General features: G+C 70.6%; 42 protein-coding genes (1 of these 42 running past the window's edge). 19 read left to right on the forward strand and 23 right to left on the reverse strand.

Translation table 11 applies throughout. The features are described from left to right. Nucleotides 1–455: 455 nt before the first annotated feature. From TsocGM_RS11650 to TsocGM_RS11660, 4 genes are read right to left on the reverse strand one after another with little or no spacing between them, the layout of a single operon-like run. A complete protein-coding gene (locus TsocGM_RS11650) occupies nucleotides 456–1,109 on the reverse strand; it encodes a hypothetical protein (protein ID WP_126725547.1) in 654 nt (217 codons plus the stop codon). Nucleotide 1,110: 1 nt separating this feature from the next. Next, entirely contained in the window at nucleotides 1,111–2,295 is a 1,185-nt protein-coding gene (locus tag TsocGM_RS11655; protein ID WP_158633507.1) for a glycosyltransferase family 4 protein, read from the reverse strand. After that, nucleotides 2,295–3,176 (reverse strand): hypothetical protein, encoded by an 882-nt coding sequence (locus TsocGM_RS25995; RefSeq protein WP_158633508.1) that lies wholly within the window; start codon nucleotides 3,174–3,176, stop codon nucleotides 2,295–2,297. The genes TsocGM_RS11655 and TsocGM_RS25995 overlap by 1 nt, the downstream gene beginning before the upstream one ends. Next, nucleotides 3,149–4,282: a glycosyltransferase family 2 protein gene (locus tag TsocGM_RS11660; RefSeq protein WP_233578765.1), complete on the reverse strand. Its 1,134-nt coding sequence runs from the start codon at nucleotides 4,280–4,282 to the stop codon at nucleotides 3,149–3,151. The genes TsocGM_RS25995 and TsocGM_RS11660 overlap by 28 nt, the downstream gene beginning before the upstream one ends. Before the next feature lie 445 nt (nucleotides 4,283–4,727). On the opposite strand from TsocGM_RS11660, the gene TsocGM_RS11665 reads away from it, so the two are divergent. Beyond that, nucleotides 4,728–6,095 (forward strand): hypothetical protein, encoded by a 1,368-nt coding sequence (locus tag TsocGM_RS11665; RefSeq protein WP_126725550.1) that lies wholly within the window; start codon nucleotides 4,728–4,730, stop codon nucleotides 6,093–6,095. 109 nt (nucleotides 6,096–6,204) lie between these two features. Here TsocGM_RS11665 and TsocGM_RS11670 read toward each other — a convergent pair whose 3' ends face one another. The 7 genes from TsocGM_RS11670 to TsocGM_RS11700 all read right to left on the reverse strand — a co-directional run bounded on the left by TsocGM_RS11670 (nucleotide 6,205) and on the right by TsocGM_RS11700 (nucleotide 17,272). After that, nucleotides 6,205–9,726, reverse strand: coding sequence for a Calx-beta domain-containing protein (locus TsocGM_RS11670; protein WP_126725551.1), 3,522 nt, complete (start codon nucleotides 9,724–9,726; stop codon nucleotides 6,205–6,207). Nucleotides 9,727–9,998: 272 nt separating this feature from the next. Then, nucleotides 9,999–11,096, reverse strand: coding sequence for a DSD1 family PLP-dependent enzyme (locus TsocGM_RS11675; protein ID WP_126725552.1), 1,098 nt, complete (start codon nucleotides 11,094–11,096; stop codon nucleotides 9,999–10,001). A 335-nt stretch (nucleotides 11,097–11,431) separates the two neighbouring features. Continuing rightward, nucleotides 11,432–12,541, reverse strand: coding sequence for an ABC transporter permease (locus TsocGM_RS11680; protein ID WP_126725553.1), 1,110 nt, complete (start codon nucleotides 12,539–12,541; stop codon nucleotides 11,432–11,434). Between the two features lie 6 nt (nucleotides 12,542–12,547). Further along, nucleotides 12,548–13,696, reverse strand: coding sequence for an ABC transporter permease (locus tag TsocGM_RS11685; RefSeq protein ID WP_126725554.1), 1,149 nt, complete (start codon nucleotides 13,694–13,696; stop codon nucleotides 12,548–12,550). Then, entirely contained in the window at nucleotides 13,693–15,420 is a 1,728-nt protein-coding gene (locus TsocGM_RS11690) for an ATP-binding cassette domain-containing protein (RefSeq protein WP_126725555.1), read from the reverse strand. Before TsocGM_RS11690 ends, TsocGM_RS11685 begins: the two co-directional genes overlap by 4 nt. Beyond that, the gene (hlyD, locus tag TsocGM_RS11695) at nucleotides 15,420–16,601 is read right to left on the reverse strand and encodes a secretion protein HlyD (RefSeq protein WP_199756762.1); all 1,182 of its coding nucleotides are present in this window, start codon (nucleotides 16,599–16,601) and stop codon (nucleotides 15,420–15,422) included. Before hlyD ends, TsocGM_RS11690 begins: the two co-directional genes overlap by 1 nt. Further along, entirely contained in the window at nucleotides 16,598–17,272 is a 675-nt protein-coding gene (locus TsocGM_RS11700) for a TetR/AcrR family transcriptional regulator (protein WP_126725556.1), read from the reverse strand. The genes hlyD and TsocGM_RS11700 overlap by 4 nt, the downstream gene beginning before the upstream one ends. A gap of 269 nt (nucleotides 17,273–17,541) precedes the next feature. On the opposite strand from TsocGM_RS11700, the gene TsocGM_RS11705 reads away from it, so the two are divergent. From TsocGM_RS11705 to cheB, 7 genes are read left to right on the forward strand one after another with little or no spacing between them, the layout of a single operon-like run. After that, nucleotides 17,542–18,909: an urea ABC transporter substrate-binding protein gene (locus tag TsocGM_RS11705; RefSeq protein ID WP_199756763.1), complete on the forward strand. Its 1,368-nt coding sequence runs from the start codon at nucleotides 17,542–17,544 to the stop codon at nucleotides 18,907–18,909. A 22-nt stretch (nucleotides 18,910–18,931) separates the two neighbouring features. After that, a complete protein-coding gene (locus TsocGM_RS11710; protein ID WP_126725558.1) occupies nucleotides 18,932–21,133 on the forward strand; it encodes a methyl-accepting chemotaxis protein in 2,202 nt (733 codons plus the stop codon). After that, entirely contained in the window at nucleotides 21,121–21,588 is a 468-nt protein-coding gene (locus tag TsocGM_RS11715; RefSeq protein WP_126725559.1) for a chemotaxis protein CheW, read from the forward strand. The genes TsocGM_RS11710 and TsocGM_RS11715 overlap by 13 nt, the downstream gene beginning before the upstream one ends. Further along, entirely contained in the window at nucleotides 21,585–22,874 is a 1,290-nt protein-coding gene (locus tag TsocGM_RS11720; protein WP_126725560.1) for a CheR family methyltransferase, read from the forward strand. The genes TsocGM_RS11715 and TsocGM_RS11720 overlap by 4 nt, the downstream gene beginning before the upstream one ends. Further along, entirely contained in the window at nucleotides 22,871–23,479 is a 609-nt protein-coding gene (locus TsocGM_RS11725; RefSeq protein ID WP_126725561.1) for a chemotaxis protein CheW, read from the forward strand. The genes TsocGM_RS11720 and TsocGM_RS11725 overlap by 4 nt, the downstream gene beginning before the upstream one ends. Next, nucleotides 23,476–25,884, forward strand: a complete 2,409-nt coding sequence (locus TsocGM_RS27630; protein ID WP_261341639.1) for a hybrid sensor histidine kinase/response regulator — start codon at nucleotides 23,476–23,478, stop codon at nucleotides 25,882–25,884. Before TsocGM_RS11725 ends, TsocGM_RS27630 begins: the two co-directional genes overlap by 4 nt. After that, on the forward strand, nucleotides 25,881–26,924 hold the full coding sequence (gene cheB / locus TsocGM_RS11735) for a chemotaxis-specific protein-glutamate methyltransferase CheB (protein WP_126725562.1): 1,044 nt from the start codon (nucleotides 25,881–25,883) through the stop codon (nucleotides 26,922–26,924). The genes TsocGM_RS27630 and cheB overlap by 4 nt, the downstream gene beginning before the upstream one ends. An 18-nt stretch (nucleotides 26,925–26,942) precedes the next feature. Here cheB and TsocGM_RS11740 read toward each other — a convergent pair whose 3' ends face one another. From TsocGM_RS11740 to TsocGM_RS11750, 3 genes are all read right to left on the reverse strand, one after another. Next, nucleotides 26,943–28,382, reverse strand: coding sequence for a DUF1501 domain-containing protein (locus tag TsocGM_RS11740; protein WP_126725563.1), 1,440 nt, complete (start codon nucleotides 28,380–28,382; stop codon nucleotides 26,943–26,945). Nucleotides 28,383–28,429: 47 nt separating this feature from the next. Then, nucleotides 28,430–31,381 (reverse strand): PSD1 and planctomycete cytochrome C domain-containing protein, encoded by a 2,952-nt coding sequence (locus TsocGM_RS11745; RefSeq protein ID WP_126725564.1) that lies wholly within the window; start codon nucleotides 31,379–31,381, stop codon nucleotides 28,430–28,432. Between the two features lie 92 nt (nucleotides 31,382–31,473). After that, complete coding sequence (locus TsocGM_RS11750; protein ID WP_233578772.1) at nucleotides 31,474–32,835, reverse strand: DUF1501 domain-containing protein; 1,362 nt, start codon at nucleotides 32,833–32,835, stop codon at nucleotides 31,474–31,476. A gap of 745 nt (nucleotides 32,836–33,580) precedes the next feature. Between TsocGM_RS11750 and TsocGM_RS11755 the strand changes: the two genes are divergently transcribed. Next, the gene (locus TsocGM_RS11755; protein WP_126725566.1) at nucleotides 33,581–34,693 is read left to right on the forward strand and encodes a DUF1559 domain-containing protein; all 1,113 of its coding nucleotides are present in this window, start codon (nucleotides 33,581–33,583) and stop codon (nucleotides 34,691–34,693) included. Between the two features lie 196 nt (nucleotides 34,694–34,889). Beyond that, nucleotides 34,890–35,378, forward strand: a complete 489-nt coding sequence (locus TsocGM_RS11760) for a hypothetical protein (RefSeq protein ID WP_126725567.1) — start codon at nucleotides 34,890–34,892, stop codon at nucleotides 35,376–35,378. 76 nt (nucleotides 35,379–35,454) lie between these two features. Here the strand turns inward: TsocGM_RS11760 and TsocGM_RS11765 are convergent, their stop codons facing one another. From TsocGM_RS11765 to TsocGM_RS11800, 7 genes are all read right to left on the reverse strand, one after another. Next, the gene (locus TsocGM_RS11765; protein ID WP_158633509.1) at nucleotides 35,455–36,717 is read right to left on the reverse strand and encodes a tetratricopeptide repeat protein; all 1,263 of its coding nucleotides are present in this window, start codon (nucleotides 36,715–36,717) and stop codon (nucleotides 35,455–35,457) included. Nucleotides 36,718–37,002: 285 nt separating this feature from the next. Next, nucleotides 37,003–38,397, reverse strand: a complete 1,395-nt coding sequence (locus TsocGM_RS11770; RefSeq protein ID WP_158633510.1) for a reverse transcriptase domain-containing protein — start codon at nucleotides 38,395–38,397, stop codon at nucleotides 37,003–37,005. A gap of 300 nt (nucleotides 38,398–38,697) precedes the next feature. Then, a complete protein-coding gene (locus tag TsocGM_RS11780; protein ID WP_126725569.1) occupies nucleotides 38,698–40,404 on the reverse strand; it encodes an SWIM zinc finger family protein in 1,707 nt (568 codons plus the stop codon). Beyond that, on the reverse strand, nucleotides 40,401–41,915 hold the full coding sequence (locus tag TsocGM_RS11785; RefSeq protein WP_126725570.1) for a hypothetical protein: 1,515 nt from the start codon (nucleotides 41,913–41,915) through the stop codon (nucleotides 40,401–40,403). Before TsocGM_RS11785 ends, TsocGM_RS11780 begins: the two co-directional genes overlap by 4 nt. Nucleotides 41,916–41,951: 36 nt before the next feature. Next, on the reverse strand, nucleotides 41,952–42,935 hold the full coding sequence (locus TsocGM_RS11790) for a HEAT repeat domain-containing protein (protein WP_126725571.1): 984 nt from the start codon (nucleotides 42,933–42,935) through the stop codon (nucleotides 41,952–41,954). Nucleotides 42,936–42,973: 38 nt separating this feature from the next. Then, complete coding sequence (locus TsocGM_RS27025; protein ID WP_233578788.1) at nucleotides 42,974–43,696, reverse strand: macro domain-containing protein; 723 nt, start codon at nucleotides 43,694–43,696, stop codon at nucleotides 42,974–42,976. Continuing rightward, the gene (locus tag TsocGM_RS11800) at nucleotides 43,581–45,197 is read right to left on the reverse strand and encodes a WGR domain-containing protein (RefSeq protein ID WP_126725573.1); all 1,617 of its coding nucleotides are present in this window, start codon (nucleotides 45,195–45,197) and stop codon (nucleotides 43,581–43,583) included. Before TsocGM_RS11800 ends, TsocGM_RS27025 begins: the two co-directional genes overlap by 116 nt. Nucleotides 45,198–45,982: 785 nt before the next feature. Here TsocGM_RS11800 and TsocGM_RS11805 point away from each other — a divergent pair. From TsocGM_RS11805 to cnbZ, 4 genes are all read left to right on the forward strand, one after another. Continuing rightward, on the forward strand, nucleotides 45,983–48,121 hold the full coding sequence (locus tag TsocGM_RS11805) for a DUF1501 domain-containing protein (RefSeq protein ID WP_126725574.1): 2,139 nt from the start codon (nucleotides 45,983–45,985) through the stop codon (nucleotides 48,119–48,121). A gap of 173 nt (nucleotides 48,122–48,294) precedes the next feature. Then, nucleotides 48,295–49,065, forward strand: a complete 771-nt coding sequence (locus TsocGM_RS11810) for an HpcH/HpaI aldolase family protein (protein ID WP_158633511.1) — start codon at nucleotides 48,295–48,297, stop codon at nucleotides 49,063–49,065. Between the two features lie 85 nt (nucleotides 49,066–49,150). Next, nucleotides 49,151–50,155 (forward strand): YihY/virulence factor BrkB family protein, encoded by a 1,005-nt coding sequence (locus TsocGM_RS11815; protein WP_233578773.1) that lies wholly within the window; start codon nucleotides 49,151–49,153, stop codon nucleotides 50,153–50,155. 186 nt (nucleotides 50,156–50,341) lie between these two features. After that, complete coding sequence (gene cnbZ, locus TsocGM_RS11820; RefSeq protein WP_126725577.1) at nucleotides 50,342–51,094, forward strand: 2-amino-5-chloromuconate deaminase CnbZ; 753 nt, start codon at nucleotides 50,342–50,344, stop codon at nucleotides 51,092–51,094. Between the two features lie 32 nt (nucleotides 51,095–51,126). On the opposite strand, the gene TsocGM_RS11825 is transcribed toward cnbZ, so the two are convergent. After that, nucleotides 51,127–51,411: an HPr family phosphocarrier protein gene (locus TsocGM_RS11825; protein WP_126725578.1), complete on the reverse strand. Its 285-nt coding sequence runs from the start codon at nucleotides 51,409–51,411 to the stop codon at nucleotides 51,127–51,129. A gap of 232 nt (nucleotides 51,412–51,643) precedes the next feature. Here TsocGM_RS11825 and TsocGM_RS11830 point away from each other — a divergent pair, with 232 nt between their 5' ends. Continuing rightward, nucleotides 51,644–52,171, forward strand: coding sequence for an MgtC/SapB family protein (locus tag TsocGM_RS11830; protein WP_126725623.1), 528 nt, complete (start codon nucleotides 51,644–51,646; stop codon nucleotides 52,169–52,171). Between the two features lie 60 nt (nucleotides 52,172–52,231). Here the strand turns inward: TsocGM_RS11830 and TsocGM_RS11835 are convergent, their stop codons facing one another. Beyond that, nucleotides 52,232–53,734: a sulfatase family protein gene (locus TsocGM_RS11835; RefSeq protein WP_199756766.1), complete on the reverse strand. Its 1,503-nt coding sequence runs from the start codon at nucleotides 53,732–53,734 to the stop codon at nucleotides 52,232–52,234. Nucleotides 53,735–53,951: 217 nt separating this feature from the next. On the opposite strand from TsocGM_RS11835, the gene TsocGM_RS11840 reads away from it, so the two are divergent. From TsocGM_RS11840 to TsocGM_RS11855, 4 genes are all read left to right on the forward strand, one after another. Next, complete coding sequence (locus TsocGM_RS11840) at nucleotides 53,952–55,088, forward strand: glycosyltransferase family protein (protein WP_126725579.1); 1,137 nt, start codon at nucleotides 53,952–53,954, stop codon at nucleotides 55,086–55,088. 119 nt (nucleotides 55,089–55,207) lie between these two features. Then, nucleotides 55,208–56,449: a glycosyltransferase family 39 protein gene (locus TsocGM_RS11845; RefSeq protein ID WP_126725580.1), complete on the forward strand. Its 1,242-nt coding sequence runs from the start codon at nucleotides 55,208–55,210 to the stop codon at nucleotides 56,447–56,449. Nucleotides 56,450–56,800: 351 nt separating this feature from the next. After that, on the forward strand, nucleotides 56,801–57,475 hold the full coding sequence (modB, locus tag TsocGM_RS11850) for a molybdate ABC transporter permease subunit (protein ID WP_126725581.1): 675 nt from the start codon (nucleotides 56,801–56,803) through the stop codon (nucleotides 57,473–57,475). A 17-nt stretch (nucleotides 57,476–57,492) separates the two neighbouring features. Then, on the forward strand, nucleotides 57,493–57,671 hold the 5' end (the start) of the coding sequence (locus tag TsocGM_RS11855; RefSeq protein ID WP_126725582.1) for a molybdenum ABC transporter ATP-binding protein. 955 nt of this gene lie beyond the right edge of the window; 179 of the gene's 1,134 nt are visible here — the first part of the coding sequence; it begins with the start codon at nucleotides 57,493–57,495; its stop codon lies beyond the right edge, outside the window.

Consider the following 57,671-nt stretch of genomic DNA (forward strand, 5'->3'; position numbering starts at 1 on the left):
AAGCTGCGTCGGGCGACGACCTTGAGCTGATCGTCGAGGACGCACAGGACGATGGTCTTCTTGTGGAGGTCGATGCCGACGTGGTGCACGGGAGTCCTCCGGTTCGGTGGGGCAGGAGTTCGGTTCTACACCTCCAGTCTTCCACCGGCTCGGGGCCCCGGGCCCCGTCGGCTCGACCTCCCCTCTCATAGTTTCAATTCGACGGGATCGGTCCCCTCGAACCGGCACCGGAAGATGAACGGCAAACCGTTTGACAATCAAGAGATCCGCCAAACGTTCCGGCCTTCGATCGTCGCCCGACCCCAGCGCACCGGGACGCGCACCAGGCCGTTCTCGGCAGCGCGCCGGGACGCGCACCAGGCCGTTCTCGGCAGCGCACCGGGACGCGCACCGGGACGCGCACCGGGTCCGACTCCCGCCCGAGTCCGGGGCGGGATCCCCTCCCGACGGCCAGGTCAGGCGGGGAGGCCGACGGCTCCCCGAAGCAGGGCCGGTTGCCGGGAGAGTCGCCTCGGGGGCGTGAACGTCGGGTGCGGGCGGTCGATCCGGACGCGACGGGTCCGGCTCAGCTCGTCGACCGAGGCGAGGTAGGTCAGGGCCCGCCATTGGGAACGGGACATCGCCGGGTCGAGCCCGTCGTCGACCGGCCCGCCGGTCGGCCTCGGAGGGACGCCGGGGTGGGGGACCGGGAGGCCGAGCCGATCGATCATCCGGCCGTCGGGCAGGACGGCGGCATCGGCGCCGGTCGGGGGCGGGGAGACCCGCGGGTCGAGGAGAACCACCGTCCCGACCGGCACGGCCACGCGGGGGTCGATCCCCTCGGCGAAGTGGACCACGGCCGGCGAGAGCCTCCGGATCGCCTCGGCAATGGCCGCCCGGCGGGCCCGACCGGCTCTCGACCAGAACCTCCCGCTCGGCGGGGGGGTTGGCAGGCGATGCACGGTCGGGAGGTGGGGGCCGCTGGCGATCCCCTCGGGGACGAGGCCCTCCGAAGCCGAATCAGGGGCGAGGATCACGTGGACCTCGGTCCCCAGCCCGGCCAGGTCGATCGCGAGGAGCGAGGAGGGGCAGGGGGGGCCGAAGCTCCGGCAGACGAGGCAGAGGGTCATGTCAGGCGGCCTCGGAGGGGCAGTGGGGGGCGGCGATCTCGTCGAGGTGGCCGAGCAGTTGCCGGGCGGCGGCGTCCCACGAGAAGCAGGCCGACCGGATCGAGGCGGCGGCGGCGAGCCGGTCTCGGACGGCGCGATCCTCCAGCAACGCGGCGATCGCACCGGCGATGTCGGCCGGGTCGGTGGGGTCGAAGAACAGCCCCGCCTCCCCCACAACCTCCGGCAGCGAGCCGGCGTCGCTGGCCAGCACGGGGGTCCCGCAGGCCATCGCCTCGACCGGAGGCAGCCCGAACCCCTCCAGCAGCGACGGCTGCACCAGGGCCTCCGCCCGGCCGTAGAGGTAGACCAGGTCCTCGTCCGGCACGAAGCCGGTGAACGTGATCCGGCCCGACACCCCCAGCCGGTCGGCCTCGGCCCTCAGCTCGGGGACGTGGGTGTGGAAGACATCGCCGAAGTCGCCGACGATCACCAGCCGGACCTCCTCCGGGGCCGCCCGGGAGAAGGCGCCGATCATCCTGGGCAGGTTCTTGTGCGGGCTCAGACCGCCCACGTAGAGCAGGAACCGACCGCCGGGACGGAGCCCATACTTCGAGAGCACCGCGTCCGACCGCGGCCCGGCCTCGGTCGGCCGGAAGACGGGGTCCGGGGCGGCGCCGATCAGCCCGACCCTCCCGGGAGCGAGGCGGTAGTGGGCGATCAGGTCGCGCCGGGAGGCGTCGGAGGTCGTCAGGATCCGGTCGGCCGCCCGCACGGCCAGGCGTTCCTTGATCGTCCAGAGGACGCGGCCCCGACGGCCGGGGAAGACGAGGTCGGGATAGATCAGCGGCAACGCATCGAAGATCGTCACCACGACCTTCCCCGAGTCCCAGACCGGGAAGAAGCTGTACGAGGAGGGGAAGACCATCGCGTCGAGCCTGGCCCCGGCCGCCGCCCGGCCGAAGGCGAGCAGGTCCCCCAGCCGTCTCCGGCCCGAGGCCGACGCCGCCGTGCTCGGGGCCTCCCGCACGGGCACCACCACCGTCTCGAACCGGCCCGGGACCTGGACCGAGTCCAGCGACGGCCGGTCGACGAGGACCACGACCTCCGGGGCCGGCTCGACCCGCGCCAGCGCCTCCAGCAGCGACCGGGCGAACCTTCCGAAGCCGCGGCGGTTGGCCAGGCTGCCGCCGTCGAAGCCGATCCGCATCAGGCCTCCCCCCCAGGGTTCGCATGGGCGGGGTCGACCCGGATCCCCGGCGCCGGTGCCGTCCGAGTCCCCGTCGGCCGGATCGGCCCGACCGCGTCGCCGACGATCGCGATCCCGCCCGAGTCGCGAGTCCCCAGGCCGATCCTGGAGCGCCGGTCCGGCCGCCAGGGCCATCTTGGACCGGCCTCGAGCAGGCGGGCCGCCGTGTCGTCGACCGCGACCGGGTTCAGCCCGGCGATGGCCACGACCGACCTCCCCCGGAGGCCGATCGGCCCCTCGACGACGCTCAGGACCGGGCCGGCGTGGGTGCTCAGGACGCTGTCGACCGCCGACGGGCGGTCGTCGGGGTGGACCGCCTCCCGGGGGGCCAGGAAGACGCTCGGCCCTCGGCCCAGCGCCGACAGCGGAGCGAGGGCGACCCGGAACCCCGACCTCGTGACGAGGCGGGAGAGCCGGAGCGTCTCCCCTCCCTCGAGGCGGAGCCGCTCCCAGTCCTCCTCGTCCCGGCCCAGGTCGACCAGCGAGACGGGCCTCCCCCAGCACTCCCGGGCGATCCCGAAGCGATCGAACCGTCGGGCCGCCTCGGGGTGCCCCGAGGCGACGGCGACCGGCCCAAGGCCGACCCAGAGGAGCAGGTCGAGCAGGGCGGAGAGCGCCCCCGGGTCGGCCGAATCGCGACGCCCCCGACCCAGGACCGGGAGCACGACGGCCGATCCGACCGCCGCCGCCCGGATCTCGGCGTCGAGCAGGGCGAGGGCCTCGGCGACGGCCCCCCGGCGGTTGTCGGAGCGGACGACGGCCACCGTCGCTCCCGGAATCCCGAGGCCAGGCGGGCAGGCGGCGAGGGTGGGGATCAGGGGAGCGTCTCGATCCGGGACCATTCGCGGCGACTCCCAGGGCAGGGGGACGGGAGGCTGTGCGGCCCGGGGGCCGTCGCCCCGGCGGTGTCGGGCCGGGGGCGAAGGGGCTGGCGGTCGGCGATCGGCTGCCGGCAGCGCCGCTGGGCCAGGTACAGCCCTAGGCCGATCGCCACCGACAGCCCGCAGCAGCAGAAGTAGAGCAAGTGCAGCGGCAGGCTCGCCGCCGCCCCGATCGGCCCGAGCCGGCGGGCCAGGAAGCGGTAGAACCCGGCGTTCAGCAGCACCACCGACGCCGGGCCGATCGCCAGCAGAGACAGGGCCTTCGGCTCGATCGGGGCCAGCAAGCCCCCGAGCCCGGTCAGGGCCGTCGCCGCGACGCTCGCCCGCTGGCTGGCACTGACGTTCAAGTCCGACTCGGCCACCTTCGACCGCAGCATCAGGACGGTCCAGGGCACCCCGCGCCGGAAGATGTCGGTGCGGACAACCTCCCCGAGGGTCCAGCGCTTCAGGTGGGTGACCTGGAGGGTGCGGACCAGCTCGATCCGGTGTCCGGCCCGGGTGAGGCGGTAGCCGAACTCGATGTCCTCGATGGCCGGACGGCGGTACAACTGCGGGTCGAAGCCGCCGAGGGCCAAGAACACGTCGCGGCGGATGGCGCCGCAGCCGGTCCAGAAGGTGTGGGCGGGCCGCGCGTCGTCCCGGAACGGGCCGACCTGATGCGTGTAGTGGTGCAGCAGGTTGCGGAACCGGCTGACCAGGCCCGGGGCGGTCGGTTCGGCGTCGTAGGAGCCGAAGAGGGCGGCCAGGCCGGGGTCGGCGGCGAACCGGGCCAGCACGCGGGCCGGCGCATCGGGGGAGACGGCGACATCGGCGTCCAGGAAGAAGACGATCGGCGCCGAGGCGGCCCTCGCCCCGTGATTGCGGGCCGCGGCCGGCCCGAGCGGCCGGTCGTGGTGGACGACGACGGCCCCGGCGTCCTCGGCGATCGCGGCCGAGTCGTCCCGGGAGGCGTCGTCGACGACGATCAGTTCGAAGTCCGCCCCGGTCGTCTCTCGGAGCGCCCGGAGGCACCGCCGGAAGGCGTCGCCACCGTCTCGGACGGGGACGACCACCGACAGCGACGGCAACCCCCGGGGCTCCGGGCATGCCGGACCGGCGGGGTGATCTTCCATGACGTGCCCTCGCCCGTCACCTCGGCTCGGGCCGGAATGCCGCCCCGTCCGTGGGGCCGCCCGAACCCGCTCCGGGGCCCGCGACGATCGAAGGGGGCGCTGGGGCCGATCGTGTTGGTGTGTCTTCGATTGCGCCCGTCCGGCCGCGCTGGCCTCGACGTGCGAGGGGGACCTTAACCGGGATCGCCCGGACTGTCAACGCGGTTCGACGCCGATCGGCCCGACCTTCCCGAGTCCTCCGGGACGCCCCGGGAAGGCCGGCCCCCGTCGATTCCCCGGTCGCTCGGGTCGGATCGGTCAAGCAAGGGGGGTCAAGGTCGATGCGAGGGCGGGTCGATAGGTTTTCCAAAGCACGGCTCGCGATCGGGGCGATGATCTCGGACGAGGAGGAAGCACGGCGATGGCAAACTGGCCAGGATCGAAACGGGTCCGAGGTCCGCACCGCACGCTCCGTCCCACCGTCGAGCCCCTCGACGGCCGGGTCCTACTCTCCGACCTGCCGATCGCCGGCGGCAAGCTCGGCCCGTTCCTAGAACCGGCCGCGATCCGCCCGAGGATCCGGCAGACGCCGACGGTGACGCCGGCCACGCCCCAGGTCAACCGATATCTCTCGCTCCTGCTCGGCCCGGAGACGATGGAGCCGATTCGGGCCCAGGCCGCGACCCGGGGGGCCGGCATGCGGGCGATCATCGCGCAGCGCGTCGTGTCGCAGCCGGTCATCAACGGCCTGCTCGGCTCCGCCGACACCTACACGCTGCTCAACTCCCCAGCGACCCGGGAGTTGCTCGGCTATGACGTCCTCTTCATGCCCGATCCCCCCGTGGAGACTCCCGGACCGCACCTCCCTCCCGACCCCCTCGCCCCCGACGAGCCCGAGGAGCCGGTGCAGCTTCCGGTGACGAGCCCGGTCGGGACACTGGCTCCGGTCTACGAGCCAACCGGCCCGGTGCTCTCGCAGGCGTTGCTGACGGGCCTCCAACGGCGAGGGCCGAACACTCCGGCGGTTGTCCGCGGCCTTCGACTCGCCCGGGCGCTGGGGGATCGCCAGGTCGTGCCGCCGGGGGTGACGGCGAACTACCTGAGGCTGTTCCGGGTCGCCGTCGAGCGCGGCGCCTTCGATCTCTCCTCGGCCCAGACCGAGGGGATCAAGGACGGGGTGACGCATTTCTTGACCGAGGTGGATCGGCTTCAGGCCGAGGGGATCTTCACACCCTCGGTCCCCTTGGCGACCGAGCCGAACCTGCTGGGAGGGGCGACCCTCGGCAGTACGGTCCAGGTGACCACCGGAGCGGTTCGGGATCTGGTGGGGGTGACCTCTCCCCAGCAGGCGGGCCTGCCGCTGTTCGCAGCCGAACAGGTGACCGATCCGCAGTCCTCGCAGGTCTTTCCCGGCAGAATCGACGCCGGGTTCGTGGTCGCGGCCAACGGCGACTACGGTCTGATCCTCTCGGCCCGGGGCCCGCTGCTGGACGCCCCCGCCGGGTTCGCCACCGACACCGTGGGCGGCGACGTCCGGCTCGAGTTGAGCAACGCGACGAGCCTGGAGCAGTTGAACGGGCTCCGGGTTGTGGAGGGGACCTACGTCGGCTCCGTCGTCTCGGGCGAGATCACCGCCTCACGCTCCCCGAGGCTCGGCGGGGACCTCATCACGCTGGGAGGCGCCTACGGCTTCGGCACTGGCATGGCGTTCGGCTCGGCCGTGACCTACACCCAGGTCATTCCGCTGGGCAACCTGAACGCCCTGATCCCCCAGGCCCCGCCGTCCTGACCCTCGGCTCTCGAAGATGGCGGGCCGTCAGGCCGGGATCGCGCCGGCCCCGGGGTCGGGTCGATTCGGGTCGGCGCGGGTCAGGTCGGGTCGATCCGGCCCTCCCGGATCAAGAGGAGCGGGGACGCCCGACGCCGAGCCGACCGGCTCGGAGCAGGCCGAGTCGTCCCGAGAAGGGGGAGGGCAGGGTCGGGGTCGGCCGGGGGGACCGGAAGACCTGGGCGTAGCTGCCGCCGGGGAGTCCGTCGTAGTTGCCGTCGAGCAGGGTGCCCTGCTCGTCGGCCACGCCGACGCCAGCGCCGGGCACGTCCGTGACCTGATTGACCTGGACGAGCACCGAGGAGAGCGGCCGGATCGGCCGCCGGGTGGTGAGGGTGACGGTGCGGGTCGCGGCGTCGTACCGGACCGAGGAGAGGGGGATCAGCAGATCCTGCCGGGTGCCGATCCGCCGGTTGTGCCCGGGGACCTGGACGCTGTAGCCGTAGTTGCGCAGGTCCTCGGCCCGGGAGGGGATCATGTCGCGGTCGAACCCGAGCACGATCCGGAGGATGCCGCGGCGGTCGGCGGTGGCGGAGAGGGAGGTGATCTGAGGGACATCGAGGTTGACGATCTGGAGAATCGCCGACGAGGGGGTGCCGAGTTCCGCCCCTCCGGAGGGGTCGCCGAGGAACAGGCCGACGACCGGGGACTCCTTCGACGAGGGCGTCGGCAGCAGCGGCACCGCGAAGGTCTGCACCGTCTGGCCCGGGCCAAAGGTCAGGATGCCGGAGACGGGGACATAGTCGACCCCGGGCACGGCGGTTCCGCTGCCGGTGAAGTAGGGGACGGAGACGGAACCGCCCCCGGCGCTCCGGACCACGGTGATGATCGCCTGCCCGGCCTGCTCGCCGGCCTCGAAGGTGGTCATCGAGAAGGAGACGAGGCCGGGCTGGTCGTCGTCGATGATGCGGAGCGTGGCGGTGGCCGGAGTGCCCAGGGTGGCCCCGCCGGCCGGATCGGAGAGGATCAGGCCGACCGTTTCGGCAGCCTCGCCGAGGTCATCGGCGAGGATGGGAACGGTGAAGGTCTGGACGTTGACGCCGACGTCGAAGGTCAAGGTGCCCATGACCGGCGTGTAGTCGACGCCCGGGGTGGCCGTGCCTCCCTGGGTGGCGTACATGACGGTCGCCTGGCCGCCGCTGCCGCCGACCCGGGTGACGACGATGGTCGCCTGGCCGCCCGCCTCGTCGACCGAGAACTCGGTCATGGCGAACTGAACGGTGCCGAGCTCCTCGGCCACCCCCCGAGAGAACTCGGAGGTGTTGCCCAGGGGGTCGGTCGCGGTGGCGGTGACGAACTCGCCGGGGTTGACGGCGCCGGGGACGTCGGCGGCGAAGGTGGCGAGGCCGTCGGCGTTCGTCGTCGCGGTCGTCTCGCCGAGGTAGCGGCGGCCCTCGCCGAAGCCGGAGGGGTCCAGCGTCGGATTGGCGAAGAACTGGATGCGGAAGACGGTCGAGGGAACGCTCTGAAGCGAGCCGACGATGTTCGTGAAGCCGACCGAACTGCGAACCCGATCAATCGTCGGCGCCGGCCGGAGCAGGTTCGGGCCGGTCCCGGAGGAGGGAGGGACGAGGTGGATGCCAAGCCCAGCGTTGTCGTAAATGCTGTTAGTGAGAATGGCGTTCTCGATGCTGGCGTCCTCCAGGCGGACGCCGTCCCGTCGGCTGAAGGCGACCACGTTGCCGGCCTCGGGAGAGTCGCCGCCAATGGTGTTCCGAGAGGCGCCGAGGCGGATCAGGATGCCGTCGATCTCGTTGCTGAAGGGGACCTGCTGGGACAGGTCGGTGCCGATAATGTTCCCCTGAACGAGGTTGCCGGTGGTGCCCTCGCCGACGAGTTCCACGCCCCAGTGGTTCGAGGAGATGAGGTTCCGGGAGGCGGTCGAGGTGCCGCCGATGGTGTTGTCCGGGGCGTCGGAGAGGAGGATGCCCTGGAGCGAGTTGTTCAGCTCGAACGAGCCGGACGTATCGGTGCCGACGAAGTTCCCGGCGACGAGCGTTCCCGAGGCCGAGGAGCCGATCAGGGCGAGGCCGACGTTGTTGCCCGAGAGGAGCTGCGAGCCGTTGCCGTCGCCGACGACGGAGTTCCTCGGGGCGTTGTCGATCCGGACCCCCTCGAAGGCGTTGCCGAGGTCGCCCAGCCCGGCGGCGTCGCTGCCGATGAAGTTGTCGGCGATGAGGTTCCCGGTGGCCTCGGGGCCGACGATCGAGATGCCCCGCAGGTTGGCGGAGATGACGTTGCCGCCGCCGACGGTGTTGGCCGAGGCCGGGGATTCGATGCGAACCCCCTCGGCCGCGTTGCTCAGGGCCGCATTACCGCCGGACGTCAGGCCAATGAAGTTGCCGGCGAGGATGTTGCCCGAGGCCGTCGGGCCCGCGAGCCGGACGCCGACCCCCTCATTGGCGGAGATGACGTTGCGCCGGTTCTCGTCCTGCGCTCCGATGCGGTTGGAGGGGGCGTTGTCGAGGAAGACGCCGTCGCCCCGGTTGCCGGGGTCGCCGGTGCCGAAGATGTAGCCCCCTCCCGGGGCGGCACCGATGAAGTTCCCCTCGATCCGATTGCGAGTCGCCCCCTCGCCGACGAGCCGGATGCCGTCTCCCTGGTTCGCGGAGATCACGTTGCCCGAACCCGACACCGGCCCGCCGATGGCGTGGCTGGAGGAGAGCTGGCCGGGGGCCGATTCGATGAGCACGCCCTCCTGACCGTTGCCCGCCTGGACGTAGAGGCCGTTGGTCGATGGGCCGATCACGCCGATCTGGTTGCCGAACAGCTGGTTCCCCTCGGAACCCGGGGTGAGCCAGACGCCCCGGCCGCTGGCCAGGGTGACGGTGTTGTTCTCCTGCGGATTGAAACCGCCGAAGGTCGTGTTCGTGCCGTAGAGGACGACGGCGTCTCCACTGATGCCGACCCCGGTGAAGGCAACATTCCCCGGCGCGGGCAGGGGATCGCCCGTGGTGAGGTCGACCGGGTAGAGGAAGTGGCCGCCAATGCTGTTGCCCTGGATCCGATTCCCAATGTTCTCGCGGCGGGGGACGAGCACGCCGGTGGCGAACCCGTCGATGATGAAGCCGCGAAGGTCGGAATGGGAGGAGTCGAGGACAAAGCCGACGGGCTGCGGGAAGGCGCCTCGGTCGATGCCGCTGCCGTCGATGATGACGCGGATCTGGGCGTTGTTGCCGTCCCGGGCGGGGACGGAATTCGGCACCGTCTGAAAGAGCGTGGGCTCGTCCGTGTCGTCGGGGTAGCGGAAGGCGACGGGGACGTCGGCCTGGGAGAAGCCGTCGATGGTGACCTGGTCGGTGATGGTGGGCAGCGGGCTCTGGAGCAGGATCCGCCAGGTCTGGGTGCGGGGATCGAAGCCGGGGGCGGGCACGTCGAGGGAGGGAGAGGTCGACGTGGGTAGGTTGAACTCGATGAAGTCGGGCCCGGGGTTGGCGTTGGCCTCGAGGATCGCCTGACGGAGCGTCCCGGGCCCGGCGTCGGCGGTCCGGGTGACGAGGAAGTTCGCGAGCAATTGCCGGGGCTCGACGCGTTCCACCCCGGGTCGGAATGAGCGTCGGCGCACCGTCCCGCCGCCGGCCTGGCCGATCATGTCGCCTCTCCGTCCGTCTCGACTTCCCGCCGACGGGAGTTTGCCGCCGGCCTGGATACCGGACTCCGACCGAGCAAGCTTAACCCGGCAATCGCCGAGGGGCGCGGCGGGAGAGGCGGTCCCCGATCGGCCCGGCCGATTCGTCCGGCCGATCCGTCATCTTCGCTCGGAGTTCAACGACGCGAGCAACCGAAGGAACCCGACCCGATTCGAGACGGCCGCCGGGTGAGCACGATTGAGCGGGATCGGCCCCGGCGACTCGGCGGGGAAGGTTACTGGAGCATGCCTCGGCCGAGCAGGGGCCAGACCGCCTCGACCCGGCCCCCTCGGCAGGCGAGGATGCGGTCGTGCAGCACGAAGGTGAAATCGCTGTAGCCGGGGACGACTCGGACGCGGTCGCCGATGGAGAGCCGGTCGTCGGCGCCGAGTTCAACCTTGACGTGCTCGGCGGAGAGGCCGATGACCGTGCTCGAGGGATAGTCGAGCAGGACGGGAGGCGTCTGGTAGTCGCTGATCGACTTGCGGCCGATATCGAGGATCGCCAGGCTGGGAGTCGGCCGGCCGACGACGGTGGCGAGCACGCTGATGGCCGGGCGGTGGCCGACGACCCGGCAGACCTCGGTGTAATACCGGCAGGCGAAGACGCCGCCGCCGGCCTGAAGCTCGGTCAGGCCGGGAATGTCGGCGGTGTACTGATACGACCCGGTCCCACCGGCCGAGACAATCCGGCAGGGGAGGCCCGCCTCCTCGACCGCCTCCTTCGCCTCGACGAGCCGGCCGATGGCCTCGCCGATGGCGAGTCGCTTCGTGTGCTGGTCGGGGATGAAGAGGGTGTGCCCCTCGTATCCCATCAGGCCGTCGAAACGGAGACCGGGAGTGTCGGCGACGCGACGGGAGAGGGAGACCGCGTCGTCGACCGATCGGACGCCGTTGCGCCCCATGCCGAGATCCACATCGACGAGCACGCCGACCTCGACCCCGGCCTCCCGAGCGGCGGCGGCCATGGGGGCAAGGTGATCGGGATGGTCGACGGTCGCCTTGACCTCGGCCTGGCGCTGGAGGGCGGCCAGGCGGGCGACCTTGGACGGGCCGACGACCAGGTGGGCGACCAGGATGTCCCGGATGCCGGCCCCGGCCATGACCTCGGCCTCGGAAACCTTGGCGACCGTGACTCCGATGGCGCCGGCTCGAGCCAGGGCATGGGCGATCGCCGGGCTCTTGAACGCCTTGGCGTGCGGCCGCCAGGAAACCGACCGGGAGCGGAAGTGGTCGGCCATGGTGCGGACGTTGGCCTCGAAGGCGTCGAGGTCCAGCAGCAGCGCGGGGGTGTCGAGCTGATCGACCGCCAGCCCGATCGGGCTCAGGAGCATGGGGAAACCCTCGGCCTGGTCACGCTCGGACGCCCCGGCCGACGGCAGCCGGGCTGGCCCTCGGGGCGGCCGATCGCCCCGGGAGGCCCGATGATACCAGGAGGAGCCGGCGCCGGCCATCGTCGCGACGCGGCTCCGGGGCCGGACCGGCTCGGATCGCGGAGAGAGCAGGACGAGCCCTGGGATGACCGATCGCCAGCGACTCGAAGGCCCGGCACAAGACGGGGCGATCTGTGTCCCGATGGGCCGATTGGCGGCGGGGAGGCAACCTCTGAGGCCCGATCCATTCCCGCGGGCCGAGGGCCCAGCGTCGAGGGCCGGCTCCCCTGATCGAGCTATTCCATGCGGCGGCGGAACAGCCAGCTTGACGCCGAGAGGGTGACCGCGGCGATCAGAACGAGCGGGACGAGCTTGCGAGCCACCTCGGCGGCGGGCAGGCCCTTCAGGAAGAGGCCCTTGAGGATGATCATGAAGTGCCGAACCGGGTTCGCGAGGGTGACCGTCTGGAGCCAGTCGGGCATGTTCTCCACGGGGGAGGCGAACCCGGAGAGAAGCACGGCGGGAACCATGAACATGAAGGAATAGAGGATCGCCTGCTGCTGGGTCCTCGCGAGGCTGGAGACAAAGAGCCCGACGCCGATCAGGGCGGAGAGATAGACGATCATGCTCAGGTAAAGCAGGGGGATCGACCCCCGGAACGGCACGCCGAGGACAAAGACGCCCAGCAGGACCATGCCGGTCGCCTCGATCATGCCGATGAGCAGTGCCGGCAGGCTCTTGCCGATGAGAATCTCCGTGGGGGAAAGCGGGGAGACAAGGAGCTGGTCGAAGGTGCCCAGTTCGCGCTCCCGGGCGACCGAGAGGCCGGTGATCATCAGGCCCATGAGCGTGGTCAGGATGGCGACCAGGGCCGGGACGGTACTCCACTTCGGGTCGAGGTTCGGGTTGAACCAGATGCGGGGGACGACCACCCCCGGAGTAGGAGGCCCGCCCCGGGAGGAGGAAAGCTCGGCCTCATACCAGGAGATGATCTCGCCGGTGTAGCCGGAGACAAGCTGCGCGGCGTTCGACCGGCGGCCGTCAAGCAGGAGCTGGACCTCGGCCGGGCGGCCAGCGGCGACCTTGCGGGAGAAGTCGGGAGCGATCCGAACGACCATCAGCGCCCGCCGGGAGTCGATGGCCGGTGCCACCTCGGCGTCGGAGCGGAGGAAGTCGACCCGGGAGAAGTTCGGCGAACCGGTGATCCGGGCGACGAGGTCGCGGGCGTAGGTGCCGGAGTCCTCGTTCAGCACGGCGATCGGCACGTCCTTCACCTCCTGGGTGGCGGCGAAGGTGAAGACGAAGAACTGGATCATCGGCGGGACGACGAGGATGGCTCGGCTCTTCCTGTCTCGCCAGACGGCGAGAAGCTCCTTGACGATCAGGTGGCGGATGCGGCCGATCATGACAGGCTACTCCAGCCTCGTGGGCGTGGATCGGACAAGCATCGCGAACAGGACAGAAGCGAACGCACAGAGGATCAGGCCGTTGGGGACGAGCACCGAGGGCACGTCGCCGGCCAGGAAGATCGTCTGCAACGAGGAGACGAAATACCGAGGAGGCAGGATCCGGGTGAGCAGTTGGATCGGCGCCGGCATGCTGCCGATCTCGAAGATGAAGCCGGACAGCTCGAACGCCGGCAGGAAGCCCACGATCAGGGCGGCCTGGCAAGCGACGAACTGGTTCCTCGCCTTCGTCGAGATGAGCAGCCCCAGGGTGAGCATCGTGCCCAGGAAGGCGGAAGACACGGCGACCAGGGCCGCGATCGAGCCTCGGAACGGCACGCCGAACGCCCAGACCGCCGAGGCTGTGGAGACGGCCATCGCAAGCATGCCGAGGGCGAAGTAGGGGATGATCTTCCCCAGCAGGATCTCCCCCCGGGAGGCCGGGGTGGCCAGCAGGGCCTCCATCGTGCCTCGCTCCCACTCTCGGGCGACGACCAGGGCGGTGAGCAGGGTGCCGATGAGGGTCAGGTTGATCGCCACGGCGCCGGGGAGGAGGGAATCTCGGCTGTCGAGGCTGGGGTTGAACCAGGATCGGGGCTCGATCGTGATGCGAGGTCCGGCGACGGGACGGGAGACCAGGGCGGACCTCGAGGCGGTCTCCTGGAGGAGCCAGTTCTGCCAGACGCCGTTGATGTAGCCCTGGGCGAGGCCGGCGGTGTTCGGGTCGCTGCCGTCGACGAGGACCTGGATCGGCGCCCGGGCTCCCCGGGCGAGTCGGGCGGAGAAGTCGTCGGGGATGACGACGATGCCGGAGAGCCGGCCGGCGACGAGTTCATCCTCCACCTCGGCGCGGTGGCGGGCGACTCGAACCCGGAAGAACCGGGAATCGCGGTAGGAGTCGAGCAGGCTGGCCGCCTCGGGGGTCATCCGTTCGACGACGACGGCGATCCGCACCTCCTTCAGGTCGAGCGAGACGCCGAAGCCGAAGATCAGCAACAGCAGCAGCGGCAAGACCCCGGCGATGAGAAAGGCGCTCGGGTCCCGGAGAATCTGGAGCGACTCCTTGCGAACCAGGGCCCAGAGGCGCCGAGCCCGAGTCGCCTGGCGGGGGGTCATGCGGCCTGCTCCCGGGCGTCGGCCGCCTCAACGAGCCCGATGAACGCATCCTCAAGCGTGGGCTCGGGCAGGGAATCGGAGCGGGCGGCGTCCTTCAGGTCGTCGGGGGAGCCGTTGGCAATGACGCGGCCCTTGTCGACCAAAGCGATGCGATCGCAATACTCGGCTTCATCAAGGAAGTGCGTGGTGACCAGGACCGTGACGCCGCGCTCGACCATGGCGTTGATGTGCGACCAGAACTCGCGTCGGGTGAGCGGGTCGACCCCGCTCGTGGGCTCGTCGAGGAACAGGACCGGAGGGTCGTGCAACACGGCGCAGGCCAGGGCAAGCCGCTGCTTGAAGCCCAGCGGGAGCCGGCCGGCGTCGACCTTCAGGAAGGGCTCCAGCTCGAAGGCGCCGACCAGGCGATCGATCGCCTCTCGGCGGCGGCGGCCGGAGAGGCCGTAGACGCCGGAGAAGAACTCGAGGTTCTGGCGAGCGCTCAGGTCGCCGTACAGGGAGAACTTCTGGGCCATGTAGCCGAGCCGGGCTCGGGCCTGGCCTCCGGAGCGGTAGAGGTCGGCCCCGGCGACCCGGGCGGTCCCCTCGGTCGGTACGAGCAGGCCGCAGAGCATTTTGAAGGTGGTCGACTTGCCGGCGCCGTTGGGGCCGAGCAGACCGAAGATTTCACCTCGGCCGATGCGGAAGGTGATGTCCCGGGCGGCGGTGAAGGAGCCGAACCGCTTGGTCAGGCCGACGGCCTCGACGACCGCGTCGGCACCGGGAATCGCCGGGCGGTTGCCACCGGAGAGGGGAGACTCCCCCTTCGGTCCGCCACCGAGGAGGTCGACGAAGGCGTCCTCGAAGCGGGGGGAAGTGGGGATGACCTCGGCGTCGGGAGCGCCGAGATCCGGAGGGGATGGGGGCCGGGCGCCGTCCCGGACGACCAGCCGAACCGCCCGTCCCTGGATGACACCATCGACCACCTCGGGGAGGCGGAGAGCGGCGGCGAGAACACGTCGCTTGCGATCGGCGCCCCGGACGAGGACGGTGCGGCCGATGGCCCGGGCGGTCAGCTCCTCCGGGGGGCCATCGTAGAGGAGGCGGCCACGGTCCAGGGTGAGGACCGAGGTGCAGCGCTCGGCCTCGTCGAGGTAGGCGGTGCTCCAGACCACAGCGATGCCGCGATCGACCAGCTGGTAGACGAGCCGCCACAGCTCTCGACGAGAGATCGGATCGACGCCGACGCTCGGCTCGTCCAGCAGCAGAAGCCTTGGGGTTCGTATCAGAGCGCAGGCAAGCCCGAGCTTCTGCTTCATGCCTCCGGAGAGCTTGCCGGCCAGCCGGGAGGTGAAGGGACCGAGGCCGGTGAAGTCGAGCAGGCGTTGGGTGGTCGCGGTTCGCTCGTCGCCAACAACGCCCCGGAGGTCGGCGTAGAGAGCGAGGTTCTCGGCGACGGTGAGATCCTCGTAGAGCCCGAAGCGCTGGGGCATGTAGCTCACGGCGGCTCGGATCTCGGGCAGGTCGGAGGCGGTGTCGAAGCCGCAGGAACGGACCGAGCCCTCCGAGGGGAGGAGCAGGCCGGCGATCAGGCGCATCAGGGTGGTCTTGCCGGCCCCGTCGGGGCCGACGAGGCCGGTGACCCGGCCGGGGAGGACGTCGAAGTCCAGCCCATCGAGAGCGAGGGTGCCGTCGGGGAACCGCTTGGATAGCCCCCGGGCGACGACGAGCGGCCCGGCGTTCATCACGTCTCCTCGCCTTCCGGGAGGGGGATCGTGACGGTCACGGGCATCCCCTGGCGGAGCCCGCCGTCGGGGTCGTCGACGACGATGCGGACGCGGTAGACGAGCCGGGTGCGCAGCTCGGGGGTCTCGACCGCCTTGGGGGTGAACTCGGCGGTCGGGGAGATGAAGCCGACCCGGCCGGTGTAAGGGGCGTCCGGGGCGGTGTCGGTGCGGACCTCGACGGCCATGCCGGGGCGGACGAGGCCAAGGTCGGGCTCGGCGACGTAGGTCCGGACCCAGACCGGGCGGGAGAGGGTGACGGTGAAAACGGTCTCTCCCGGCTGCACGATCGCCCCGACCTCCCGGGCCCGGGTGAGGACGACGCCGGAGCCGGGGGCGAGCAGCTCGGCGTCGGCCAGTCGGCGACGGGCGCGGACGACCTCGGCCTCGGCGGCCTCGAGCTCGGCTCGGGCGGCCTCGATGTCCTCGATCCGAGGGCCGATCTCAGCCAGGAGCAGGGCCTGGCGGGCGGATTCGAGCTGGGCGTCGGCGACCCGGGCGGCGGCTCGGTCGCGGTCGTAGTCCTGGCGAGAGCTCATGCTCCGCTCCATCAGGCTGGCGGTGCGGCGGACCTCGGCCTTGGCGAGCTCGGCCTCGGCGAGGCGCTGGTCGACCAGGGCTCGGGCCTGCGCGATCTCCTCGGGGCGGGAGCCATGCTCCAGCCGCTCCAGCGCGGCCGCCTGGGCGTCCCGGCGGGCGACGGCGAGCCGCAGCTCGTCCTCGAAGTAGCGGCGGTCGAGCGTCGCGAGCACGTCTCCGGCCGAGACGGCGTCCCCCTCGTCGACGGCGAGTGAGGCAATCCGGCCCTCAACCTTGAAGCCGAGGTCCACCTGTCGGATGTCGACGTTGCCGAACAGGACCAAGGCCCCCGGCGTCCCCGACTCGTGCCAGGGGAGCCGGGATCGCAGGTCGTCCACGTCGATCAGCCCCGCGAACCAGGCCGAACCGCCGCCGAGGGCCGCGAGGGCGATGACAGCCAGGATCACCCGGCGCGGCGGGCCTCGTCGCCGGGACGGGGAAGGGGTCGGCGAGGGGCAAGGAGCCTCTCGGGAGGGAGCGGCATCGGGCCGGTCGACTCGGGGAGGGTCGAGCATGGCGACGCCCAGGGCCTGTTCGTGGCCATCGGAGCCGGGAGCGTTCATGAGGGCCTCGGTTCCCGATCGGGAGGCTGGGGCTCCAGGGCGATCCCCCGGAAGAAGACGTCGAGATGAGTCCGGATCAGGGCCTTGCCGTCAAAGGGGCGGTCGTCGAACGGCCCCAGCGAGCGCTGCCAGAGGACGGCCAGCAGCATGGGAGACAGCAGCACGTAGGCGGCTTGCTCGGGATCGATCGGCCGGAACTGGCCGCGCTCGATCCCCTGGCGGATGGCTCCGGCGAGGAACCCCCGGCCCCGGGAAACGACCTCGGCGAGGTAGAACCGGGCGATCTCGGGGAAGTTGCCGGCCTCGGCCACAATCAGCTTCGGGATGACCGACAACGGCGAGTCGAGCATCCGATCGGCGAAGAACCCGAACAGTCGTCGGATGCGCTCCGCCGGATCGTCCGGCACCGCCGAGAGTTCCCCAAGCACCCCTTCCAGGTGCGGGAGCAGCGACTCGCGGACGACCGCCTTGAAGAGCTCCTCCTTGTTGGGGAAGTAGAGGTAGAGCGTCCCCTTGGTCACTCCCGCCCGGGCCGCCACCGTGTCCAGCGTCGTGCCGGCAAAGCCCCGCTCGGCGAAGCACTCCAGCGCCGCCGCCACAATCTCCGCCGGCCTGGCTTCCTTGCGGCGCGACCAGCGACGCTCTACCCCGGTCGTCTCGGTCGTTCCCACGTCAACCTCCCAAGTAACTGACGGGTTAGTTATTAAATCGTAGCGTGGTCGAGCCGGCAATCAAGCCCGACGAGGCGGGCTCCGGGGAATCGGTGGGAGTGCGGGGCGGAGGGAGAGATTGCGGGCTATCTTAGGAGAGAAGGGGGAAGCGGTGATCGATCGGGAGGATCGGGACCCGGGTGATGGGCGTGCGGTTGTCCGGGACGAGCCGCCCCGGATAAGCTGGGCAAATTCGCGAGGGCTCTTGGCCGGGGATGGGCGATGCGACAATGAAATGGTTCTGGGCTCGGATCGCGGTGGGGGTGGGGCTCCTGGCGGTGCTGGGGGGGCTGGTGTGGTGGGGTTGGTCGGCGGCCTCGGCTCGGGTCGGGGGGGGGCCGATCGTGGTCGGGATCTTGCATTCTCGGACCGGGCCGATGGCCGTCAGCGAGCGGGGGGTGATCGACGCCACCGTGCTGGCGCTGGAGGAGATTAACCAGGGCGGCGGCATCCTCGGGCGCGAGGTGCGCTGGGTGATCGCCGACGGGGCGTCCGACGAGACGACCTTCGCGAGGGAGGCGGCCCGGCTGATCGACGACGAGGGGGTGAGCGTGCTGTTCGGCTGCTGGACTTCGGCCAGCCGCAAGGCGGTCCGGCCGGTGGTGGAGCAGCGGGACCATCTGCTGATCTATCCGGTGCAGTATGAGGGGTGCGAGGAGTCTCCGAATATCGTCTACCTGGGGGCGGCGCCGAACCAGCAGATCATCCCGGCGGTGGCCTGGGCGATGGAGCATCTGGGCCGTTCGTTCTATCTGGTGGGCTCGGATTACATCTTCCCCCGAGTGGCGAACACGATCATCCGCGACCAGGTGGAAGCGCTGGGGGGGGAGATCGCGGGGGAGGCGTACCTGCCGCTGGGGGAGTCGGACGTGTCGGAGGTGGTGGCCCGGATCGTCGCGGCGAAGCCGGCGGCGATCCTGAACACGATCAACGGCGAAACGAACGCCCCATTCTTCGAGGCCCTGTCCCAGGCGGCCGGCCCGGGGGATCCGATCCCGACGATCTCCTTCAGCGTCGGCGAGCCGGAGCTGCGGCAACTGGGCCTTCCGAAGTCGATGGCGGGGCATTACGCCGCCTGGAACTACTTCGAGAGCCTGGACCGGCCAAGCAACCGCGCCTTCCTCTCGGCCTTCCGAGCGAGGTACGGCCCGGATCGCAGCCTGGGAGACCCGATGGAGGCCGCCTATTGCGGCGTGGCGCTCTGGGCCCGCGCCGTGGCCGAGGCGGGCAACGAGCATCCCCGGGAGGTGCGCCGGGAAATGCAGCGGCAGAGCCTGGACGCTCCGGAGGGGATCGTCTCGATCGACCCAGAGACGCAGCACGCATGGAAGGTGGTCCGGATCGGCCGGGCGAGGCCGGACGGACAGTTCGACGTGGTCTGGACCTCCGGCCGGCCGATCCGGCCGATCCCCTTCCCGCTCTTCCGCTCCCAGGCGGAGTGGGAGCGGTTGGTCGACGACCTGGGTCGGTCATGGGGCGGGCGCTGGTCGAACCCGGGCCGATCGATCGAGTTCGTCCGGGCCGAGGCCGATCGCGAGGGGGCCGACGCGGGTCTGGCGACGCCTTCCGCCGAGGGGGCCGAGGCCGACCAACTTTGATTCGACACCGGGACCGACGACGATGGCCAGCCGAGGCTTCTCCCTGCTGCCCCGAACGATCGCCTGGCGGCTCACCGCCTGGTTCCTGCTGATCGCGCTGGTCCCTTGCGGCGCCTTGACCGCGGTGCTCTCGGGCATCTCGTCGCGGTCGCTGGAGAGCACCGCCCGGCAAAACCTCCGGGTGATTCAGGCGAGCCGGAGTGCCGAGCTGGAGGACTTCGCCCGGGACCGGCTCCGGCTGACGACGGCGCTGGCCCATGCGCCGGTCTTCGTCCAGGCGGCCCAGGCGCTGGGCCAGGCCGCGGCGAGGGCGGGAGCCGACTCCGAGGAGTTCCGGGCCGAGGCCGCCGCCGCGAGCGAGGCGATGGAGTTCCGGACCGAGACGCTGGGGTTCCCGGGCCTGCTGCTGTTCGCTCCGACGGGCGAGACGCTGCTTCGGCTGGGCGGAGCGGTCGACCCGGGGGCCTCGATCGTCTCGGGGCCGCTCGCCGATTCGCCGCTGGCGGCGCTGTTCGAGAACTGCCGGACGCTGCTGATGAGCGACCTGTCGCGATTCGGGAGATATGAGGGGTCGCCGCAGCTTCTGGCCTTCGTGGGCACTCCGATCCTCGATCGGGACAACGCCCTGGTGGGCGTGCTGGCGCTGCAGCTTGACAACCGGGAGGTCTTCCGGACCCTGAGCAATTCCACGGGGCTCGGCCAAACAGGGGAGGTGATTGTCGGCGGGCTCGACGAAGGGGAGGGCGGGAGCGGGGCGATCACGATCGTGTCTCCGCTCCGGCATGCCAGGCGGCAGGACGCCGATTCGGCGACGGTGATCCTGCCCTCGGGGCAGGAAGCCACGGTGAGCAAGCGGGTTGAACTGGGCTCGGACGTCGCCCGGCCGCTGCAGGAGGCGGTGATGGCGCGTCGGGGCTACGGCGAGACCATCGACTACCGGGGAGAGCCGGTGCTGGCCTCCTGGGGCTACCTGCCCTCGTACCAGTGGGGCCTGGTCGTCAAGCAGGACGTGGACGAGGCGTTCGCCCTGATCGGCCAGCAGCGGACCGCGATGGCGCTGATGCTCAGCCTGACGGTGGTGGGCGTGGTGCTGGCGGCGCTGCTGGTGGCCCGGAGCATCGCCCGCCCGATCCGAGTGGCCGCCGAGGTCGCGCAGCGGATCGCCGACGGGGATCTCACCGGCCGGGTCGAGCTGGAGGCCGACGGCGAAACCGGCCAGTTGCTCGGCTCGTTCCGGACGATGACGGAATACCTCCGCCGGCTGATCGGACAGATCAAGAGCTCCAGCGTGCAGCTCACGGGCACCGCCACGGCGATCACCGCCGCCAGCCGGCAGCAGGAGCGCACGGTGCAAGACTACGGCGCCTCCACCAACGAGGCCGCCGCCGCGGTCAAGCAGATCTCGGCCACCAGCCAGGAGCTGCTGGGGACGATGAACAACGTCAACCAGGTCGCCTCGGAAACCGCCCGCATGGCCGGGGAGGGGCGCGAGGCGCTGATCGACATGGAACGCTCGATGCGGACCCTGGCCGAGTCGACCGGCTCGATCAGCTCCCGACTCTCCGTTATCAGCGAGCGGGCCAACGCGATCAACCTGGTGGTGACAACCATCACCAAGGTGGCCGACCAGACCAACCTGCTGTCGATCAACGCGGCCATCGAGGCCGAGAAGGCCGGCGAGTACGGCCGAGGCTTCCTCGTCGTCGCCCGAGAGATCCGTCGCCTGGCCGACCAGACGGCCGTGGCCACGCTGGATATCGACCGCATGGTCAAGGAGATGCACCAGTCCGTCTCCTCCGGCGTGATGGAGATGGACAAGTTCCATGAGCAGGTCCGCCAGGGGGTCGAGGAGGTCAACCACCTGGCCGAGCGGCTGGGCCAGATCATCGACGCCGTCGGCGACCTGACCCCCAGGTTCGAGCAGGTGACCGAGGGGATGCGCGCCCAGGCCCTGGGCGCCGACCAGATCCGCGAGGCGATGGTCCATCTGAGCGAGGGCGCCAGCCGATCGGCCGCCTCGATCCGGGAGTTCAACGACGCGACCGAGCGGCTGCGCGAGGCCGTCTCGTCGCTTCGGCAAGACATCTCCTTCTTCCGGATCGAGGAGGATGGGGAGCCGGCGGCCGACCGGCGGCAGGACAACGGCATCGGCGGCCCCCCCCTCGTGATTTCCGGAGAGTCCGTCGTCCCGCCCGATCGAGGAAGAATGCCATGCTCATCCTGAGGTTCGAGGCGGGCGGCGACCGCTACGGGGTGCCCGCGGCCGACGTGGAGCAGGTGGTGCCGAGAGTCCCGCTGCGCGGCTTGCCGCATGCGGCGGAGCACCTGGCGGGGCTGCTCGACTACCGAGGGGAGGCGATCCCCGTGGTCGACCTGGCGGTTCTCCTGGGGGGCCCGCCGACGCCGGATCGGCTGAGCACCCGGATCGCGATCCTCTCGGCCCGCGAGCCGGGCCCCGGGTTGCCGGCCCGGGTCGGGCTGATCGCCGAGCAGGTGCGCGACCTGACGAGGGCCGACGCGGGGGGAACGGTCATCGACGAGCTGCCGTTGCAGCGGGTGGGCTACCTCGGCCCGTTCGTCCGGATCGACGGTCGGCTGGTGCAGCTGATCCGCCCCGACCGCCTGCTCGCCGAGGCGGTCGCAACCGAGTCGGCCTCGGTGCCGGGGGCATCCCCATGAACCCGGCCTCCCCGCAGGCGATCGACGCCGCCATCAGGGCGCTGAGCGCGGAGATCGGCCTCGACCCGTCGGCGATTGGCCCGGGGTCAATCCGACAGGCAGTTGCCGACCGCATGGCCGAGGCGGGGATCGGTGACGGCTCGGAGTACGCGGAACTCGTCGGGCGATCGCCCGACGAGCGGGAGGCGCTGGTCGAGCTCGTGGTGGTGCCCGAGAGCTGGTTCTTCCGGGACCGCCTGCCCTTCGTGTTCCTCTCGGAAGCGGTCGCCGGCCCGTTCCGATCTCGGACGGGGGTCGAGCCGCTGCGGATCCTCAGCCTGCCCTGCGCCGGCGGGGAGGAACCGTACTCGATCGCCATCACGCTGTGTGACGCGGGAGTGCCGGCCGATCGGTTCCAGATTGACGCGGTCGACGTCAGCGCCCGGCAGCTCGAGCGGGCCCGGCGAGGAGTCTACCGCCCGGTGTCGTTCCGGGGAGGGGATCACTCGTTCCTCCGCCGCCACTTCGAGCCGGATGGAGACGGCTTCGCCATCGTCCCTCCTCTCCGAGAGTCGATCCGATGGGAACGCGGGAACATCCTCGATCCGGCGATTGCCGACCGGCCGCCCTACGACGTCGTCTTCTGCCGGAACCTGCTGATCTACCTGACCCCCGAGGCGAAGCGGGCGGCGATGGGGGCGATCGGCCGGCTCGTGGCCCCGGGGGGATGGCTCGTGGTGGGGCACGCGGAGCCGCTCCTGGTGGACCCGTCCCGGTTCGAGCCGGCCGGGAGGCCGGGAGCGTTCGCCTTCCGGAGACGACTCGAGGGGGCTCTGGTCTCGGCGATTCGTCCGATCCCGGCGGCCGGGCGGCGACTCGACTCGAAGCCGATCGGCGGGAATCCGCCGCGATCCCCGGCGTCCCCGGGCGACTCGGCCCCGGGGCTGGGCCCCTCTTCCTCGCCTGTCCGGCCAGTGCCGGAGGGAATCGAGCCGGAATCGGAGTCGGAGATCACCACGCTGGCCAACCGTCGCGAGTGGGGGCCGGCGCTGGAGCGGGCGGGGAGGCTGGTCCGGCAGCGGCCCAACGACGCGGCGGCCCACGTGCTCCTGGGGTCGATCGCCCAGGCGATCGGGCGGCTCGACGAGGCCGAGGCGTCGTTCCGCCGGGCCGGGTTCCTCGACCCGAGGTGCGTCGAGGCGTTGCTCGCCCTGGCGGCGCTGGCTGAGTTGCGCGGCGACCGCACCGCCGCCGAGAACTACCGACGGCGGGCGGCCCGGTTCCGAGCTGGGGAGGAGATCGCATGAGCGCCCGAGATCCGCATCCCCCGGCCGACTCCGGCGATGACGGCCGGCTTGCCGAGCAGGCCCGCCTCCTCTTCGATCGGCCCGCGCCCGAGGGGTATCTCGACGATTGGGTCGAGGTGCTCTCCCGACCGGATCGCGAGGCCGGAGGCGAGTCCCGCCCGCTGCTGATCTTCCGGGTCGGCCCGGAGTGGCTGGCGCTGTCGACCTCGTCGCTGGTGGTGGTGGCCGAGCCGAGGCCGGTGCACCGTGTCCCGCACCGGAGCGGGGGGCTGTTGCGGGGGATCGTCGACATCCGGGGGCGCTTGATCCCCTGTGTCGAACTCGGGAGCTTGCTCTCGATCGATCCGAGCGCGGGGCCCGGGGACGGGGAGGGGAGGGCTCGGATTGTGGTGGTCGAGTCGGTACGCGGGGCCGGCTGGATCGCCTTCGAGGCGGACGAGGTGGCGGGGGTCCACCTGATCGACGACGACCTGATGCGGGGCATCCCCGCCACGCTGGAGCGAACCGGGCCGCACTGCCGGGCGACCTTCCGGTGGAGGGACCGGACGGTCGGGGTTCTGGACGACCGCCGCGTCCTCCTCGAACTGGAGCGGCTCGATCAATGAGCGACGACGACCTCGGCGATTTCTCGCTGATGGAGCTGTACCGGCAGGAGGCCGAGGGGTACGTCGGCGTGCTGTCCGAGGGGCTGCTGGCGCTGGAGCGGGGAGCGTCGAGCGGGACGGTCGAGCCGCTGATGCGGGCGGCGCACTCGATCAAGGGGGCGGCCCGAATCGTCGGGCTCGGCGCCGCCGAGCGGGTGGCGCACGCGCTGGAAGACGCGCTCGTCGCCGCCGGCCGCGGGGAAGTCACGCTGGGCAAGCGAGCGGTCGACACGATGCTCGCCGGCGTCGACCTGCTCTCGGAGTCCGCCCAGATCGCCGAGGCCGACGTCGAGGAGTGGAACCGAGGGAGCTCGGATCGGGTCGAGGCGTTGGTCGGCGCGATCCGGGCCATCCTGGACGGTCCTCCCACCGGATCGGAAACCGGGACGGACTCCGAGCCGGAGTCGGCGGATCCATCCTCGGCCGAGCCGGGGACGGTTTCCCCGGAGCTGGGGGAAGGGGCAGGGGCGTCACCCTCCGAACCGGCTGCCGAGCCCGAGTCTCCTCCTCCGGCCCCGGTGAAGCCGACGGAGGAGCCGGCCCGGGAGGCGGCGCCGGCGCCGTCGGCCTCGGCGGGGGGCGTCGTGAGGGTGGCCGCGGAGAGCCTGTCTCGGCTGCTGGGGCTGGCGGGGGAGTCGCTGGTGGAGGTCCGGCAGCTTCGGCCGCTGGTCGATGCGTTGCTGGAGGTGCGAGCGCAGCAGGTGAGGCTCGGCGAGGAGATCCGCGCAATCGAGCGTCGAGAGGCCGAGACGGCTGACGGCCGGACCGCCGAGTCGGCCGAGGCGCTGACCCGGCGGGAGGCGATCGCCCATGCGCGGGACGGGGCCGATCGGTGCCTGGCGGGGCTGGATCGAGCGGTCGAGGCGCTGGAGGCGTTCGCCAGGAGAAACGAGGAGCTGGCCGAGCGCCTGCATTTCGAGGTCATCGGCAGCCGGATGCGACCGCTGTCCGAGGGGGTGCGGGGCTTTCCTCGGCTGGTGCGCGACGTGGCCCATCAGCTCGGCAAGCGGGTGCGGTTCGAGGTGGTGGGGGAGCGCACCGGGGTGGACCGCGACATCCTCGACCGCCTCGAGGCGCCGCTCAATCACCTGATCCGCAACGCGCTGGATCACGCGATCGAACCTCCCGAGGAGCGGCTCGCCGCCGGCAAGCCCGCCGAGGGGACGATCCGGCTGGAGGCCCGGCACCACGCGGGGATGCTCCAGTTGACCGTCTCGGACGACGGCCGGGGAATCGACCCGGAACGTCTGCGTGCCAAGGTGGTCGAGCGCGGCCTGGCGGCGCCGGCGATGGCCGAGCGGCTGTCCGACGGGGAGCTGTTCGAGTTCCTCTTCCTCCCCGGCTTCTCGACCAAGGGGGAGGTGACCGAGCTGTCGGGCCGCGGGGTCGGGCTCGACGTGGTGCAGAGCACCGTGCAATCGGTCGGGGGGCAGATGCAAACGACCTCGACCCTGGGGGCGGGGACGCAGTTCCACATTCGATTGCCGATCACGCTTTCGGTCGTGCGGGCGCTGCTGGTGAGAATCGACGGAGAGCCGTACGCATTCCCGCTCAGCCGGCTCGACCGCGTGGCGGTGGTCGGCCCCGAGTCGTTCGAGGAGCTGGAGGGCCGGCCGTTCCTTCGGCTGGACGACGATCAGCCCATTGGCGTGCTGCCGGCGGCGGAGGCGCTCGGACTGGGGAACGCCGGGGGGGGGCCGCTGTGTCGCGATCGGCTGCCGGTGCTGGTGATCGCCGACCGGGGGCAGCGATTCGGGCTGATCGTTGATGAGCTGATGGGGGAGCGCGACCTGGACGTCAGGCCGCTCGATCCGAGGCTGGGAAAGGTGCCGGACCTGAGCGGGGCGTCGGTGCTCGACGACAGCTGGCCGGTGCTGATTGTCGACGTGGAGGACCTGGTCCGATCGGTCGACGCGAGGCTGCACGGGTTCCGGTTCCGGCTCGGCGCCTCGGGGAAGACGGCCGGGGAGGCCCCGGCGGCCAAGGCCAAGCGGGTGCTGGTGGTCGACGATTCGATCACCGTGCGCGAGCTGGAGCGACAACTGCTGGCCAACCGGGGATATGACGTCGACACGGCCGTCGACGGGCTGGACGGCTGGAACGCGCTGCGGCAGGGCCGCTATGATCTGGTCGTCACCGACGTGGACATGCCCCGCCTCGACGGCATCGGCCTGGTTCGCCGCATCCGGGAGGACGACCGGCTGCGGGGCCTGCCGGTGGTCATCGTCTCGTACAAGGACCGGCCCGAGGACCGGATGCGGGGCCTGGAAGCGGGGGCTGACGGGTACCTGACGAAGAGCAGCTTTCACGACGATCTGTTCATTTCCACTGTTGTCGACCTAATCGGCGAGGCGGGCCGCCCGTGAGGATCGCGATCATCAACGACTCGGCGATCGCCACCGAGGCGCTACGGCGTGTCGTGCGGTCGGACCCGGCGCTGAGCCTGGCCTGGACCGCCGCCGACGGCGAGCAGGGCGCCGCGAAGGCCCAGGCCGACCCCCCCGACCTGATCCTGATGGACCTGATCATGCCCCGGGTCGACGGAGTGGAGGCGACCCGCAGGATCATGGCGGACCGGCCGTGCCCGATCCTCGTCGTGACCGCCACCGTGACCGGGCACATCGACAAGGTGTACGAGGCGATGGCCTTCGGCGCGCTCGACGCGGTGAACACGCCCACTCTGGGCGCCGGCGGCGTTACGGAGGGGGGCGAGGAGTTGCTGCGGAAGATCCGGCAGGTCGCCGCGCTCTCGGGAGCGATCGTCGAGGGACCGGCGACCGCCGCGGGGCCAACTCCCTATTCGAGCACCTCGGGCGAGTTCCCGGCGCATCCGAGGCCGCAACCCCTCGTGGTGATCGGCGCCTCGACGGGGGGCCCGAAGGCGCTGGCCGAGCTGCTCTCGGCACTGCCAGAGGGCTGGCCGGCGGCGGTCGTGGTCGCCCAGCACATCGACCGCGACTTCGCCCCCGGGCTGGCTCGGTGGCTGGGAGAGCACTCAAGCGTGCCGGTGCGCACGAGCGAGCCGAGGATGGTGCCCGAGCCGGGGACCGTCACGCTCTCGTGCACAAACGACCACATGGTGCTCCGAAGGGGAGGGCACCTTGACCATGTGCGCGAGCCCGTGGCGGCCCCCTACCGGCCGAGCGTCGACGTGTTCTTCGAAAGCGTCGCCCAGAACTGGATGCGGCCGGACGCGGCGGTGATCCTCACCGGCATGGGGAGCGATGGTGCGAGCGGCCTGCTCACGCTACGGCGCTCGGGCTGGCTGACGATCGCGCAGGACCGGGAGAGTTGCGCCGTCTTCGGCATGCCCCGAGCGGCCGCGGAACTGGGGGCGGCCGACGCGGTGCTGCCGCCCGATCAGATCGCGGAGGCGCTGGTCCGATGGGCGGCTCGCCGGGGCTGATCCGAGCCCAAGCCCGATTCAGGCCAGGATCTCCTCGACCACTCGGGCCTCGTAGAGGGTGCTGATGAGCCCCTCGTCCAGGCCGTGGACCGGGTAGGTCAGGCGGGAATGGTCGAGCCCGAGCAGGTGGAGCAAGGTGGCGTGCAGGTCGGGGACGGTGACCTGGCCTTCGACGGCCTTGTAACCGAACTCGTCGGTCGCGCCGTGGATGTGCCCTGGTTTCAACCCGCCGCCGGCCATCCAGATGGTGAAGCCGAGCGGGTTGTGGTCGCGGCCGTCGGCGTTCTCGGAGATCGGCAGGCGGCCGAATTCTCCTCCCCAGAGGACGACGGCGTCCTCGAGCAGGCCGCGGCGGTGAAGGTCGAGCAGCAGGCCGGCGGTGGGGCGATCGACCCGGGCGCACTCCTTGCGGAGGCCGGCGTTGATCTGGCCGTGGTGGTCCCAGACGGCCCCTTCCATGAAGATCTGAACGAACCGGACGCCGCGCTCGACCAGCCGCCGGGCCATCAGGCAGCGCCGGCCGTAGGAGGCGGTGACCTCGTCGTCGAGGCCGTAGAGGCGCCGGGTTTCCTCGGGCTCGGATTCGATGTCGAGCGCGGCGGTGGCCGAGAGCTGCATCCGGGCGGCCAGCTCGTAGCTGGCGAGCCGGGCGTCCAGCTCCGCCTCGCCGGGGCGGGCCAGGCGGTGCTCCTCGGCCATCTCGGCCAGCAGGCGAAGCCGGTTGCGGCCCGCGGCCTCGGGGCCGCCGAAGGCGGGGGAGAGGTTCGGTAGCGGGGCCCCCTCGGATCGGATGCGGGTTCCCTGGTAGATGGGGGGGAGCCAGCCGGCCGACCAGTTGCGGATGCCGTCGATGGGCATGCCCGCCGGGTCGTCCAGCGCGACGTAGGCCGGGAGGTCCTGGTTCTCGGTTCCCAGGCCGTAGACGAACCAGGAGCCCATGCTCGGGTGGCCGGGGGTGATCCGGCCGGTGTTGAACATCCAGATGGCCGGCTCGTGGTTCAGGTGCTCGGTCTTCATCGAGCGGACGACGGTGAGCAAATCGGCGCAGGTCGCCAGATGGGGCATCAACTCGCTAACCTCGATGCCCGACTCGCCGTGCCGGGAGAACCGGAAGGGACTTGGCATCAGGTTGCCGGCGTTGGAGGGGACGAGCGTGTCGACCACCCCCGGATACGGCTTCCCCTCATACCGGGCCACCAACGGCTTGGGGTCGAACAGGTCGATCGAGCTGGGGCCCCCCGGCATGAACAACTGGATGATCGACTTCGCCCGGGGGGGGTGGTGCGGGGGCCTGGGGGAGAGGCCGAGGGCGTCTCCGATCCCGTCGGCGCCTCGGGCCCGGCGAGGGGAGAACTCGTCGGCCAGCAGCGACGCCAGGGCCGAGGCGCCGATCCCCCGGCCCATCTGCCGGAACCAGTCGCGACGGCTGGGAACGTGGATCGAGTCGGGAGCGGGCATGGCGGTCGGTCCCTCGGAGGAGGTCTTCGGGAGGAGGGGACGGGGGATCAGTCGAGGTAATGAAACGCGGGAGCGTTGAGCAGGACGTGGCAGAAGTCGACCAGGGCGAGGCGGTCGGCCTCGGACTCGGTGCTGGCTTCGGACTCGGGGGGGGCGGAGCAGGGGGGGGCGTCGTCCCGATAGAGAAGGGCCTGCTCCTGGAGGAACTCGGCGGCTCGGGCCGACTCAGCCGGCCTCGGCGGCCGGCCGAGCACTCGGAGGTAGGCCCGCTCGATCCGGAGGGCCGGCTCGGGCCCGGCGTCGAGCGAAACGGCGTCGGCGAGGGCGGCGGCCTGGTCCCGGATCCATCCGCCGTTGAGCAGCAGCAGCGCCTGGGGGGCGACGATCGAGGTCCGCCGCTCCAGGCAATTCGGGGCCATCCTCGGCGCGTCGAAGAGTTCGAGGAGCGTTGCCGGCTGCGACCGGCGGTGCAGGACGTAAAGGCTGCGCCGGGCGTGCTCGAAGCCGGGAGCTTCTTGGACGACGCCGTCATCGTCGGCGACCACAGGCGAGGACGGCCCGAACATTCGAGGGTTCAGCGTCCCGGAGGCGGCCAGGGTGGCATCCCGGATCCACTCGGCCTGGAGCCGTCGCATCGGCATCCGCCAGAGGAGGACGTTGTCGGGATCGACGGCTCGGGCCTCGGTCCGGACGGCGGAGGATTGCCGATAGGCTCGGGACGTGACGAGCAGCCGGTGGAGACGCTTGAGCGACCAGCCGTCTCGGACGAACTCGACAGCCAGCCAGTCGAGCAGTTCCGGGTGGCTCGGCGGCGAGCCGGTGCGGCCGAAGTTGTCGACGGTCGCCACGATGCCCCGGCCGAAGAGCTGCTGCCAGACCCGGTTGACGAAGACCCGGGAGGTCAGCGGGTGCTCCGGCCGGGTCAGCCATCGGGCGAAGGCCAGCCGACGGCCGGTCGTCTCGGCGCCGGGCCAGGGTTCCTGGACCTCGAAGTCACCGGCCGCGGCCTTCAGGACCGAGGGAACGTCGGGGGGGGCCTCTCCCCCCCGTCGGTACGCGTCTCCCCGGATTTGGAGATAGAACGGCGGGGCCTCCGCCCCGGCGTCAATCAGGGCCCGGGCGGTGGGCAGAACGATCTTCTCGGCCTCCAGGGCCTCGATCTCGGCCTGGAGGCGCTCCGAATCCTCCTTGTAGTCCGGGAAGGCCTCGTCGAGATCCGCCTCCGAAACATTCCCCAGCTCGGCGTACTTCTCGGCAAGCACGGTCTGCGCCGGGTCGCGTTCCTCGGCGTCGAGCAGCAGCGCGGCCTTCACGTCGGCCCGGATCCCCTCCGGGACGGCGTCGAGGCGGCGATCGAGCAGGAGGGACTTCGCCTCCTCGAATCGGGCCTTCGAGCGGTCCCGGACGGGGGCGATCCGGGCGTCGACCTCGGCGTTGTGCTCCTCGGCGGCCTGGCGCTCGGCCCGGGAGGCGAGCGGGATGAGCCGTTCCCGGGGCTTGAGCCAGTCTTGCGGGGAGTAAGCGGGGGAGAAGATCGCGGAGAGCCGGGCGTAATCGGCCTGGGAGATCGGGTCGTATTTGTGGCTGTGGCAGCGGGCGCAGCCGATCGTCAGCCCCATGACACTCGAGCCGACGACGGCCACCGTGTCGGCGAGCACCTGCTGGCGGTCGGGGTGAAAGTTGTGCACCGGCCGATCGGTCGGGTCGACCACGGTGCGGAGGAATCCGGTGGCGACCAGCGCGTCGGCCCCCTCGTCGGACAGCTCGGGGGCGGCGAGCCAGTCGTCCAGCTCGTCGCCGGCGAGCTGCTCCACGAGGAAACGATCGAAGGGCGTGTCGTCGTTGATCGATCGCACGACGTAGTCACGGTAGCGGTAGTATTCCGATCGGATCGGGTCGTTGCCGTCTCCCCCCTCCGACTCGACGAACCCCGCGGCGTCGAGCCAGGGTTGGGCCCAGCGCTCGCCGTAGTGAGGGGAGCTGAGCAGGCGATCGACCACCCGTTCGTAGGCATCGGGCCGATCGTCGGCCAGGAACGCGTCGATCTCCTCCGGCGAGGGAGGCAGCCCGGTCAGGTCGAAGCTGACGCGCCGGATCAGGGTCCGGCGGTCGGCCTCGGGGGAGAACGCCAGCCCGCTCTCCTCGAGCCGGGCCAGCAGGAACGCGTCGATCGGGCGGTCTACCTGATCGCGATGGGCCACCGGGGGCACCTCCGGGCGTTCGGGAGTGCGAAAGGCCCACCAGGAGCGGTCGGACTCGGAGACGTCCGAGCCGTCGTCGGCCAGGACCTCCCGGGAGGGGAATTCCGGCGCCCCGGCGGCGATCCAGGAACGGAGCAGGTCGATCTCGGCCTCCGTCACCGGCTTGATCGACAGGTCGAAGCGTCCCTGGCGCGGAGGCATCTCATCGGCGACCAGGCGGCGGATCAGCGGGCTGGCTTCCGGGTCGTCGAGCAGGAGGACCGGCCCCGAATCGCCCCCGGCGAGGGCGGAGGCCGCGGTCCTGAGGTCGAGACCTCCCTCGGCGCCGTGCCGACCGTGACAGTCGACGCACTTGAAGTCGAAGAAATCGAAGACCTGGAGCGTGAGGCGGTCACGCTCGGTGTCGCCGCCGTCTCCCGGCATGAGGTCCAGGTCGGCCTCGGTCACGCTCGAGATCCACGCCCGGATCCGCCCGGCTTCCTCCTCCGGGAGCGGCCCCTCCGGATCGGGGGGCATCAGGCCAGACTCGATCACGTCGACCAGCAGGCTCGCGTCCGGGTCTCCGGCGACGAAGCCCGGCTCGCCCGCCTCACCACCGGCGAGCAGGGACTCGATCGAGGAAAGGTCGAGTCCGGCCTTCGTGGCCTCGCCGCCGTGACAGCGCACGCAGCGGGCCTGGAGGATCGGCAAAATCTCGGACTCGAACCGGAGGGGCGTCGCGCCGTCGCCGGAGGGGAGGGCGAGGATGGGCGGCAGCCCGAGGAGCGAGCAGGCGAGCACGGCGAGAGGAGTGGTCATGGATACCCCGGGGCGATGTCGGCCGGATCGGGAACGCCGCGTTCGAATGTGTCGGATCGAAGCAATGCGAGGGCTTCGAGAAGGCCGGGGGGTCAGATCAGCTCGGCGATCGGGGCCCGGCCGTCGACGAGGGCGAGGGGGCGGCCGGCTCGGTCGTGGAGGAACGTGTGCTCGGCGTCGATGCCGAGGGTGTGGTAGAGGGTCGCGAAGACCTCCCGGAAGTGGACCGGCCGCTCGACGGGGCGCTCGCCGAGGCGGTCGGTCCGGCCGATGACCTGGCCGGTCTTCAGTCCGCCGCCGGCCAGCAGGCAGGAGCCGACGTGGGGCCAGTGGTCGCGGCCCGCGTCCTTGTTGATCCGGGGGGAGCGGCCGAATTCGCCCCAGACGACGATCGACACGTCGTCGAGCCGGCCCCGGGCCTCCAGGTCGTCGACCAGGGCGGTCAGGCCGAGGTCAAGCATCGGCAGGGCGGTGCGGGCCTTCCGGAAGTTGTCGAAGTGCCAGTCCCAGTTGAAGCCTCCCCGGCTCTCGCGTTCCAGCGGCCAGGCGCTGAAGGCCAGCGTCACGCAGCGAACCCCCGCCTCCATCAGGCGGCGGGCCATGAGAAAGCCCTCCAGCAGCTTCGGCCCGCCCAGCTCGGGCTCAACCCCGATGCGGACCCCGTAGCGATCTCGGACCTTCGGGTCTTCCCGGGAAAGGTCAAGCGCCTCGGCGACCTTGCTGGAGGTGAGCAGATCAAAGGCCTGGGTCGTGTAGGAGTCGAACGAGGACACCGCCCGGGCACGGTCGACGCCCGTCCGGAAGCGATCCAGGCTCGCGAGCAGGGCGCGACGGTCGGCCAGACGGGTCAGATCGACGCCCGGCAGGGAGGCCTCGTCTGCCTCTCGTTTGAGCGGCTCGAACCCGGCATGGGCGGCGCCGAGGTAGCCGGGCTGGTTCAGGGAGGCCCGGGTGGTCGACTCCGCCGCCGGTGGGGCGAGGCTGATGAAGGGGGGAACGGCCGGGTCGGTCGGGCCTCGCAGGGCCGAGAGCACGGAGCCGAGGGACGGCCAGCCGCCGTCGGGGAAGCCGGGGATGACCCTCGAATCGCCCTGCTGCGGGTGGCTCTCCCAACCGGTCAGGCACTGGTGCAGGTTGTGGTCGTCCCGGCCGCCGACGAGGGTGCGGACGACGGCGTATTTCTCCATCGACGCCGCCAGCCGGGGCATCAGTTCGCCAATCGCGATGCCCGAGACGCTCGTCGCAATGGGGGAGAACTCGCCGCGGATCTCGGCCGGAGCCTCGGGCTTCAGGTCGAACATGTCCAGGTGCGGCGGCCCGCCCGGCAGCAGCACCATGATGACCGCCTTCTCGGACGAGCCGACGCCCGAACGATCCTGCGCCTCAAGGATCCGGGGCAACGACATCCCGCCGAGGGCCAGCCCCCCGATGCGGAGGAACCCCCGCCGCGACATGCCGTCGCAGGATCGTCCCGCCGGACCGCTGATCGACAGCACCGCGCCCTCCCGCCTTCCGACTGGTCTTGGTCGATCCTGGCCGCTGGAGAGTTTAACAACAATTGTGTCGAAGTCACGCTTCCCTCTGGCTCCGTCTCGTGACGGTCCGGGAACTTCGCCCCGTCGTGCCGGATCGGCCGTCCGAGTCCAGGGCGATCCCCGAAGGACCGGGCGGGGGGGCGGCGGCCAGACACCTGGTCTTCGCCCTCGGACCCGAGCGGCGACCGGCCCGAGAATCCCGGCAACGGGAATTGCATCGGCGGGATTCGAGCCTTCGATTCGGGATGGTTCTCTCGGGGTTGCTCGTCGGAGCTTCCCCTTGCCGGGAGCAGCTTCGCGGACGGCGGGCCCGGTTTGATTCCTGGGGAGCACATTTCGAGGTCGGTTGCGAAGAAAACGAGAAAAATTCCCCGGCAAAGCCAATGCTGCTTGACCGGCGATTCGGTCTTCACTTAAGTTACATAAGGGGTTTCTCGGGTCGATGAGGACCTGACGTTCTTGTTTCGGTCTATCCCTGCAAGGAACTCCCCAATCTCGGACTTTCAATTCCTGAAAGCCGGGTTTACCCGGTACGTTCGAGCCGGGTTGGATTTCGCCGTTCCCATTCGCTCAATTCCGTTCGAGTCTCTCGAGGTTACGGTGCCACCGGAGACGGGTTGGCCGCCGTATCCGCAGCGCATTCTGCGCAGGAGTTATCGTTCGAATGAAAGCCAGACATTTCTCTCAACGCGGGTTCACGCTGATCGAGCTTCTGGTGGTCATTGCGATCATCGGCGTCCTCATCGCCCTGCTGCTGCCGGCGGTCCAGAGTGCCCGGGAGGCGGCGCGGCGGGCCCAGTGCACGAATAACCTGAAGCAGATCGGCATCGCGTTGCACAATTATCACGACCAGACCGGCTCGTTCCCTCCCGGGGCGATCGCCGACGAATCGAAGGGGAGCATCTGGGCCGGCAGCTCCACGATGAGCACGCTGTGCTGGCGGGCGTTGATCCTTCCCCAGATGGAGGGCGGCAACGTCTACAACGCGCTCAACTTCGACGTTCACGGAAGCAACAACGGCGTTGGCGCCGGCGCGTGGTACACCGCCTGGGTGACGGTCAATAGCACCTGGCTGTGCCCCTCCGACGGCGAGAACAACGGCGGCCTGCGTGACGCCAATGTCCCATCCGGCCAGTATCCCAACGGCAATGGACCGATCAATCCGGCCACCGGCTCTCCGGCCACGGTCGTCCCGGTGAGCAATTACGCCGGCAGCTTCGGCGACAACTACTGCATCGGCGCCCTGACCGGCACCGGCGGGCCCTGGGAAACGCCGGTCGGCACTACCCTGGCCCCCGGCGTCCCCCGCATCGGCCACGCCGGGTTCTGGGGCACGTACTTCAACGAAACGATCACCGGCTCCGGCGGTCAGCTCCGCGGCTTCTTCGCCTACCGGATCCGAGGCATCGGCAAGGTCGACATGGCCAGCGTCCGGGACGGCACAAGCAACACGATCATCGTCGGTGAGGTGCTGCCCTACCAGACGGCCGACAGCAACTTCTACATGAACAACGGCAGCACCTTCGGCACCACCGTGCCGATCAACTGGAAGACCGAACGGGTCACCTGCACCGACGGCCGGACCTTCGGCAGCGCCGACTGGCAGTGCCGGTTCAGCTACGCGAGCAAGGGGGCCAAGAGCCAGCACCCCGGCGGCGCCAACTTCCTGTTCGCCGACGGCTCGGTGAAGTTCCTCAAGGAGAGCATCAACCTCGTCACCTATTGCGCGCTGGGCAGCCGCAAGGGGGGAGAGGTGGTCTCCGCCGATCAGTATTGATCGGCACGCCGTCCTTCCCGGCCCGGGGCCGCCGCGGCTCGCCACGAGTCGCCCCGGGCCGGCCGCATCCCTCGACCCTCGGCAGGCGAGGCCGTCTCGGGGGTCGCGTTCGTGGACCATCCGGGGGGCCGGCCCAGGGCAGCACGCGCTCCCCCGGGCCGGCCCTCTGCCCTTCTGCATCCGGAGCGAGATTACCGTGCAAGTTCCGACCGCATTGCGACGGCTGATCCCCCTGAGTTCCTCCTTCGCCGCGATTCTCTTGCTCGCCGCCGGCTGCGGCGACGGCACAGGCCTGCCCAAGCGCTACCCGGTCTCCGGGACCGTCACCTACAAGGGCGAACCGGTGAAGACCGGGACGATCCAGTTCACCCCCGAGGATCTGAACAACGGCCGCGCGGCGTCGGGCGTGATCACCGACGGCTCCTACTACCTGACAACCGCCGTCGACGGCGACGGCGCGCTGCCAGGGAACTACAAGGTCGCCATCATCGCCCAAGACGTCGATCTCGAAAAAGCGCTGGCTGGTGTCGAAGGCGGTTCTCCCAAGCAGGACGACATCGCCAAGGCATATGCCGAGGCGAAGGATCTCGTACCGTCGAAGTACAGCCTCCCCGACACCTCAGGCTTGACCTACACGGTCAAGGAAGGTTCGAACCGCAACGTCGATTTCGACCTGACCGACTGACCGATCAGCCCGCCCAGGCCCTCCCATCCGGGCGATCCTCCGGCGGGCCTGATCGCCGCCCCAGGTGGGCGCCGCTTCATCGAGAGGCCGGGGCTGACTCGTCGTCGGGCGGGTCGGCCTGCCATCGGTAATAGCTGGCCAGGTCGGCCTGACCAGCCGCCTCGTAGTGTTCGGCCAGCAGCAGGCAGGTCGGGCGGTGGCCAGGGAGGGCCTGCAGCGCCTTCTCGGCCCAGCGAAGCCCTTCCTCGACGTGTCCGTGCTCGATGAGCCACCGGGCGGCCTCGTACTGGAGGTCGACCTTGTTCGGGTCGCGGACCAGTTCGTCCCGGATTCGGGCGATCTCGTCGGCCTCGGCCCGGAGTTCCTCCGACCGCTTCCGCATCCGTTCGGCCTCCTCCCGACGTCCCAGCCGGGCCAGCAGCAGGGAACGCTGATAGGCGATCTCCGCGTCGCCCGGCTCGACCTCGGCGGCCTGCTCGAACCGGGACAGGGCCTCCTCGATCCGGCCGGTCTGCTGCAGCAGTCGGGCGATGCCCTTGAGGGCATCCAAATCGTTGGGAGCCCGTTCCAGCGCCCCGGTGAGCAGGCGTTCCGCCTCGTCGACCCGCCCTCGAGCCAGCTCGTTGAGCCCGGCGGAGGCGAGAGCATCGGCATCGTCGGGATTCCGGTCGAGATACTTCCGGTACTCCCTGGCCGCCTCGTCGTGCCGGCCAGCGAGGCGGAGGGCGTCGGCCAGCCGGGACCGGGCCTCATCCCGCTCGGGGTCGCGTCGTAGGGCCTCCCGGTAGTGCCCGGCAATCGTCTCGGGGGGGTCGCCGACCCGCTCGGCGACCTCGGCTTCGAGCATCCAGGGGCGGGGGTCGTTGGGGGCATCGCGCCGCCATCGGGCGAGGGCATCCCGGGCGGTTCCGAGGCGGAAGGTCGCCAGACCGGCCTCGGCCAACGCCTGGGCGGCCATCGGCTCGGGGCGGTCGCTCTCGGCGAGATGGGCGCGGAGCAGGGGCTCGGCCTCGGCCGGCTTCCCCGCTCGCACCAGCGCGATCCCCTCGACGTCCCGCAGCTCGGAGCGGTCCAGCCCCCGCTGCTGGGCGCGTCGGGCGAAGTCGGCGGCCTCGAGGGGACGGTCGGCGGCGAGGGCCACCCGGGAGGCCCAGGCCAACGCCTCCGGATCGTCCGGGGCCTGGCCGAGCCAATCCTGGACGAGTCGATCCGCCTCGTCGATCCTCCCCGCAGCGATCGCCCCGACCACCTCCTCGACCCTCCGGTCGGCCTCCAAACGGCCCGACCGGGAGACGAGCCAGGCGGCGGCCGAGAGAAGAACGGCGGATACCGCGATCATCGCGGACCATCGCCGAGGGCGACCGCGGCCGGTCGTCTCGGTCGACTGCGCGTCATGGCTCATCGGCAGGGCTCCCGAACGAGTCGCTCCTCGACAACTAGAACTAGGCGGCCCGATCCGAGACAGGTCCTCAGGCAGCGAGTTCCCTCGAGACCGAGCAAGGAACACCGAGGTTCCTCTCCTGATTGTATTCGAGGCGGGGGAATCGGCCTACGAGAGCGGGAGAGGACCCGTCGTCCCGGCGCGACCGGAGTCGCGACGAGCCGGAGGACTCCTCGAGCCCGATCAGGAGCCCGAGGGACCTCGGAGCGCCCGGTCAAGCGCCTCCCGGAGGGCAGGGGTCCGGGAGGGGTCGACCATGCACGCGAATTCGACCCGGCCGCGGAGGTGGGAGGCGAAGTCGGGGTGCCCGTCCCGGTTCTGGCTGTCGAGCCCGAACCGGGACGCGCTGTGCAGGATCGCGCGGAGGGTTCGCAGCTCCTCCCGGGAGACGGCGGGGCGATCGTTGACGGTCAGGCCGGTGACTTCCTGCCGGCCGCCTCGGCGCATAACTCGGGTCTTGGTTGGGTGCTCGATCAGCCCCTCGTCGACAAGGATGATACGGACGCTGCGGAGCAGCCTCCCCGAGGCGGCCGTCCGGTTTCCCGAAAACGTGAGGTCGTCTGCATACCTCGTGTAGGTGAATCCGTGCCGACGGGCCAAACCGTCGAGCCGGCGGTCGAGGCTCCGGCAGATCGCATTGGTGAGAGCCGGGCTGGTACAGGCCCCCTGGGGCAGGACCCGGTCGCCGAGGGCGACGTGGTAGGTCTTGCCGTCGAGCGTGGCCGCCACCCGGGGGGGCTCGGTGCAGAGCAGGGCGAGGACCGTGGCGATGTGCTCCCCGTAGCCGAGTGATCCGAAGAGTCCCTTCACGCGCCGGAAGGTGATGGTCGGGAAGAACTCCTTCACATCGAGATTGATGACCACGGCCTTCCCGGAGTGCGGCTCGGCGTTCGAGACGATCGACCGTCCCGAGACGAAGCCGTGCGCCTGAGGCTCGGGCTCCAGCCTCCTCAGAATCTCGTCGAGAATCCAGCGTTGAGCCCAGGCCAGCGCCGGCTTCGGGGCCGAGATGCACCGGACGCCTCCGGACTTCTTGGCGATCTCGTAGCGGCGGTAATGGACGACCGTCGCGCCGCGGCGATGGTAGGTGAGCCAGCGCAGGGCCTTCAGCTCGATGCCAATCCGGTCGGCCAAATCCTCGGCCTGGTGCAGGATGGGGAGCCCGCGGCGGCGGAGGGCCTCCGAATCGCTCTGGCGGCCCTGGAGGCCGGCGCTGACGCCGATGCCGGCGTGGACGACCGTGGCGGATCGCGTCTGGTCCCATCCGGCCCGGCGATTCCGCTGCTCCTCGGCCCGGCGGCGCTTCGCCTCCAGCCGGCGGGCCTTGCTCGCCTCCCATCGGCGACGGCGCTCCTCGGCCAGCGCGGCTTCGGGATCCGACACCTTCGCGAACTTCTGGCGAAGGTCCGCCAGTTCCGCCTCGATCCGGGCGCGCTCGGCGGCCTCCTCGGGAGGGTCGGGGGGGAGCCCCTCCCCCTTCGGCCAGAACCCGAGGGTCTGCATCCGTCGGAGCACGACGGAGTCGCTGGCGAGGTGCCTCACCCGTCGGTAGAGCCGGGCCTTCTCGTCCTGGTTCATGGGAAGGGGGCTCCCGCGGGGCAGGGGGAAGAGGCTCGGATCGGCCAGCGACCGGGAGGAGGCAGCGGTCCCGCTACGAACGACCTTCGGACGCGACCGGCCAACTGGAGCGGCCGGGGGACCGACCGCCGGCCGCGGGTTGCGGAGCAACCGACCCAGCTGCGGCCGTGGTCGGTCCCCCGGCCGCAGACGGCGGGCGGGCGCGTGACGAATGACGGGCACGGTGACCTGCGCGGCGTATCGCCGCACGATTGGCTAATGGGACCGCTGCCTCCCTCCGGACGATGGCACCTCCTCGTATCAGGATACGTTTGGCGGTTGGTCTTCCTGCCCGAGTCGCCCCATGTGGGCCAGGCGGAGCGCCAGCAGGTGTTCGCACGGGCCGTTGGTCATGCCGTGCTTCGCGAAGGCCCGGCAGGTGCAGGAGCCTTCGACGATCCGGCCCTCGTGGTCGACGTGCAGCAGCGGGCGGACTCGTCCGCCGCCGTCGGGCGAGGAGGAGGCGCTGCCGCTGATCTTGTAGCCGGTGGCGACCGGCCGCCGGGGGATGATGCGGATGCCGCCCTGGGCGACGATCGCCCCGGCCTTCTCCTCCGACGCCTCGTCGGGCGCGGGAGCCTTCGAAACGAGCGAGGCCGCGTCGGCCGGCGAGAACGGTTCAAGGAACAGCTCGCGATGCCGATAGACGCCCCCGCCAAGGTCGTACATCGCCCTCCCGACCTGGCAGAGAAACGAGAGGGCGCTTCGGGTCGTCTCGACACCGAGCCCGGCTCGCTGGGCGAGGTCGACGTCGGTGGCAAGCCGGAGCGATCGAAGGGCCTCGTAGATCCGCCCGAGCTCGTCGGGTGTGACCTCCAGCCGGCGGGCGAGCAGGTGGAATTTCGAGCCGCCGGAGGTCCAGTCGTTGTCGGTCCAGCCGCTGAGGGCCAGGGTGACGCGGATCGGCCCGAGGTCCAGAACGTAGATGCTCGGCAGTCCCAGGCCGGCAAGGTAAACCTCGACCGACCGGCAGGCCGGGATCAGCCGGGAGAGGAGCCGCAGCCGGTCGCGCCCCCAGGTGCGGACGACGATCGGCTTCGGGCCCTCGAAGATCGAAGCCGGCGAGAGCTCGATGGTCTGCTCCCAGGGTTCGAGCACCACCCGGGCCGGACGGCCGGGGTCCAGCTCAATGCGAAGGGCTCGGGGAGCGTGCTTCGCTCGTCGTCTCGATACGGCCCGACAGACGTTGAACAGGTCGATCGGCGCCATCCGGACGCGGGTCAGGCCCAGGGACATCGCGCTGTGGACCTGAAGGAAGCCGTCGAGCCAGGAGTCGAGCAGCTCGATCTTCTTCTCGACGTGCTCGTCCTCTCCCTCGGCGGCCACGGCAAGGCCCGAGGGGCCGATCTCCAGGCGGGTCTGCCGGTACGATCGGATGCGCTCCAGTTCCCCGTGCAGCCGAATGCTGAAGTCGATGTTCGTGGTGCCGCAGGAGAACTCGTCAACGCGGTCAAACGTTTCGTGAGCGGCGGCGACGCGGGCATAGGTGCTCTCGTCCCGGGAGAAGGCCTCGAAGGAGACTTCGTCCGGGTGGACGGTGACGACCGGGTCGAGAATGTACTGACGCTCGAACCAGCTCGTGTAGACGTAATCAATGTAGGCCATGCGAGCCTTATGGAACGGCTTCAGGCGGTCGAGCCGGGCGCGGTCGAGCTCGGCGCGGCGGGCTTTCAGCCGCTCGACACGGGCAACGATCTCCTTCCGCCTGAGTCCGAGGCTGGCAAGGAACGATCGGTCCTGCTCCTCGAGCCAGGCCCGGAATTCGAGCCGGTCCTTGGGGCGGTACTTGAAGTCGCTGACGACCACCTGGTAGAGCGCCGCCATCGCCTCCCGGAACAGGACCGGGCGGCCGATGACGCCCCGGAAGAAGGTCGCTTCTCGGAACGTGTCGGTGGCGAAGGCGACCCGGGCCGAGGAGAGCCCGTTGGCGATGCCGCTGCGGCCGGCATAGCGGTGGGAGGCGATCACGCGACACCTCCGGCCGGCCGGGCCAGGGACACCGGAGACGGCACGTCGGGGTGCTCGAGCAGGATCGAGACGATCGCCAGCATCGCGCGGTCGGCATCGTCCCGGGTGCCCGACCGCGCGAACTCGCCGAGCAGCTCGACGGCGGCGGCGGCCTGGAAGTGGTCGTGACGGCCTCGATCCCGGAGCAGGTCGATGACGTGACGCTTCACCGGACGCTCGGAACGCAGGTCGAGCACCGCGGCCCGGAAGAACCAGGAGAGGCGGACAAGCACCTCGGCGCCGTCGGGGAGGTGATCGACGGCAAGATCGACCGCGAAGCGTCTCATGTTCGGGTGCGGATGCTCGGCCAGCCGCGCGATGAGCTCGGCGGGGTTGAAGCGATCGAACTGGTCGAGAACGAGGTCCCGGGCCTCGTCCTGCACGTCGACCCGGTTCGAGTCGAGCAGCGCCATCAGCCCTTCGGTCCCGAGCACGTCGGGGCCGAGCCCGGTGCGGAGCAGGTCGAAGGCGAGCTGTCGGGTGTCGGCCCAGTCGCTCTCGACCAGCAGCAGGAGCGGCCCGGGGTCCGATCGGAAGCGGTCGACGGATTGTCGCAGCAAGGCGTGCGTCGCTCTCCGGACGGCGGCGATCTCGTGGCCGGCGAGCTGGGCGAGCCCCTCCAGGCCGATCGTATCGATGGCTTCCGGCCGTCTTGCCAGCAACTCGCCGCCGAGCACCTGGGCCGGCGGGGGGCCGGTGAGAATGAGGTGGACGAGGGCGTCGAGGTCGAGCAGTGCATCGAGCTCGTCGAGCAGACGCTCTCGGGCGATGCGGGCGTAGGCGTTGTGGGAGCCGGGCTGGGCCTCCGGTTCCCGGAGCAGCTCAAGAAGGCGGAGGGCGAGCTCTCGGCGCATCTCGGGGGAGTGTCGGAGGCGATCGGCGGCCAGGTCGGCGGCGAGGAGCGAGGTCTCGGGGTCGCCGGAGGTGAGGAACAAAACGATCCATTTCTGGTCGAGGGTCCAGAAGCCGGCCGAGTCGCGGAGCCAGTCGCGACCGAGGTCGCGGACCTCGGGGCGGGGATCGTCGAGCAGAAGATCGACGAGCGGCAGATCCGGCCGCTGTGGGTCGAACCGCCGGCGCAATTCATCGAGGGAGAGCCGGACGGACGACTCGAACGGAGAGCGGAGCATCGCCTTCAGCTCGGGAAGCGTCGCCCCGGCAAGGATCGCCGCGTGACGCTGTTCAACGGCCCGGAGCGCGAACGCGTGGACCTCGGGGAGCCGGGCGGCGGCGAGGAGCCGGAGATAGGCGTGGGGATCGGCGTCCCAGAGGTTGGGGAACGCCTCCTCTCGGCGGTCGGGGGGCTCCGAGACGGCGGCGGCGTCTCGCCATCGAAAGGCGGGCCGGGAGGGGTTGAGCACGAGGCGGTCGCTCTGGCCGTGGAGGATGCGGTGCAGGAGAACGCACTCGGCCAGGGCGCCATAGAGGCCGGAGGGCTCCCGGGCATCCTCGGGGCCGTAGGAGGCCAGCACCTCGGCGGCCGACGCGGTGTAGCACTCGGGACGGTATCAGGCGAGGGCCTTCAAATAGCGCCAGGAGAGGCGGCGGAGGTAGAGCTGGGTCGGCCTCCGGAAGATGGGAGAATGGCGGATGGTGCCGTCGAGGCCCGACTTGACCGACGCGGCCGTTCCCTTCGTCTTGCGTCCGTTCGCCTCGATGGCGTGGCTCAGGAGGCCGAAGGTGATCGGGTCGTGGCGGAGCATCGAACGTTTGTAGATACTCTTGATGTATCGCCAGAGATAGGGCCGATCGAACGGCAAGTCCGGGAGCAGGGCGCGAACGGCGGCGACCGAGGCCGGCGAACCCAGCTCGAACAGCGAGTCGAGCGTGAGGCCCCGGAGCCGCTCATCGACCGACGAGACGGCGGCCGCGATCGCTCCGGCGGTCTGCTCGCGGTCGTCGTCGGGGGGAACGGAGTCGAGGGCGAGGCGAACCGGCTCCGGGAGCGATTCTCGGACCCGGGCGGCGTGCTCGGCGAGGCCTTCAGCATCGCCGAGGTTCCGGAGGGCCTCGACGGCCGATCGGCGACGGGAGAGGAGCTTGCGGGCGGCGAAGGGGCGGACGGCGGGGATGGCGACGGGGTCCCCGATGGCGCCGAGGGCGTCGAGCAGGGAGCAGGCGTCTCCCTCGGCAGAGGAGAGCGCGGCGATCAGCGGGCCGACCGCCTCCCGGTCGCGACGCCAGCCGAGTCGGGCGGCGGCCCGGGCCCGGACGGCGGGGTTGGCGTCGAGCAACGTGTCGATCAGGGTGGATCGGCCGGCGGTGGAGAACCCCTCCAGGCGGAGTGAATCGACCACCTCGGCGAACCGGGAGGCCAACTCGACTTCGGCGAAGGGGCCGAGGGCGGTCCCCTTGCCGAGCTTCCCGGCGCGGGGGCCTCGGGCGACGAGGACGTGATACGCCCCCAGCGTCCCCCAGGCCTCAGCGGCCGAAACGACGGCCACGCGGTCGGGCCCGCTCGGGTTGGACAGCCGCACCGGTTCCGGGATCATCGCCGCGATGCTCCGCTCCGGGAATCGTCCGAGTCGGGTCAGAAGTCGTCAAAATCGTCGGTTGCCGGGATCGCCGACGGGCCGGGCTTCGGCGAGGAGGCCGGGGCCGACGGCGGAGGGGACGGTGTCTTGGCGGGCTTGGGGTTGGGCTTCCCCCTGCCGGCGAAGGTGGCGATGGGGCCGATCTCCTCCTCCAGGGCGGCGCGCATCTCGGCGAAGTCGGCGAAGAGGACGCGGCGGCGAAAGAGGTTGTAGCCGGTCCACATCAGGTCGGCACAGATCTCCACCGGCACGCGACCGGTCTGCGCCCCGAGGCCCGGCAGCGCGACCGAGCCGATGCTGCCGGGCTCGAGGTCGTTCCGCATGTGCACGGCCTGGAAGGCGGCAGCGCAGGCGGCGGCGACGTTGAGGGTGGCTCCGACGTTCTCGGACGAGCCGAACATGGTGGGGGTGGAGATCAGAAACGAGGGGCGGGCCGATCCGGTCGGCACGCAGGTGGCCTTGCCGACGGGCAGGAGGCCGCCGTGCAGTCGCTTGACCTCGGCCTGCACCCGCTTCTCGATCGCCGGGCCGAAGTGGCGCTTGATGACGGCGTCGAGGCCGCCGTCCATACTCGCCCGGGCGTTGGTGGGAGTGACCCAGGCGTCAACGCGCTGGTCGAGCATCGAGCCCGGGACGATCTCCACCTCCGCGTTTTCCTCGAAGGTGGCCCGCCAGGCGGCCACCACCTTCGGGTTGACGTCCACGAGCACGACGCGGATGTCCATCGGTGCCTCCCTCCCTCGCTCCCGCTCGGGGCGATTGAATCGGTCGGGTTACCCCGTGAACTCGACGAGGTATTCCAGGCGCTGCTGGTCGGGGGTGTAGATGACGTATTCGTCGTCGGCGAACTCGGACGGCCGGCCAAACTTCTTGCGGACACCGTGGCAGCTGTCGAAGCCCTCGGGGGGGGGCGGTCAGGCCGTAGGTGATCTTGGTGTAGTCCTTCATCTTGCCGAGCGCGACCCGGGCGATCGCCATCAGCCGGGTCTTCTTCCGGCCGGGGGTCGTGTAGAAGCAACTGGTGCAAGCGGCGTCGCCGAAGTAGATGCCGTGGCCGAGCCAGCCGGCGTCGGTGCGGTGCACTCCCATGCTGACGACGATCTTCGGCAGCAGGATCCCTCGGGAGAGGATGCCCACCCAGGTCGAGATCCGGGAGCCGTGGAAGAGAAGCCGCTCGTTGCCCACCGCGGCGGCGAATCGCTCCCACTCGGCGTCCCGACGGACCCGGAAGATGTTCTTGACCTTGATTGACTTTGATTTGATCTGACTGCGGATGACGTAGTCAGCCATCTCCTTGAACTCGGACTCGCCCGGGTCGAGCCACTCGACCCGGGAGCCGAGCGCCTCATACTCGCGGTCCACCTGCTCACTGAAGAGGATATCGCCCCCCTCGCCGTTGACCTGGAGCATGTCCTTCATGAGCTGGAGGGTTTGCTGCTTCTGCTCGAACGCCTCCAGCGAGTTGATCACCGCCGCTTCGACGGCCGATCGGGAGCGGCCGATGCGGTGGGGGATGGCCGAGTAGAAATCGCCGGAGAGCCGCAGCATGCGCCCCTCGCGATCCTTCGCTCGCTTCTTGTTGAAGAGGTCGTAGAGCTCCTGGAGGATCGCCTCCCCTTTCTCGATCTGGCCGAGGGTGAGGACCCCCAGCGGCGTCTCGATGCCGTGGGCGGTGATCTTGGCGGCAACGGTGTTCGTGAGGGCCCCTTTGGCCTCGTCGTAAATGTAGCGGACGAGGTTTCGGACGCCGGGATGCAGCGTGCTCTTGGAGGGAGTGGCGGGCTTGCCGTTGGCAGCGTTGGCCTGGGCGATCCGCTCCAGGGTCTTCGCGTCGATCTCACCGGCCCCCGTGCCCCGGGCTCGCTGCGAGCCAGTCTTGCTGGAGGCAAGGGCCACCTCGCGGTAGCCCTTCGAGGAGGAGGTCTTCTGCCGGTAAATCTGCTGGTAGCAGCCCTCGGCCTCGGCGAGCGTCTGGAAGTAGCGGCACTCCTTCTGGCCAGCGTCGGGATTGGTCTCCAGATCGTCGGTCCGGCCGTAGTGGGTAAAGACGCGGAAGCGGTGCTCCCCGTCTCCAGCCGAGTGCAGCTCGATGGCGTAGTACTTGTTGCGTTTGGTCTTGATATCCGTGACCTGGAGGACCGCCTTCCGGACGACCTCGAACTCCTCGGCGAACGTCGGCTCGCCCGCCTCGCCGTTGGTCCAGGCCTTCACCTTCGGCACGGTGATGCCCTCGTGTTGGGGGAGAACTCCAACCCGTCCCCTCGCCTCGCTGGGAACGATATTGTGTACAATCGTTCAGTTCAAGAGGTGGGATCCGGGAATCGCGGCGGCGACGTTGCCCGGGATCAACACCGTCGATCGCGGAGCGGCCCTCGCCCCGGGGAAATCGCCCGATGATGGGCCGAGCGGTACCCGACCGCAACCACCTGCCCAAGTCGATTTTCGCCGAGGGGATCCCCGGGGACTCTAGCTTACGAGGCGATCGCCGGGCAGTTCTTCCAGGCGGATTCGGCACAGGCCGCCGGCCTTCCCTGCGACGGAGACGACCCGAAGCCGGGAGCCGGGGGCAGCGCCGGGCCGGTTGGGCCTCAGCGTCTGAAAGGGCGGCGACGCACGGGGACACGGCTCGGGCTCCGGCCAGGGCCGATCATCGTCGAGGCGCTGGGCTGGCGCGGAATGACCGGCTTGCAGAGAGGGAGGCAGGGCGCTCACTCTCCACCGTCGTGCAACCGCTCGCCCTTCGCCAGCGGGTCATCCGAGTCCGGACCGGTTGTCGGTGGAATGGTCATCGCGCCGCCCTCCCTCCGGGATCCGACGCTTCGTCCTCCCTCCCGGCTGCCGAGGCTCCCGTCGCCTTGTCCGGGAAGGATCACTCCCGGCTGGTGCTTGAATTCCAGATCCCGGCGACGTGATCACGCCGAGGACCGAATTGCACCCTGAGAATGCGATCGATACGCTGAACGGACCGTGGCGAAGGGTATGCGGCGACGTGCGGGAGGCGGCTCATGTTCGGACTCGACGACCGGCCGAACCGGCTCTGCGACGGACTGAGCCGTCGCGAATGGCTCCGCGTCGGCGGCCTGAGCGTCCTCGGTCTCGGCCTTGACGACCTGCTTCGAGCCGGCACCGGCTCGGGCGCTGGCTCGGTCCGGGCGGCCGCTTCGCCGCTGGCCAGGGGCCTGGACGGTGCGACCTTCGGCCGGGCGAAGAACGTCATCTACCTGTGGTTGCAGGGCGGGCCTCCCCAGCACGAGACGTTCGACCCCAAGCCCGACGCCCCCCTCGAGATCCGAGGTCCCTTCCAGCCGATCGCCACCAACATCCCCGGCATCCACTTCAGCGAGCTGCTGCCCCGAACCGCCCGAAGGGCCGACCGACTGGCCGTGGTCCGCTCGATCGCCACGGACGACCCGAACCACGACGTCAGCGGCTACTGGGTCCTCACCGGCTATCCCTACGGCCCCGGCAGCGCCCGGCAGATCAAGCCGAGCGACTGGCCGTACTTCGGCTCGATCGTGAAGATGCTCCGGCCCAGCGAGGAGCTGCCGGCGCTGTCGACGGTCTGGATCCCGGACCTCATGCGTCTCAACGACAGCGTCACTCCCGCCGGCCAGACCGCCGGCTTCCTCGGCCGCGCCTGGGAGCCCGAGCGGTTCGTTGGCGACCCCGCCGCACCCGACTACCGCATCGAGGGGCTCGACCTGCCCACCGACCTGCCTCGCCTGCGAGTCGACCGCCGCCGGGCGCTGCTCGGACAGCTTGACGGCCACCTGAAGGTGGTCGAGCGCAGCGGAGTGCTCGACGGCTGGGACCGCAACGCGAAGGACGCCTATGACCTGGTTTCCTCCGGCAAGGCCCGAGCCGCCTTCGACCTGTCTCGGGAGCCCGACGCCGTCCGCGACCGTTACGGCCGCTACTCCTGGGGCCAGACCGTTTTGCTCGCCCGCCGTCTGATCGAAGCCGGTGTCCGCCTCGTCCACGTCAACTGGACCCGGGAGCCGGGCGACTCCGCCGTGGACAATCCGATGTGGGACACCCACGCCCAGAACGCCGACCGGCTCCAGGACGTGCTCTGCCCGCAGTTCGATGTGACCTTCACCGCCCTGCTCGACGACCTGGAATCGCGAGGGCTGCTCGACGAGACGCTCGTGGTCGCCATCGGAGAGTTCGGCCGGACGCCGAAGATCAACAGCCAGGGCGGCCGGGACCACTGGGGCAACGTCTTCAGCTTCGTGATGGCCGGGGCCGGGATCTCCGGCGGCCAGGTCTTCGGCGCCAGCGACCGCGACGGCGCGCTGCCGGCCAGCGACCCGATTCGGCCCCACGACCTGACGGCCACGATCTTCCACCTGCTCGGGATCGACCACCTCGGCACCTTCCCCGACAAGCTCGGCCGTCCCCAGCCGATCACCCGAGGCGAGCCGATCGCGGCGATTCTCGGCGACGGCCCGGCCACGGCCGATCGCTGCGAGCCCGGCGGCGACGTGGCCTTCGTCCCACCCTTCGACGACAGCCTGCTGCTCGACACCGACTTCTCCTCCGGTCGGCCTCCCATCGCCGTCGCTCCGCCCACCCGAGAGAAGGGCTGGCGCGGCTGGCCCCTCAACAGCGAGGCCGAGGACCACGGTCTGGTCGTCCGCGTCCTCGGCGGCGAGCGAAGGGGCGCACTGCTCGGTCTTGCCCCCGGCGGGACGATCCCCGCCGGTTCCCGGGCGATGCTCGCCCAGGAGATCCGATCCGCCCGGGGAGGCGAGTACACCTTCTCCGTGTCGGCCGCCATGCTCAGCGGCGACCAGGGCGAGCCCGAGGCCGACCTCCTCGCCCTCCTCTCCTGCCGGCTGGTCCTCTTCCGCTTCGCCGATGCCTCGAAGGATCCCCGGTCGATCCAGGAGCTGGCTTCGCTCTCCTTCCGGCCCGAGCCGGGAGCGCCCCGCCCCGTCACCCTTCAACGCTTTCTCGGCTCGACCCAGGGCAACGTCAATTTCCCGATCGGCCAGGGCCTGGGCGTCGCGATCATTCTGGAGAACTCCTCCGGCGCCCCGATCAACCTCGGGCACGATTCGGGCCTCGGCCCCGCCGGCCTGCTCGTGAGCGAAGTCTCACTCTCCTTCCGCGCTCGCCCCCGAAACGAGAACACCCTCTGATCGGAAGCGGCCATCACCGGGACTCGATGGTTCAAAACCTCGGGCGGTCCCGATACCCTGCCATCGGCCGTTCGACCCGTCGGGGATCGCTCCCCGAGGGGACGCGGCCCGAGGGCGATCGACCCGCCGACCCGGCCCGACGCCCGCCGCCCCAACCGGAGGAGCAGCGACCGATGAACGGCAAGGCGCTCAAGGATAAGATGATCCGCGGGGAAACCGTCTTCGGGACGTTCTTCCAGCACGCCACCAACCCGGCCATGGTCGACTCCCTGCCGGAGGGGGCACTCGACTTCGTGATCGTCACGCCCGAACACACGGCGCTGGACCTGGCCGAGTTCCTGCCGATCCGCTATGCCCTCGCCTCGAAGGGAATCGCCTGCCTGGCCCGGACGCACAGCCGGGACCCCGACGACGTGTCGAAGGTCTGCGATACTTTCGACGGGGTCGTCGTCCCCTACGTCGAGGATCTCGACGAGGCGAGAAGGCTGGCCGCCGCGGCCGTCTACCGGCCGCTCAAGGGGAAGGCGCTCGATCGGCTGATCGCCCAGGGGGAGTGGCCGAGCGAGGCGACTCGCCGGTACGTCACCGAGCAGCGCTGCGCCAACACCGTGTTCGTACCGATGATCGAGTCGGTCGCGGCGGTGGAGAACCTGGAAGCGATCTGCGCGATCCCCGGCGTGCACGCCCTGTTCGTCGGCCCGAACGACCTGACAACGAGCATGGGGATCCCCAACGAGTACGACCACCCCGACCTGATCGCCGCGCTGCGGCGGATCATCGACATCGGCGATCGGTCCCACATCCCGGCCGGGTGCTGGTTCGCCGAGCCGGAGCGGGCGCTGCGGACGATCCGCCAGGGGTCGCGCTTCGTCGTCTTCTCGAACGACGGGGCGATGCTCGGAGCGGCGATGACCGCCGCGTTCGGGACGCTGCGAGGCGGCTGACGATTCGAGGCCGTGGTCATCGGCGCGGGAATTGCATCGAGGCCTTCTCTCTTTCGATTCGATGGGCAGGAGAGAGGAGGGAGAGGTGGCGTTCCCGCCGATTCGGTTGCAATCCGCCTTCAATCTGGGAGGCCTCACGCCGATCCAGCTGGCGCGACGGACCTGGTGCCGGGCGAAACAGCACTCGCTCATGAGCCGGGCCGCGGCGGTGGCCTTCTACGCGATGCTGGCGCTGGTCCCGTTTTTGGCCTTGATGCTGACCATCGCCGTCAAGGCGTTGCCGGACATCAGCGAGGCCACCGTGGGCGCGGGGGCCGACCTCGGAAACCAGGCCGTCGTGGAACTGGAGCGGACGCTGGAGCAGACCTTCCCGAGGGAGGCGGTCACCCTCATCAAGGGGCAGATCGAGCGCATTCAGGACGAGGGGCGGCTCGACCTGCTCTCGTTCGGCCTGCTGGTGACGATCTGGCTGTCATCGACCCTGTTCCTGGAGATCATGGACGCCCTGAACGCGGTCCACGGCGTCTCGGAGTCCCGGCCCTTCTGGCGGCTTCGGCTCCAGGCGATCGGGCTGACCCTGGTCCAGGCGACGGTCCTAATCGGCGCGCTGGTCTCGATCGTCGCCTGGCCGCAGATCATCGCGGCGGTGGGCCTCGGGACGGGTCCGGCGTACCTGGCCTCTGGCGTGCGGTGGCTGCTGATTTTCCTGATGCTCCTCATCAGCTTCGCGATGACCTACTATTTCGCCCCCGACGCCGAGACGCGATGGGAGTGGATCACGCCGGGAAGCCTGCTGGGCACCCTCGTCTTCATCGGGGCGACCCTTGGCTTCCGCGTGTACGTCCAGAACTTCGCCAACTACAACCAGACCTACGGCGCGCTCGGCGGCGTGATGGTGCTGATGTTCTGGTTCTGGATCTCGGCCCTGGTCCTGCTCTTCTCGGCCCAGGTGAACCGGGTGATTGAGGACGCCTCTCCCGTCGGCAAGAAGACTGGCCAGAAGGTGGATCCCACCTCGCCCCCGGACTACGAGGCGATCCCCCCCGAGCTCGCCCCGGAGCCCGAGGATCGGGAGCGGGTCAGGCGTTGATCGCCTCGCCTTGCCGTCGGCCCGTCGCCCGACGGTCCTCTTCGCGCGGTCCGCTCGGCTACAATGCCCCGATCGGTCCGATCGCCGCCGATGGGGGCGGCGGTCGGGGATCGGCGGGGATCGCCCCGGGCGACGACCGCGATCCCCCCGATCCTGAGCCAGTGACTCGCTCCCGGAGCCGGATTCGTGGCCCTGATCGACCATCCGACGGGAGGATATCGCTTCCTCCCGGGCATCTCCCCGTACTCGCGCGGCGTCGTCTCCGCACCCGGGTTCGAGATCGCCCACGTGACTCTCGAACGGCCCGTGCCCGATCGCCTCGGCTTCGAGAAGATCCGGGAGTACCTGGGGGCGGAGGGGCGCCCGGTGTCGGCGCTCTGCGGGGTCGAGCTGCGCTCTCCTCGCCCGTTCAGCTTCGAGGGATTCGCCGAGTTCAACGCCTCCTACGCCGAGATCCTCCGGGACTGGGGCGTCTTCGTTGACGGGGTGAATCCGGTGGCGAGGACCAACGTCGCTCCCGAGGTCGCCCCTCCCGAGGTGCCCTCGCTCCACGGCTTCTCATACGCGAGGCCGGCCGGGCCGGGGCCGGCGACCTTCGTCGTCGCCGGGGCCGGGGAATTGCCCGAGGGCGTGCTGGAGGCCGGAGCGATCATCCGCCGGGGAGAGACGGACCCCTCGGCGATCGCCGAGAAGGCGAGATTCGTCATGGACCTGATGGAGGCCCGGATCCGGGGGCTGGGATGCTCCTGGGATCGCGTGACCGCCGTCGACATCTACACCATCCATCCGATCGTCGCCCTGTTGCCGACCGAGATCCTGGGCCGGATCGGTCCGGCGGCCGGGCACGGGGTCCGGTGGTCCTACAGCCGACCGCCGATCGAGGAGATCGAATACGAGATGGATGTCCGGGGAGTCCGGGCGGAGATCCGGATCGAGTGACCTTCCTCCGGCAGGGAAGGGCTCCTCAATGCTCAATGATAGTCTTCCTCGGTCATGTGGAACCCGGCCGCCACGAGGTCGGCCAGGGCGTCGAGGGCTTCCTCGGCATCGGGTCCCTTGGCCTCCACCACGATCGTCGAGCCGCACTCGGCCGCCAGGCAGGTCATGTCCAGCAGGCTCTTGCCGTCGACCCAGGAGCCCTGGTACTCCACCCGGATGTCCGACTGGAACGATCTGGCCAGCGAGACGAACTTGGTGGCGGGCCTCATGTGCAGCCCGTAGGCATTGACGATCGTCAGGCGTCGCGTTCGGGTCATTCCTTCATCCATCATTGACCCCCATCCTCGGGAAGGGAGTTTCGCGTGGCGGCCCGTCGGGGATCGGACGGCCTCCTCCCAACGCATTCTACCCCCCATCCGAGGAGCCAGGGGCGGCCAACGATCCTCCGGGGGGCCGCCGTCGCCGCGAAGCCTTCGAGATCGAGATCGCGGGAGGAGGCCCCCTGGGGTGGAGACGATCACGCCCGAGCGGCCGGCAAGGGGGGGAGCGATGGACGAGCTGGGGCAATTCCTCCGGGACGCACTCGGGAACGACCTGGCGGAGTTCCGGGAGTTCGCCGGTCTGGTCCGGATCGCCGTCAGGCTCGCGCTGGCGGCGGTCCTGGGAGGGCTGCTGGGGGTCGAACGGACGATTCGGAGGCGGCCGGCCGGGCTGCGAACCTACATGTTGGTCGCCCTCGGGGCGGCCGGGTTCGTCTCGGTCCCGGAGCAGCTGGGCATGCCGCTCAGCGACCTGAGCCGGGTGGTCCAGGGGCTGCTCACGGGGGTCGGCTTCCTCGGCGCCGGGGTGATCTTCCGGGAAGGAGGCCGGCTCCAGGCCAAGGGCCTGACCACGGCGGCCGGCATCTGGCTGACCGCGGCGATCGGCATGGCCGTGGGCCTGGGCAGGCCGGCGACCGCCGCCCTGATCGCGGTCCTCGCGCTGACGATCCTTTCTCCTCTGATGCGGGTCGAGTCGAAGATCGAACGCAAGCGAGGAGACAGCGGGGAGAACTCCAACGACTCCCCTCGGCCCTGACCCCGGGTCGGAGGAGCCGGCGGGGGCGGTCGGGGTGCAGGCGAGGAGTCGCTGCTCGGTTCACGGGCCGGATTGAGCCGACGTCGCCTCGGCGTCGGGTCGGCTGCGGCCGGATGACCGGATCTCGTCGAGCACGGCTCCCAGGCGGGAGACGACGTCCGGCCGGTCGTTCCAGAGGTTCTCCGACTCGTCCGGGTCCTCCGAGAGATTGTAGAGCTGTCCCATCGGTGCGCCGGGGCCGAGGGTCGTCGGGTCGATCGATCCCGGGGCGGTGAAGCCGCCGGAGCCGAGCCCCTCGATCAGCTTCCAGTCGCCGACCCGGACGGCGAACATCCCTCGCATCGCATGGTGGACCGTGGCCGGGCGAATGGGGACGGCAGGCGATTCGCCCCGGAGGAGCGGAGCGAGGTCGAAGGAGTCCTCGGCGGAGTCGTCCGGCAGCTCGGCGCCAACGACGGCGGCGACCGTGGCCATGACGTCGGTGAGGCAGACCGTCTGCTCGCAGCTCGAACCCGGGGAGACGACGCCAGGCCATCGGACGAGGAAGGGGACGCGATGGCCCCCCTCGTGGATGTCGGCCTTCTGGCCGCGCCAGGGACCATTGGCGCGGTGGCCAAAGCGGGAGATGTCGCTCTCGGGCCAGTGGGCGCCGTTGTCGCTGGTCACGATGACGAGGGTTCGGTCGGCGAGGCCAGAGCGATCGAGAGCCTCGAGGATGCGGCCGATGGTCGCGTCCACCATCGCGGCGAAGTCGCCGTAGAAGCCGGCGCCACTACGGCCGAGGTAGGCGTCGGTTGGAAGCCAGGGAGTGTGGGGGGCGGAGAGGGGCACGTAGAGGAAGAACGGCCGATCGGCCCCGGCCTCGCCGCGATCGTCGAGAAAGGCGATGGCCTCGCGCTCCAGCTCGGGAAGGACGTCGATGTGTCGGAAGCCCGGGGCGATCGCTCCCGCTCGCCAGAAGCCGCCGCCGCCCTGTCGGCGGTGGGCGCTGGCGCCGATCTCCTCGCTCGGGGGAACGACGGGGCGATCATCCCGGATGAACACGTAAGGGGGCATGTCGAGCGAGGCGGGGATGCCGAAGTAGTGGTCGAACCCGACAGTGGTTGGGCCGGGTACGAGCGGGAGGGAGTAGTCGGTCTCGGCCGAGTCGCCGAGGCCGAGGTGCCACTTGCCGACCCCCATCGTGTCGAAGCCCTGCCTCTGGAGCAGGGCCGGGAGCGTCAGCCGATCCGGCTCGATGAGCGCCGGGCTGTCGCCAAGCAGCACTCCCGACTTCAACCGAGTCCGCCAGCAGTATCGGCCGGTGAGCAGGCCGTATCGGGTCGGGGTGCAGACGCTGGAGGGGGAGTGGGCATCGGTGAACCGCATGCCCTGGGAGGCGAGGCGGTCGAGGGCCGGCGTTGGCACCTTGGAGTCGGGGTTGTAACAGCGGGGGTCGCCGTAGCCGAGGTCGTCGGCGAGGATGAGCAGAACGTTTGGCGGCCCCTGGGATTCGTCCCCGGCGAGGGCGGGGACAGGGAAGGCGATCGCCAGGGCGGCAAACATGAAGGAGCGCGCGATCATGATTCGGTTCTCCTCGATTGGGGGCCGCCCCCCTTGTACCGGCCGATGGCGAGCGATGCCACCCGCGCCCACCGCCGCCGCGGCCGCCGCCGGATGACGAGCGTGCCGAGCCGAGCGGCCTTGAGCCCGGTGGCCGGCCTGCCGTATGCTCGCCCCTCCGGATCCGGAGGCCGGGGGCGAAGGCCCCCATCGAGAGCGACGCGAGCAGGGGGCAAGGATGGGAGCGACTCGGGCGCTGGCCGCTTATGTGACGAGTCACGGGTTCGGGCACCTGAACCGGACGGTGGCGGTGCTCAACCGGCTCCCGGAGGATGTCCCGCTGATCATCCGCAGCGCGCCGGACCTCTTCGACCACTGGCGGGAGCGGCTCCGGCGCCCGGCCGAGCTGCTCCCCCACGTTTCCGACGCCGGCGCCGTGAACCCTCCCGGCAACAGCGCCGACACCGACGGCCCGGCCTCGCTCGAGCGGGCGGCCCGCGTCCACGCCGAGGCGATGGGTCGGATCGACGAGTACACGGACGAACTCCGATCCGGCGCCGTCGCGGCGGTGCTCTGCGATGCCACGCCGGTCCCGCTCGTCGCCGCTCGCCGCGCCGGTGTTCCGGGGTTTCTGCTGGGCAACTTCACCTGGGCCGACATTTACCACCCGCACGCGAAGAAGATGGGCGGCGACTGGCCGACGTTCGTCCGAGAGCTGCACCGCTGCTATCGCCACGCAACGGCCATCTTCCGCTGCGCCCCCCACCTGAGCATGGCCGGGCTCGCTCCGATCGTCGACGTCGGCATGGTCGTCACCCCCGGGCGCGACCGGAGGGGAGAGCTCCGGGCCGGGCTCGGCCTCTCCGAGAGGGACCGGATCGTTTACATGTACCTGGGGCGATACGGGCAGGACGATTACGAGTGGGGCAGGATCGCCCGCCTCGGCGCCCTGGGCATTCACTTCGTCGGCTTCCATGAAGCGCCGGCCTCCGCCGGGCCGGTCCCCAACCTGCACGTCGTACCCGCCTCGGAATGGACCGGGGCCGACCTGGCCGCCTCGGCCGACGTGGTCGTGGCCAAGGCCGGCTATGGGACGGTCTGCGAGGCGATCGTCGCGGGGACGCCGATGATCCACCCCCCCCGGACCGGCTTCGCCGAGTATCGCGCGCTGGCCTTGGCCCTGAAAAGCTGGGGAGGCGGGGTCCCCGCGTCGCGGCGAGCCTTCGACCGCCTCCGAATTGAGCGGCTGCTCGACCGCGCCTTCGCCCTCGAACCCGGTCCTCCGCCCTTCCCCGCCGACGGGGCCTCTCGGGTCGCCACCCACCTGGCCGCGATCTGCCGAGGCCAGCCGGAGGGAGGGCGGCCGCTTTTCTGATCGCCTCGGGATCATCCCTCTCCGGAGACGAGACGGCCGATGGCCGATCGGGAGGGACAAGGCTATGATCGGAGCGGCGGCCGGGAGGCGTCGCATCGAGGGCGGTGGGGCGGGGGCGGATGGCGAGCCGACGGCGCGGGAGGATCGAGCTGGAACCGTGGGTCGGACCGGCGTTGCGGCGATTCGGGACGCCGGGAGTGGTCGTCTGGAGCTTGGTGGCCGTGGGAGTGGCGCTTCGGGTCATCGAGTACGCTCATGGGAGGGCGTTCTGGCTGGACGAGTACTCCCTCTGGACCAATATCGAGGGGATGGGGCCGCTGGACCTGCTCCGACCGACGAAGGGAGGCCAACTGGTCCCGCCGGGGTTCCTGGCGCTGGAGCGGATGGCGGCCGAGCTGCTGGGAGGATCGGTCCGAGCCCTTCGGCTGGTGCCGATGGTGGCCGGAGTGGCGGCGCTGGTGGCGTTCCGGCCGCTGGCCGACCGGGCGCTCGGGGGCGCGGCGGCGACGATGGCGGTGGGCGCGTTCGCCCTGTCGGGGGATCTGATCTACTTCGGGGCGGAGCTGAAGCCGTACATCGTGGACGTGGCGGCGGCGGTGGGAGCGCTCTGGTTCGGGGTCGGGGCGGTCTCGGGGAGGAGGAGGGCCGGGGAGCGGGCCTCGGCGGCGGTCTTCGGAGCGGCGGTGCCGTGGCTGGCGTTCGCGTCGGGGTTCGTCGTGCCGGCCGTCGCGCTGGCGTGGGTCTGGTCGGCCGCCCGGAGGAAGGATCGGGAGGACCTGGCCTGGGCGGTCGGCTGCGGGGCGCTCTGGGGAGTGAGCGGGCTGGGGAGCCTGATGGTCGCTCGGGCGATGCTCGGGGGGAGCGACCATGCCATGCAGGTGTTCTGGGAGTTCGCGTTCCTGCCGATTCCGCCGCGATCGGTCGACGACCTTCGAGAGCTGGCGGTGCACGCCTTGAACCTGTTCGCCGGGCCAGGAAGGCTCGCCTTCCCCGTCGGGAGGGCGGCGTCGGCGGTGGTGGGGCTGGGGTTGGCCGGCATCGGAGCGGCTCGGATCGCCCGGAATCGAGGGGGCGGAGTGCTTGCCTTGCTGCTCATGCCAGGACTCCTGCATGCGATGGCCTCGGCGGTTCGGGTGTACCCGTTCCACGGAAGGCTGGCGCTGTACCTGGTGGTGCCGCTGCTGCTCCTGATCGGCGGGGGGCTCGGGGCGATCTGGGAGCGGTGGCCGTCTCGGCGGGCTCGGGCGGCTCTGGTGGTGTTCGCCTTCGTCTTGCCGACGATCGAGGCGGCCGAGCATCTGACCGGGCCCCACCTCCGCAACTTCGACCCGCATGGGGACCTGAGGCCGGATCCGTTCTGATGCGGACGAGGCGGGAGACAACGCATTCGGCTCAGGTCAGGCGATGGCGGATGGCGGATCGAGGAGCCGGATTCCGGTATGGTCATTCGGATCGGAGTTCCGCGGTTGAAGGCTTCAGGTCGGGCTGGGCTGAGTGGGGTTGTGTCGACCTTCGCGTCGGCAGCCTGCCGGGACGGGGGTCGACACGATCCCATCCTCTCCGGCTGCACCTCGTGAGGGACTCCGATCGGAGACGGGGAGCCGGGCTCGGGAATGGGGTCGAGACCGGAGATGGACGGGGGGCTGGGCGGACCGGGAGGGGGCCGCGGGCCAGCCGGCCGAGCGTTCCGGAGAGGGAGGCGGCACGGGACGATGGTGGAAACGATCGGGCCGCTCTGGCTGTCGATTCGGGTGGCGGCGATGGCGACGGCGGCAATCGTGCTGGTCGGCCTGCCGACGGCGATCGTGCTGGCTCGGGGAAGGTTCCCGGGCAAGGGGGTGCTGGCGGGGCTGCTGACGCTGCCGCTGGTGCTGCCGCCGACGGTGCTGGGTTACGGCTTGCTCGTGCTGCTGGGCCGGCGGGGGCCGCTGGGGGCGGTGCTGGAGCGGGTGGTCGGCGGGGTGCCGGTGTTCCACTGGACGGGGCTGGTGATCGCCTCGAGCGTGGCGGCCTTCCCGCTGTTCTTGCTGCCGGCGAGGGGGGCGATCGAGGCGGTCGACCCGGCGCTGGAGGACGCGGCCCGGCTGCTTGGGCGTCGGGAGTGGGCCGTGCTGGCGAGGGTGACGCTGCCGCTGTCGTGGCGGGGGATGCTGGCGGGAGCGTTCCTGGCATTCACGAGGGCGCTGGGGGATTTCGGCGCCTCGCTGATGGTGGCGGGCGATATCCCCGGCCGCACGAGGACCGCCGCCATGGCGATCTACGACGCGGTGGAGGCCGGCGACCCCGCCACGGCCGCTCGGCTGTCGGCGATGATCGCGGCGGTGGCCGTCGGCGTGCTCGTCGCCGTGCAGCGGACGCCGGCAAGCCGGGGGGCAGGTCCCACATGACGGAAAAGGGATCGAGCATGGCAGCGAAGGGGTCGGCCCCGGAGGCCGAGGACTCGGGGCCGGCCGTGCTGGAGGCGAGGGTCCGGCGTCGAGTGCACTCGGGGCTGACGGTCGAGGCGGAGTTCCGGACGGGGAGCGAGATCGTCGTCCTGTTCGGCCGGTCGGGGGCGGGAAAGTCGACGCTGCTGAGGCTCAT

This window comes from Tautonia sociabilis (assembly GCF_003977685.1).
GTDB classification, from domain to species: Bacteria; Planctomycetota; Planctomycetia; order Isosphaerales; family Isosphaeraceae; genus Tautonia; species Tautonia sociabilis.

What these genes read in the sequence shown, in the direction of transcription:
- TsocGM_RS11650 (WP_126725547.1), bottom strand. Translation starts at nt 1,109, where the DNA reads ATGACCCTCTGCCTCGTCTGCCGGAGCTTCGGCCCCCCCTGCCCCTCC.
- TsocGM_RS11655 (WP_158633507.1), bottom strand. Translation starts at nt 2,295, where the DNA reads ATGCGGATCGGCTTCGACGGCGGCAGCCTGGCCAACCGCCGCGGCTTC.
- TsocGM_RS25995 (WP_158633508.1), bottom strand. Translation starts at nt 3,176, where the DNA reads ATGGTCCCGGATCGAGACGCTCCCCTGATCCCCACCCTCGCCGCCTGC.
- TsocGM_RS11665 (WP_126725550.1), top strand. Translation starts at nt 4,728, where the DNA reads ATGGCAAACTGGCCAGGATCGAAACGGGTCCGAGGTCCGCACCGCACG.
- TsocGM_RS11670 (WP_126725551.1), bottom strand. Translation starts at nt 9,726, where the DNA reads ATGATCGGCCAGGCCGGCGGCGGGACGGTGCGCCGACGCTCATTCCGA.
- TsocGM_RS11675 (WP_126725552.1), bottom strand. Translation starts at nt 11,096, where the DNA reads ATGCTCCTGAGCCCGATCGGGCTGGCGGTCGATCAGCTCGACACCCCC.
- TsocGM_RS11680 (WP_126725553.1), bottom strand. Translation starts at nt 12,541, where the DNA reads ATGATCGGCCGCATCCGCCACCTGATCGTCAAGGAGCTTCTCGCCGTC.
- TsocGM_RS11685 (WP_126725554.1), bottom strand. Translation starts at nt 13,696, where the DNA reads ATGACCCCCCGCCAGGCGACTCGGGCTCGGCGCCTCTGGGCCCTGGTT.
- TsocGM_RS11690 (WP_126725555.1), bottom strand. Translation starts at nt 15,420, where the DNA reads ATGAACGCCGGGCCGCTCGTCGTCGCCCGGGGGCTATCCAAGCGGTTC.
- hlyD (WP_199756762.1), bottom strand. Translation starts at nt 16,601, where the DNA reads ATGAACGCTCCCGGCTCCGATGGCCACGAACAGGCCCTGGGCGTCGCC.
- TsocGM_RS11705 (WP_199756763.1), top strand. Translation starts at nt 17,542, where the DNA reads ATGAAATGGTTCTGGGCTCGGATCGCGGTGGGGGTGGGGCTCCTGGCG.
- TsocGM_RS11710 (WP_126725558.1), top strand. Translation starts at nt 18,932, where the DNA reads ATGGCCAGCCGAGGCTTCTCCCTGCTGCCCCGAACGATCGCCTGGCGG.
- TsocGM_RS11715 (WP_126725559.1), top strand. Translation starts at nt 21,121, where the DNA reads ATGCTCATCCTGAGGTTCGAGGCGGGCGGCGACCGCTACGGGGTGCCC.
- TsocGM_RS11720 (WP_126725560.1), top strand. Translation starts at nt 21,585, where the DNA reads ATGAACCCGGCCTCCCCGCAGGCGATCGACGCCGCCATCAGGGCGCTG.
- TsocGM_RS11725 (WP_126725561.1), top strand. Translation starts at nt 22,871, where the DNA reads ATGAGCGCCCGAGATCCGCATCCCCCGGCCGACTCCGGCGATGACGGC.
- TsocGM_RS27630 (WP_261341639.1), top strand. Translation starts at nt 23,476, where the DNA reads ATGAGCGACGACGACCTCGGCGATTTCTCGCTGATGGAGCTGTACCGG.
- TsocGM_RS11740 (WP_126725563.1), bottom strand. Translation starts at nt 28,382, where the DNA reads ATGCCCGCTCCCGACTCGATCCACGTTCCCAGCCGTCGCGACTGGTTC.
- TsocGM_RS11745 (WP_126725564.1), bottom strand. Translation starts at nt 31,381, where the DNA reads ATGACCACTCCTCTCGCCGTGCTCGCCTGCTCGCTCCTCGGGCTGCCG.
- TsocGM_RS11750 (WP_233578772.1), bottom strand. Translation starts at nt 32,835, where the DNA reads ATGTCGCGGCGGGGGTTCCTCCGCATCGGGGGGCTGGCCCTCGGCGGG.
- TsocGM_RS11755 (WP_126725566.1), top strand. Translation starts at nt 33,581, where the DNA reads ATGAAAGCCAGACATTTCTCTCAACGCGGGTTCACGCTGATCGAGCTT.
- TsocGM_RS11765 (WP_158633509.1), bottom strand. Translation starts at nt 36,717, where the DNA reads ATGATCGCGGTATCCGCCGTTCTTCTCTCGGCCGCCGCCTGGCTCGTC.
- TsocGM_RS11770 (WP_158633510.1), bottom strand. Translation starts at nt 38,397, where the DNA reads ATGAACCAGGACGAGAAGGCCCGGCTCTACCGACGGGTGAGGCACCTC.
- TsocGM_RS11790 (WP_126725571.1), bottom strand. Translation starts at nt 42,935, where the DNA reads ATGATCCCGGAACCGGTGCGGCTGTCCAACCCGAGCGGGCCCGACCGC.
- TsocGM_RS11805 (WP_126725574.1), top strand. Translation starts at nt 45,983, where the DNA reads ATGTTCGGACTCGACGACCGGCCGAACCGGCTCTGCGACGGACTGAGC.
- TsocGM_RS11810 (WP_158633511.1), top strand. Translation starts at nt 48,295, where the DNA reads ATGAACGGCAAGGCGCTCAAGGATAAGATGATCCGCGGGGAAACCGTC.
- TsocGM_RS11825 (WP_126725578.1), bottom strand. Translation starts at nt 51,411, where the DNA reads ATGACCCGAACGCGACGCCTGACGATCGTCAATGCCTACGGGCTGCAC.
- TsocGM_RS11830 (WP_126725623.1), top strand. Translation starts at nt 51,644, where the DNA reads ATGGACGAGCTGGGGCAATTCCTCCGGGACGCACTCGGGAACGACCTG.
- TsocGM_RS11835 (WP_199756766.1), bottom strand. Translation starts at nt 53,734, where the DNA reads ATGATCGCGCGCTCCTTCATGTTTGCCGCCCTGGCGATCGCCTTCCCT.
- TsocGM_RS11840 (WP_126725579.1), top strand. Translation starts at nt 53,952, where the DNA reads ATGGGAGCGACTCGGGCGCTGGCCGCTTATGTGACGAGTCACGGGTTC.
- TsocGM_RS11845 (WP_126725580.1), top strand. Translation starts at nt 55,208, where the DNA reads ATGGCGAGCCGACGGCGCGGGAGGATCGAGCTGGAACCGTGGGTCGGA.
- modB (WP_126725581.1), top strand. Translation starts at nt 56,801, where the DNA reads ATGGTGGAAACGATCGGGCCGCTCTGGCTGTCGATTCGGGTGGCGGCG.